The organism is Amycolatopsis sp. NPDC028719 (genome assembly GCF_055565395.1).
Map to the genome: position 1 here is coordinate 197,504 of NZ_JBVHUL010000007.1, position 56,008 is coordinate 253,511.

At 72.3% G+C, this 56,008-nt stretch carries 54 protein-coding genes (2 of these 54 cut by a window edge); 28 read left to right on the top strand and 26 right to left on the bottom strand.

The genetic code is table 11. From position 1 onward, the window contains the following. Both ACZ4TR_RS31575 and ACZ4TR_RS31580 read left to right on the top strand, forming a co-directional pair. Positions 1-259: the 3' portion of an ATP-binding cassette domain-containing protein gene (locus tag ACZ4TR_RS31575; RefSeq protein ID WP_465291065.1), read on the top strand. Its footprint begins 536 nt before the window's first position; only the last 259 of its 795 coding nucleotides appear in the window; its start codon lies beyond the left edge, outside the window; it ends in the stop codon at positions 257-259. Beyond that, positions 256-1,056: an ATP-binding cassette domain-containing protein gene (locus ACZ4TR_RS31580; RefSeq protein WP_465291066.1), complete on the top strand. Its 801-nt coding sequence runs from the start codon at positions 256-258 to the stop codon at positions 1,054-1,056. Before ACZ4TR_RS31575 ends, ACZ4TR_RS31580 begins: the two co-directional genes overlap by 4 nt. A 197-nt stretch (positions 1,057-1,253) precedes the next feature. On the opposite strand, the gene ACZ4TR_RS31585 is transcribed toward ACZ4TR_RS31580, so the two are convergent. Then, positions 1,254-2,183 (bottom strand): ROK family protein, encoded by a 930-nt coding sequence (locus ACZ4TR_RS31585; RefSeq protein ID WP_465291068.1) that lies wholly within the window; start codon positions 2,181-2,183, stop codon positions 1,254-1,256. Between the two features lie 42 nt (positions 2,184-2,225). On the opposite strand from ACZ4TR_RS31585, the gene ACZ4TR_RS31590 reads away from it, so the two are divergent. Together ACZ4TR_RS31590 and ACZ4TR_RS31595 are read left to right on the top strand one after the other, a co-directional pair. Next, complete coding sequence (locus ACZ4TR_RS31590; RefSeq protein ID WP_465291070.1) at positions 2,226-2,975, top strand: creatininase family protein; 750 nt, start codon at positions 2,226-2,228, stop codon at positions 2,973-2,975. Further along, positions 2,972-4,099: a mandelate racemase/muconate lactonizing enzyme family protein gene (locus ACZ4TR_RS31595; RefSeq protein ID WP_465291072.1), complete on the top strand. Its 1,128-nt coding sequence runs from the start codon at positions 2,972-2,974 to the stop codon at positions 4,097-4,099. Before ACZ4TR_RS31590 ends, ACZ4TR_RS31595 begins: the two co-directional genes overlap by 4 nt. A 61-nt stretch (positions 4,100-4,160) precedes the next feature. Here ACZ4TR_RS31595 and ACZ4TR_RS31600 read toward each other — a convergent pair whose 3' ends face one another. Next, positions 4,161-5,138 (bottom strand): FG-GAP repeat domain-containing protein, encoded by a 978-nt coding sequence (locus ACZ4TR_RS31600; protein WP_465291074.1) that lies wholly within the window; start codon positions 5,136-5,138, stop codon positions 4,161-4,163. Positions 5,139-5,310: 172 nt separating this feature from the next. On the opposite strand from ACZ4TR_RS31600, the gene ACZ4TR_RS31605 reads away from it, so the two are divergent. Genes ACZ4TR_RS31605 through ACZ4TR_RS31615 form a run of 3 tightly spaced genes read left to right on the top strand, consistent with a single transcriptional unit; the run spans position 5,311 to position 7,252 of the window. Beyond that, positions 5,311-5,682, top strand: coding sequence for a GntR family transcriptional regulator (locus ACZ4TR_RS31605; RefSeq protein ID WP_364518284.1), 372 nt, complete (start codon positions 5,311-5,313; stop codon positions 5,680-5,682). After that, positions 5,679-6,557: an ABC transporter ATP-binding protein gene (locus tag ACZ4TR_RS31610; protein ID WP_465291075.1), complete on the top strand. Its 879-nt coding sequence runs from the start codon at positions 5,679-5,681 to the stop codon at positions 6,555-6,557. Before ACZ4TR_RS31605 ends, ACZ4TR_RS31610 begins: the two co-directional genes overlap by 4 nt. After that, positions 6,557-7,252 carry a hypothetical protein gene (locus tag ACZ4TR_RS31615; protein WP_465291077.1) on the top strand — a complete coding sequence of 232 codons (696 nt, stop codon included), beginning with the start codon at positions 6,557-6,559 and terminating at the stop codon, positions 7,250-7,252. Before ACZ4TR_RS31610 ends, ACZ4TR_RS31615 begins: the two co-directional genes overlap by 1 nt. A gap of 3 nt (positions 7,253-7,255) precedes the next feature. Here ACZ4TR_RS31615 and ACZ4TR_RS31620 read toward each other — a convergent pair whose 3' ends face one another. The 6 genes from ACZ4TR_RS31620 to trpM all read right to left on the bottom strand — a co-directional run bounded on the left by ACZ4TR_RS31620 (position 7,256) and on the right by trpM (position 12,829). Beyond that, on the bottom strand, positions 7,256-7,657 hold the full coding sequence (locus ACZ4TR_RS31620) for a DUF302 domain-containing protein (RefSeq protein WP_465291078.1): 402 nt from the start codon (positions 7,655-7,657) through the stop codon (positions 7,256-7,258). A 241-nt stretch (positions 7,658-7,898) separates the two neighbouring features. Then, positions 7,899-8,699 (bottom strand): maleylpyruvate isomerase family mycothiol-dependent enzyme, encoded by an 801-nt coding sequence (locus tag ACZ4TR_RS31625; RefSeq protein ID WP_465291080.1) that lies wholly within the window; start codon positions 8,697-8,699, stop codon positions 7,899-7,901. 49 nt (positions 8,700-8,748) lie between these two features. Continuing rightward, positions 8,749-10,227, bottom strand: a complete 1,479-nt coding sequence (locus ACZ4TR_RS31630) for a helix-turn-helix domain-containing protein (RefSeq protein ID WP_465291081.1) — start codon at positions 10,225-10,227, stop codon at positions 8,749-8,751. 318 nt (positions 10,228-10,545) lie between these two features. Then, positions 10,546-11,346 carry a tryptophan synthase subunit alpha gene (gene trpA / locus ACZ4TR_RS31635; protein WP_465291468.1) on the bottom strand — a complete coding sequence of 267 codons (801 nt, stop codon included), beginning with the start codon at positions 11,344-11,346 and terminating at the stop codon, positions 10,546-10,548. 8 nt (positions 11,347-11,354) lie between these two features. Next, the gene (gene trpB / locus ACZ4TR_RS31640; protein ID WP_465291083.1) at positions 11,355-12,584 is read right to left on the bottom strand and encodes a tryptophan synthase subunit beta; all 1,230 of its coding nucleotides are present in this window, start codon (positions 12,582-12,584) and stop codon (positions 11,355-11,357) included. An 80-nt stretch (positions 12,585-12,664) separates the two neighbouring features. Further along, complete coding sequence (trpM, locus tag ACZ4TR_RS31645) at positions 12,665-12,829, bottom strand: tryptophan biosynthesis modulator TrpM (RefSeq protein WP_465291085.1); 165 nt, start codon at positions 12,827-12,829, stop codon at positions 12,665-12,667. A gap of 177 nt (positions 12,830-13,006) precedes the next feature. On the opposite strand from trpM, the gene ACZ4TR_RS31650 reads away from it, so the two are divergent. The 3 genes from ACZ4TR_RS31650 to ACZ4TR_RS31660 all read left to right on the top strand — a co-directional run bounded on the left by ACZ4TR_RS31650 (position 13,007) and on the right by ACZ4TR_RS31660 (position 17,400). Continuing rightward, positions 13,007-15,157 carry a hypothetical protein gene (locus ACZ4TR_RS31650; RefSeq protein ID WP_465291087.1) on the top strand — a complete coding sequence of 717 codons (2,151 nt, stop codon included), beginning with the start codon at positions 13,007-13,009 and terminating at the stop codon, positions 15,155-15,157. A 132-nt stretch (positions 15,158-15,289) separates the two neighbouring features. Beyond that, the gene (locus ACZ4TR_RS31655; RefSeq protein WP_465291089.1) at positions 15,290-16,633 is read left to right on the top strand and encodes an MFS transporter; all 1,344 of its coding nucleotides are present in this window, start codon (positions 15,290-15,292) and stop codon (positions 16,631-16,633) included. Next, complete coding sequence (locus ACZ4TR_RS31660) at positions 16,630-17,400, top strand: N-acyl homoserine lactonase family protein (RefSeq protein WP_465291091.1); 771 nt, start codon at positions 16,630-16,632, stop codon at positions 17,398-17,400. The genes ACZ4TR_RS31655 and ACZ4TR_RS31660 overlap by 4 nt, the downstream gene beginning before the upstream one ends. Here ACZ4TR_RS31660 and ACZ4TR_RS31665 read toward each other — a convergent pair. Beyond that, complete coding sequence (locus ACZ4TR_RS31665; protein WP_465291093.1) at positions 17,387-18,049, bottom strand: TetR/AcrR family transcriptional regulator; 663 nt, start codon at positions 18,047-18,049, stop codon at positions 17,387-17,389. The genes ACZ4TR_RS31660 and ACZ4TR_RS31665 overlap by 14 nt on opposite strands. Positions 18,050-18,236: 187 nt before the next feature. On the opposite strand from ACZ4TR_RS31665, the gene ACZ4TR_RS31670 reads away from it, so the two are divergent. Beyond that, the gene (locus tag ACZ4TR_RS31670; RefSeq protein WP_465291470.1) at positions 18,237-19,106 is read left to right on the top strand and encodes a shikimate dehydrogenase; all 870 of its coding nucleotides are present in this window, start codon (positions 18,237-18,239) and stop codon (positions 19,104-19,106) included. Beyond that, on the top strand, positions 19,093-20,922 hold the full coding sequence (locus ACZ4TR_RS31675) for a bifunctional sugar phosphate isomerase/epimerase/4-hydroxyphenylpyruvate dioxygenase family protein (RefSeq protein WP_465291095.1): 1,830 nt from the start codon (positions 19,093-19,095) through the stop codon (positions 20,920-20,922). The genes ACZ4TR_RS31670 and ACZ4TR_RS31675 overlap by 14 nt, the downstream gene beginning before the upstream one ends. Positions 20,923-21,018: 96 nt before the next feature. Here the strand turns inward: ACZ4TR_RS31675 and ACZ4TR_RS31680 are convergent, their stop codons facing one another. The 4 genes from ACZ4TR_RS31680 to ACZ4TR_RS31695 form a co-directional block, all read right to left on the bottom strand. Next, complete coding sequence (locus tag ACZ4TR_RS31680) at positions 21,019-21,651, bottom strand: hypothetical protein (protein WP_465291097.1); 633 nt, start codon at positions 21,649-21,651, stop codon at positions 21,019-21,021. Between the two features lie 171 nt (positions 21,652-21,822). Next, positions 21,823-22,473 carry a response regulator transcription factor gene (locus ACZ4TR_RS31685; protein WP_465291099.1) on the bottom strand — a complete coding sequence of 217 codons (651 nt, stop codon included), beginning with the start codon at positions 22,471-22,473 and terminating at the stop codon, positions 21,823-21,825. Further along, positions 22,458-23,930: a hypothetical protein gene (locus tag ACZ4TR_RS31690; RefSeq protein WP_465291101.1), complete on the bottom strand. Its 1,473-nt coding sequence runs from the start codon at positions 23,928-23,930 to the stop codon at positions 22,458-22,460. Before ACZ4TR_RS31690 ends, ACZ4TR_RS31685 begins: the two co-directional genes overlap by 16 nt. Further along, complete coding sequence (locus ACZ4TR_RS31695) at positions 23,923-25,011, bottom strand: sensor histidine kinase (RefSeq protein ID WP_465291103.1); 1,089 nt, start codon at positions 25,009-25,011, stop codon at positions 23,923-23,925. Before ACZ4TR_RS31695 ends, ACZ4TR_RS31690 begins: the two co-directional genes overlap by 8 nt. 259 nt (positions 25,012-25,270) lie before the next feature. On the opposite strand from ACZ4TR_RS31695, the gene ACZ4TR_RS31700 reads away from it, so the two are divergent. The 9 genes from ACZ4TR_RS31700 (at position 25,271) to ACZ4TR_RS31740 (ending at position 34,840) form a co-directional block, all read left to right on the top strand. Beyond that, positions 25,271-26,098 carry an endo alpha-1,4 polygalactosaminidase gene (locus ACZ4TR_RS31700; RefSeq protein ID WP_465291105.1) on the top strand — a complete coding sequence of 276 codons (828 nt, stop codon included), beginning with the start codon at positions 25,271-25,273 and terminating at the stop codon, positions 26,096-26,098. Then, positions 26,098-27,363 (top strand): ABC transporter substrate-binding protein, encoded by a 1,266-nt coding sequence (locus ACZ4TR_RS31705; RefSeq protein ID WP_465291107.1) that lies wholly within the window; start codon positions 26,098-26,100, stop codon positions 27,361-27,363. The genes ACZ4TR_RS31700 and ACZ4TR_RS31705 overlap by 1 nt, the downstream gene beginning before the upstream one ends. Before the next feature lie 9 nt (positions 27,364-27,372). Further along, complete coding sequence (locus tag ACZ4TR_RS31710) at positions 27,373-28,308, top strand: carbohydrate ABC transporter permease (RefSeq protein ID WP_465291108.1); 936 nt, start codon at positions 27,373-27,375, stop codon at positions 28,306-28,308. Then, the gene (locus ACZ4TR_RS31715) at positions 28,305-29,210 is read left to right on the top strand and encodes a carbohydrate ABC transporter permease (RefSeq protein WP_465291110.1); all 906 of its coding nucleotides are present in this window, start codon (positions 28,305-28,307) and stop codon (positions 29,208-29,210) included. Before ACZ4TR_RS31710 ends, ACZ4TR_RS31715 begins: the two co-directional genes overlap by 4 nt. Before the next feature lie 32 nt (positions 29,211-29,242). Further along, on the top strand, positions 29,243-30,550 hold the full coding sequence (gene melA / locus ACZ4TR_RS31720; protein ID WP_465291112.1) for an alpha-galactosidase: 1,308 nt from the start codon (positions 29,243-29,245) through the stop codon (positions 30,548-30,550). A gap of 201 nt (positions 30,551-30,751) precedes the next feature. Further along, entirely contained in the window at positions 30,752-31,513 is a 762-nt protein-coding gene (locus tag ACZ4TR_RS31725) for a hypothetical protein (RefSeq protein WP_465291114.1), read from the top strand. Between the two features lie 263 nt (positions 31,514-31,776). Beyond that, positions 31,777-32,529 carry an SDR family oxidoreductase gene (locus ACZ4TR_RS31730; protein WP_285483972.1) on the top strand — a complete coding sequence of 251 codons (753 nt, stop codon included), beginning with the start codon at positions 31,777-31,779 and terminating at the stop codon, positions 32,527-32,529. Then, a complete protein-coding gene (locus tag ACZ4TR_RS31735; RefSeq protein ID WP_465291116.1) occupies positions 32,526-33,296 on the top strand; it encodes an SDR family oxidoreductase in 771 nt (256 codons plus the stop codon). The genes ACZ4TR_RS31730 and ACZ4TR_RS31735 overlap by 4 nt, the downstream gene beginning before the upstream one ends. Then, a complete protein-coding gene (locus ACZ4TR_RS31740; RefSeq protein WP_465291118.1) occupies positions 33,293-34,840 on the top strand; it encodes an acyl-CoA carboxylase subunit beta in 1,548 nt (515 codons plus the stop codon). The genes ACZ4TR_RS31735 and ACZ4TR_RS31740 overlap by 4 nt, the downstream gene beginning before the upstream one ends. On the opposite strand, the gene ACZ4TR_RS31745 is transcribed toward ACZ4TR_RS31740, so the two are convergent. Then, positions 34,786-35,349 (bottom strand): dihydrofolate reductase family protein, encoded by a 564-nt coding sequence (locus tag ACZ4TR_RS31745; RefSeq protein ID WP_465291120.1) that lies wholly within the window; start codon positions 35,347-35,349, stop codon positions 34,786-34,788. The two genes, ACZ4TR_RS31740 and ACZ4TR_RS31745, sit on opposite strands and share 55 nt — an antisense overlap. Positions 35,350-35,454: 105 nt before the next feature. On the opposite strand from ACZ4TR_RS31745, the gene ACZ4TR_RS31750 reads away from it, so the two are divergent. Further along, complete coding sequence (locus tag ACZ4TR_RS31750) at positions 35,455-35,706, top strand: hypothetical protein (protein WP_465291122.1); 252 nt, start codon at positions 35,455-35,457, stop codon at positions 35,704-35,706. Between the two features lie 5 nt (positions 35,707-35,711). Here ACZ4TR_RS31750 and ACZ4TR_RS31755 read toward each other — a convergent pair whose 3' ends face one another. Beyond that, a complete protein-coding gene (locus tag ACZ4TR_RS31755) occupies positions 35,712-37,031 on the bottom strand; it encodes a DUF4474 domain-containing protein (RefSeq protein ID WP_465291124.1) in 1,320 nt (439 codons plus the stop codon). Further along, entirely contained in the window at positions 37,028-37,336 is a 309-nt protein-coding gene (locus ACZ4TR_RS31760; RefSeq protein ID WP_465291126.1) for a hypothetical protein, read from the bottom strand. Before ACZ4TR_RS31760 ends, ACZ4TR_RS31755 begins: the two co-directional genes overlap by 4 nt. A gap of 179 nt (positions 37,337-37,515) precedes the next feature. Here ACZ4TR_RS31760 and ACZ4TR_RS31765 point away from each other — a divergent pair, with 179 nt between their 5' ends. Next, complete coding sequence (locus tag ACZ4TR_RS31765) at positions 37,516-37,896, top strand: hypothetical protein (protein ID WP_465291128.1); 381 nt, start codon at positions 37,516-37,518, stop codon at positions 37,894-37,896. Here the strand turns inward: ACZ4TR_RS31765 and ACZ4TR_RS31770 are convergent. Then, positions 37,881-38,678 (bottom strand): enoyl-CoA hydratase-related protein, encoded by a 798-nt coding sequence (locus ACZ4TR_RS31770; RefSeq protein WP_465291129.1) that lies wholly within the window; start codon positions 38,676-38,678, stop codon positions 37,881-37,883. The genes ACZ4TR_RS31765 and ACZ4TR_RS31770 overlap by 16 nt on opposite strands. Positions 38,679-38,832: 154 nt before the next feature. Between ACZ4TR_RS31770 and ACZ4TR_RS31775 the strand changes: the two genes are divergently transcribed. Further along, on the top strand, positions 38,833-41,871 hold the full coding sequence (locus tag ACZ4TR_RS31775; RefSeq protein WP_465291131.1) for a glycoside hydrolase family 2 TIM barrel-domain containing protein: 3,039 nt from the start codon (positions 38,833-38,835) through the stop codon (positions 41,869-41,871). 3 nt (positions 41,872-41,874) lie between these two features. On the opposite strand, the gene ACZ4TR_RS31780 is transcribed toward ACZ4TR_RS31775, so the two are convergent. Next, on the bottom strand, positions 41,875-42,681 hold the full coding sequence (locus tag ACZ4TR_RS31780) for a hypothetical protein (protein ID WP_465291133.1): 807 nt from the start codon (positions 42,679-42,681) through the stop codon (positions 41,875-41,877). Between the two features lie 287 nt (positions 42,682-42,968). On the opposite strand from ACZ4TR_RS31780, the gene ACZ4TR_RS31785 reads away from it, so the two are divergent. Genes ACZ4TR_RS31785 through ACZ4TR_RS31800 form a run of 4 tightly spaced genes read left to right on the top strand, consistent with a single transcriptional unit; the run spans position 42,969 to position 48,199 of the window. After that, positions 42,969-44,621: an AMP-binding protein gene (locus ACZ4TR_RS31785; RefSeq protein ID WP_465291135.1), complete on the top strand. Its 1,653-nt coding sequence runs from the start codon at positions 42,969-42,971 to the stop codon at positions 44,619-44,621. Further along, on the top strand, positions 44,621-45,589 hold the full coding sequence (locus ACZ4TR_RS31790) for a phosphotriesterase family protein (RefSeq protein ID WP_465291137.1): 969 nt from the start codon (positions 44,621-44,623) through the stop codon (positions 45,587-45,589). The genes ACZ4TR_RS31785 and ACZ4TR_RS31790 overlap by 1 nt, the downstream gene beginning before the upstream one ends. A 43-nt stretch (positions 45,590-45,632) precedes the next feature. After that, the gene (locus ACZ4TR_RS31795; RefSeq protein WP_284740207.1) at positions 45,633-46,256 is read left to right on the top strand and encodes a TetR/AcrR family transcriptional regulator; all 624 of its coding nucleotides are present in this window, start codon (positions 45,633-45,635) and stop codon (positions 46,254-46,256) included. 8 nt (positions 46,257-46,264) lie between these two features. Beyond that, positions 46,265-48,199, top strand: a complete 1,935-nt coding sequence (locus tag ACZ4TR_RS31800) for a hypothetical protein (RefSeq protein WP_465291138.1) — start codon at positions 46,265-46,267, stop codon at positions 48,197-48,199. Here the strand turns inward: ACZ4TR_RS31800 and ACZ4TR_RS31805 are convergent. The 8 genes from ACZ4TR_RS31805 to ACZ4TR_RS31840 all read right to left on the bottom strand — a co-directional run. Next, positions 48,196-49,083 (bottom strand): alpha/beta fold hydrolase, encoded by an 888-nt coding sequence (locus ACZ4TR_RS31805; RefSeq protein ID WP_465291140.1) that lies wholly within the window; start codon positions 49,081-49,083, stop codon positions 48,196-48,198. The genes ACZ4TR_RS31800 and ACZ4TR_RS31805 overlap by 4 nt on opposite strands. 162 nt (positions 49,084-49,245) lie before the next feature. Then, positions 49,246-50,352: an acyl-CoA dehydrogenase family protein gene (locus ACZ4TR_RS31810; protein ID WP_465291142.1), complete on the bottom strand. Its 1,107-nt coding sequence runs from the start codon at positions 50,350-50,352 to the stop codon at positions 49,246-49,248. Beyond that, positions 50,349-51,533 carry an acyl-CoA dehydrogenase family protein gene (locus tag ACZ4TR_RS31815; protein WP_465291144.1) on the bottom strand — a complete coding sequence of 395 codons (1,185 nt, stop codon included), beginning with the start codon at positions 51,531-51,533 and terminating at the stop codon, positions 50,349-50,351. Before ACZ4TR_RS31815 ends, ACZ4TR_RS31810 begins: the two co-directional genes overlap by 4 nt. Then, complete coding sequence (locus ACZ4TR_RS31820) at positions 51,530-52,753, bottom strand: acyl-CoA dehydrogenase family protein (protein WP_465291145.1); 1,224 nt, start codon at positions 52,751-52,753, stop codon at positions 51,530-51,532. The genes ACZ4TR_RS31815 and ACZ4TR_RS31820 overlap by 4 nt, the downstream gene beginning before the upstream one ends. Then, the gene (locus tag ACZ4TR_RS31825; protein ID WP_465291147.1) at positions 52,753-53,769 is read right to left on the bottom strand and encodes a phosphotransferase family protein; all 1,017 of its coding nucleotides are present in this window, start codon (positions 53,767-53,769) and stop codon (positions 52,753-52,755) included. The genes ACZ4TR_RS31820 and ACZ4TR_RS31825 overlap by 1 nt, the downstream gene beginning before the upstream one ends. A gap of 106 nt (positions 53,770-53,875) precedes the next feature. Next, positions 53,876-54,328, bottom strand: a complete 453-nt coding sequence (locus tag ACZ4TR_RS31830) for a MaoC family dehydratase (RefSeq protein WP_364518206.1) — start codon at positions 54,326-54,328, stop codon at positions 53,876-53,878. A 5-nt stretch (positions 54,329-54,333) separates the two neighbouring features. Continuing rightward, positions 54,334-55,095, bottom strand: coding sequence for a 3-oxoacyl-ACP reductase FabG (gene fabG, locus ACZ4TR_RS31835; protein ID WP_465291149.1), 762 nt, complete (start codon positions 55,093-55,095; stop codon positions 54,334-54,336). A gap of 160 nt (positions 55,096-55,255) precedes the next feature. Then, on the bottom strand, positions 55,256-56,008 hold the 3' portion of the coding sequence (locus tag ACZ4TR_RS31840; RefSeq protein ID WP_465291150.1) for a hypothetical protein. It continues 108 nt past the right edge of the window; only the last 753 of its 861 coding nucleotides appear in the window; its start codon lies beyond the right edge, outside the window; it ends in the stop codon at positions 55,256-55,258.

Consider the following 56,008-nt stretch of genomic DNA (forward strand, 5'->3'; position numbering starts at 1 on the left):
CGAGCCGACGACGGCGCTCGACGTCACCGTGCAGGCGCAGATCCTCGACCTGCTGGTGGACCTGCAGCGGCGCCACGGCATGGCGATCCTGCTCATCACCCACGACCTGGGCGTCGTCGCCGAAGTCGCCGACCGGGTCGTGGTCATGAACGCCGGGCGGGTCGTGGAGACCGGCGACGTGGTGCCGCTGTTCGAGGCACCGCGGGAGGACTACACGCGCGAGCTGCTGCGTGCGACACCGAAGCTGGAGCGGGTATGACGAACCTGGTCGAGATCCGCGGGCTGCGCAAGGACTACGGCGCGCTGCCCGCGGTGGACGGGGTCGACCTCGACGTCGTCGCGGGCGAAACCCTGGCCGTGGTGGGGGAGTCCGGCAGCGGCAAGACGACCCTGACCCGGTTGCTGCTGCGGCTGGCCGAACCCACGGCGGGCACGGTCCGCTTCGACGGCGCCGACCTGGCGACGCTGCCGCCGCGCCGGCTGCGGAAGGTGCGGCGCGAGATGCAGGTGGTGCTGCAGGACCCGTATTCGAGCATGAACCCGCGCCTGCGCGTGACGGAGATAGTGGGCGAGCCGCTGGTGACGCACGACGCGGCGTTGCGTGGGCGGAGGGGCCGGGCCCGGGTGCGCGACCGCGTCGCGGAGCTGCTCGACGCGGTCGGCCTGCCACCCCAGGTGCAGGACCGCTATCCGCACGAGTTCTCCGGCGGGCAGCGCCAGCGCATCTCCATCGCGCGGGCCCTGGCGCTCGAGCCGCGGCTGGTGGTGCTCGACGAGCCGACCAGCGCGCTGGACGTGTCGGTGCAGGCCCAGGTCCTGGACCTGCTCGCGGGCCTGCAGAAGCGGCTGGACCTGACGTACGTGTTCGTGTCGCACAACCTCGCGGTGGTGCAGCAGATCGCCGACCGCGTCGCGGTGATGCGCGCCGGGAAGATCGTCGAGCTGGCGGAGTCGGCCGAGCTGTTCCGCGCACCGTCGCACGAGTACACGCGCAGCCTGCTGGACGCGGTGCCGAACCCGGATCCGCGGTCGGCGCGGCGGCGGGTGTCGGGGTGAGGGTGTCGGTGGCGGGGGAGTGCGTGGCCGGTCTGTGGGTACGCGGGCGGTTTGTCGGGCGCGGTGGTTCCGCGTCGGGCTCGTCGGCGGGCGGCCGGGTGAGCGGGTCGGTGGTGCGAGAGCACGAGCCCGGTCTGCGAGTACATGGGTGGCTTGTCGGACGTGGTGCCGAACCCGGATCCGACGGCGTGAGCGGGTCAGTGGTGCGAGAGCACGAGCCCGGCGCCGCCGAGAAGGGCGACGTCGTCGGCCGGGCCCGGGCTGACCACCACCCGGGGCGGCTCCGCTCCGCTCGCCCACGACGAGTCCTCCCGCAGCCGCTCCTCGATGCGCGACCGGAAGCGCTCGCCGCCGTCGGCGGCCTCGCCGTGCAGCACGAACAGGCCCGGCGCGAACAGCTGCTGGATGTTCACCAGCCCGAGCGCGATGTTGGCGGCGTACTCGTCGAGCAGGGGGTGCCCGGCCAGCTCGCGCACCGAGCGCGCCGGCAGGCCGCGCCGGTCGGCCTCCGCGCGCAGCCACGGCGTCGTCGCGACGGTCTTCCAGCAGCCCCGCGCGCCGCACGTGCAGGGGCGCCCGCTCGCGGCGACCGTCATGTGCGCGCCGCTGCGGCCGCCCGGCGGGGCCAGCACCTCGCCGCCGTACAGGATCCCCACGCCCAGCACCTCGCCGGTGGAGACGGACGCGAACGCGGTGCGGCCGCGGCCTTCGCCGAACCAGCGGTCGCCCAGGACCTGCAGCCGCGCCCGGTGTTCGACGTGGACCGGCACACCGGCCACAGTGGACAGCACATCCGCGACCGGGTAGCCGTGCAGCGCGGGCACTTCGTTGACTTCGATGATCACGCCCGCCCCGGCGTCGACCAGCCCGGCCGCCGCCACGCCGACGCCGACCGGCCGGGTGGGGAACCGCGCGACCGCGGCCAGGGCCGTGTCGATCTCGGCCCGGTCCGCCGTGCCGCGCGGGTACGTCGCCTCCGCGCGCCACACGACCGCGCCGGACAGCTCGACCAGTGCCGCCCGGACCCGGCCGGGCAGCAGCTCGACGGCACCCAGCAGCGGCCCGCCGGCCTCGGTCGCGGCCGGCGCCGGGACCAGCCGCAGGGCCGGGCGTTCGCCGGTGCTCATGGGAGTCACGATGCCACGACCGGGAGCGAGAGGGGAGACCAGATGCCCGAACTGACGCGGATGACCTGGCGGGAGGTGCGCTCGGCGGCGCGGACGGCGATCGCCGTGCTGCCGATCGGCTCGCAGGAACAGCACGCCGGCCACCTGCCGATGGGCACCGACACGATGCTCGCCGAGGCGGTCACCGACCGGGCGCTCGAGCGCCTCGGCGGCGAACCGGCCGTGGTGCGGCTGCCCGCGCTGCCGTTCGGCCACAGCCCGCACCACCTGTTCGCCGCGGCGGTGTCACTGCGCGCGGCGACGCTGCGGGCCGTGCTCGCCGACGTCCTGGACTCGCTGGCCACCAGCGGGTTCCGGCGCGTCCTCGTGGTCAACGGCCACGGCGGCAACGACGAGATCATGCGCCTGGCGGTCAAGGAGTACGCGCTGCGCGCCGACGTCGCGCTCGGGGCGTGCTCCTACTTCTCGCTCGGCGAGCACAGTGGCTCACCCGGGCACGCGGGGCACTACGAGACGTCGCTGATGCTCGCGGCGCACCCGGACCTGGTCCGCCCGCCCGAGCCGCGGCCCGAAGTGGTGCCGCCGCCGCTGTTCGCCGAACCGCCGTACCCGGGCCTGACCGCCGAACGCCACGGCGAATGGGCCCGCGTGGGCGGCAGCACCGACGACGCCACCGGCGCGACCGCCGAAGGTGGCGCCGGCCTGCTCGAAGACCGGGTGACCGCCCTCGCCGGCGCGATCCGCGCGTTCGACGCGGCCACCCGCGCAACCCACGCCGAAGGGGAGGCATGAAGATCACCGAAGTCGACGCCTGGGTCGTGAACCTGCCGTTGACCAACCCGTTCACCAGCTCGTTCGAGACCAAGACGGGCGAGACCCGCACGGTGGTGCGGCTGCGCACCGACACCGGCGTGACCGGCTGGGGCGAGACCATGTGGGGCCGCCCGGTCGCCGAGCTGGTCCGCAAGCTCGGCGCGGAGCTGGTGGGGCGGAGCCCGTTCGCGCTCGAGGCGTTCCACCGGCGTCACCACATGGTGCCGTTCTTCCACGGCTACCTCGGCTACGCGGCGCTGGCCGCCCTCGACGTCGCGTGCTGGGACCTGATGGGGCACGTCACCGGCCAGTCCGTGACCGACCTGCTCGGCGGCCGCGTCCGCGACGACGTGCCGATCACGGCGCTCGTCACGCGCGCCGACGCCCCCGGCGCGACGGGCCGCGAACTGGCCCAGGGGATCGCCGAACACGCGGCGAAGGTGGTCGCGCGGGGCGGGTTCACGGCGGTGAAGCTCAAGGGCACCACCGACGTCCGCGGCGACGTCGCGATCATGCGCGAGCTGCGGCGCGCCCTCCCGGACGTCGAGCTGCGCGTCGACCCGAACGCGGCGTGGTCGGTGCCCGACTCGATCCGCGCCGGGCTGGCGCTGGAGGAGCTGGACCTGGAGTACCTCGAAGACCCCTGCGTCGGCATCGAGGGGATGGCCCAGGTACGGGCGAAGGTCCGGATCCCGTTGTGCACCAACATGTGCGTGGTCCGCTTCGAGGAGTTCGCGCCGGCGGTCCGCCTCGGCGCGGTCGACGTGATCCACGGGGACGTCTACAAGTGGGGCGGGATCGCGGCGACGAAGGCACTGGCCGCGCACTGCGAGACGTTCGGCCTCGGGATGAACCTGCACAGCGGCGGCGAGCTCGGCATCGCGACGGCGGCGCACCTGGCGGTGGTGGCGAGCACGCCGGTGCTGTCACGGGCGATCGACAGCATGTACTACCTGCACGCGGACGACATCGTCGAGCCACTGGAGCTCACGGCCGGCCGGCTGCGGGTGCCGTCCGGGCCGGGGCTGGGCGTGACGGTGGACGAGGAGAAGCTGGCCCACTACGCCGGACGCAACGAGCGGGAAGGCGATTTGACGGGCTGAGCGACGAGACACCCGGCGGGCCGCCCGCGCTGCGCGGGCGGCCTGGGCCGGCGAAGCGGAGCTACTGCGAGCGCAGCACCCAGACGTCGTTGTCGTTCACCGCGACCAGGTCCGCGTCCCCGTCGCCGTCCACGTCCGCCGTGAGGGTCTCCTTCGTGCCGGCGAACGCGTCGGCGTACCACAGCTCGGGTGCGGCGTAGCCCGCGCCGGTGGAGCGCATCACCCGCACATCCGTGTCGCCGACGGCGATGAGGTCCGCGTCCCCGTCGGCGTCGATGTCCGCGGTGAGGGTCTTCCTGGTGCCGTAAAAGGGCATCGCCGACCACTGCGCCGGGGTGTCGAACCAGCGGTTGGCGTTTCCCGGCACCACTCTCGTGCCGCCCGCGTCGACGAGGATGAAGTCGGCCTTGCCGTCGCCGGTCGCGTCCGCCGCCAGCGTGGCCTTCTCGCCGCGGATCGGCGGGGCCCACGCCGTCAGCGGCAGCGTCGAGGTGCCGTTCGACCGGGCCGCGAGGGTGGCCACGTCGAACAGGCCGATCACGTCCGTGTCCCCGTCGCCGTCCAGGTCCGCCGCCAGGTTCCCGTAGTCGCCGGCGATGGTGTTGTCCAGCCACTGCGTGGGCGTCCCGAACCGTTCGACGCCGTAGTAGTCGATGATCGACCTCGCCACGAAGATGCCGCGCGGGGTCGAAGCCGTGGGCCGCCGGACCGCGATGGCGTCCGCGCGCCCGTCGTTGTCCACATCGCCGACGAAGTTCGCGTTGCCGTTGAAGCCGGTGCTCAGGAAGTTGCCCGCGCCCCAGTTCTGCTGCGCTTGGAAGGCCGAACCGGTCGACAGCTTCACGTAGCACCCGTACAGGTAGGTGTTGTAGCTGACGAGGTCGTCCTTGCCGTCGCCGTCGACGTCCCCGGCCATGACGGCGACCTGCGCGGTGAACGGGCCGGCCGACCACTGTTCCGGTACGCCGGCAGCCCGCGCCGGCGTGGTGAGGGTCAACGACAGCAGACCGGCCACCCCGGCCACCACCAGAACTCGCATCACGTCCCCTTCGTGTCGGCTTGCCGTATCCAGGTCGCCGCCGGGCGGGGATTGTTACGGCGACGCGCTGGGGACGTCGGGAAGACGGGGGTGCGGTCCCGGCCTTGACAGCGGCCGGCCGAGGCTCCATGGTTAGTTACATGAGTAATGAACCGACGAACCGCACCGCGCGGTGGTCGGCGTGAAGGACGACGGACGGCCGCTGTTCCTGCAGATCGCCGAGTGGATCGAGAACTCGATCGTCGACGGCAGCCTGGCCGCGGACACGCAGGTGCCCTCCACCAACGAGCTCGCGGCCTTCCATCGGATCAACCCGGCGACCGCGGCCAAGGGCATCAACCAGCTCGTCGCGGACGGGATCCTCTACAAGAGACGAGGCATCGGCATGTTCGTCGCGACGGACGCCCGCGCGCAGCTGCTGGAGCGGCGGCGGCGGGACTTCACGCGGCAGTTCCTCGCCCCGCTGATGGCGGAGGCGGGCAAGCTCGGCATGGACGCCGAGGAGATCAAGAAGCTGATCGACGTCTGGGAGCCGCAGCGATGAACGTGGTGCGCACGACCGGGATGACGAAGCGCTACGGCCCCCTCGCCGCGCTCGACGGGGTGAGCGTGGAGCTCGCCGGGAACACGATCCACGGCCTGCTCGGCCGCAACGGCGCCGGCAAGACCACGCTGATGCGGATCCTCACCGGGCAGGCCTTCGCGACCGGCGGCACGGTGGAGGTCTTCGGGCAGCACCCGTACGAGAACGCCGACGTGCTTTCGCGGGTCTGCTTCATCAAGGAAAGCCAGCACTACCCGGAGAAGTTCCGCGTGAAGCACGCGCTGCGGGCCGCCGAACTGCTCTACCCGGACTGGGACGACGCCTACGCCGCGGAGCTGCTGGCGGACTTCGGCGTTCCAGCCGGCAGCCGGATCGGCCGGCTCTCGCGCGGTCAGCTCTCGGCGGTCGGGGTGATCATCGGGCTCGCTTCGCGGGCCCCGCTGACCCTGTTCGACGAGCCTTACCTCGGCCTCGACGCCGTCGCGCGTCAGCTGTTCTACGACCGCCTGCTGGCCGACTTCGCCGACCATCCGCGCACGATCGTGCTCTCCACGCACCTGATCGACGAGGTCGACACCCTGATCGAACACGTCGTGCTGCTCGACCGGGGCCGGGTGCTCCTCGACACCGACGCGGAGTCACTGCGCGGCGAGGCCGTCGCGGTGACCGGGCCCGCCGAGGCGGTCGAGCGGTTCGCGGCAGGTCACCGGGAACTGCACCGCGAGCGGATCGGCGGCTCCCTGCGCGTCACCCTCACCGGCGCCCGGGACCGGTACGAGCCCGGGCTGGACTTCGAGCCGGTTTCGTTGCAGCAGCTGGTCGTCCGCACCACCCAAGGCCACGGCGGGCCGGTCGCCGCCGGGAAGGAATCCTGATGACACGCGTGCTCGACGTCGCGCGGATCCAGCTGTTCCACTGGCCGGTCCTGCTCGCCTACCCGCTGGGCATGCTCGCCCTGCTGCCGCTGCTGGGCTGGGGCATCGACGTCTCGAACGGCGGAGGCGCGCTCGGCGCGCACGAGATCTACCTGCTGCCGGCGGTGTGGGGGGTGGTCGCGCCGGCGCACCTGCAGTCGATGACGCAGGTGTTCCCCTTCGCGCTGGGGCTCGGCGTGACCCGCCGGACGTTCGCCGCGGCCACCGCGCTGGTCGTCCTGGGCCAGGCCCTGGTCCTCGGGCTTGCGATGGTGGTGCTGGACGTCGCCGAGCGGTCGACCGGCGGCTGGGGCCGGGACGCGCGGATCTTCGGGCTGGAAGTGCTGGGTTCGCCCGGCCCGGCCGCGCTGTGGTTCGTCTACAGTGGACCGCTGGTCGCGGTGTCCGCGATCGGGGTGCTGGCGGGCGTGGTGTTCCAGCGCTGGCGGCAGACCGGGATCTACCTCGCCCTCGCCGGTGCCGTCGCGCTGCTCGCCGGGACCAAGATCCTGGTGTCGCAGCGGAGCTGGTGGCCCGCGATCGGCGACTTCTTCGGCGGCCAGCCGTCGTTCGCGCTGTACACCGTCTATCCGCTGGCGTTCGCCTTGGCGCTCGGCGGCCCGGCGTGGCTGGTGCTCCGGCGCGCGACGGTGTGACCGTCAGTCCTGGGTCGCCTGGCGGGCCAGGCGCTCGACGGCGGAGGCGGTCGCCGTGACGACGCCGGCCGTCGCCGGGGAAAGGCCGTGGCGCCGCGCGATCCAGTCGACTTCGGTGTAGGTCACCCATGCCTGGCCGTCCTCGTCCTCCCACACGAGGAACTTCAGCGGCAGGTCGAGGCCGGCGACCTGGTTCTCCTGCATCAGCTGGGTGCCGCCGCGCGGGTTGCCGAAGATGAGCAGGAACGTGGGCCGCAGGGGCAGGTCGACCTCGTGGGCGTTGCGGGCGTGGTCGACCCGGGCGAACACGACGAGCCCGGCGGCGGTGACGGCCCGCTCGAGCCGTTCGACGGTCGCGTCCACCGGCCACTTGCTCGGGACGGTCGCCAGGCCCTGCTGATCCACGGTGTCTCCTCTGAGCGGGCCGGACGCGGCTCACTCGGTCAGCAGCCTACCGGCCGCGGAGACCCCGGTGGATGCCGGTGAACGCTCTCCGGCCGCACCCCCAGGCCGGCCGGCGAGCGTCGACTTTCCCCGGTTACCGAGTCCCGACGGTAGCCGCTCGCCGCGCGACGAGGCGAGTCACAGAGTGCACAGTGAGCGGCCCCGGCGGTTTCCCGGTGCCCGGTGAAGCGGGGTGACGCCGTCAGCCCGCGACGTGGGCGGTGTGCTCGACCCAGTGCCGGGCGAGCTCGGCGTCGCCGTCGATGGTGACGTGGCCGGTCTCTTCGCCGGTGAGGGGAAGCCGGCGGGTCAGGACGAGCAGCAGCGACTTCGCCGGGCCCTGAACGATCACGCCGGCGGTGCCGCCGCCGGGCTGCCGGCGCACACCGCCGGGGTGGCGTTCGACGCGCCATTCGAGGCCGGGTTCGCCGGTGGCACGCCAGAGCAGGGTCTGGCCGGTGCCCCGCAGCGCGGCCACGGAGTCCGGGCGCCGGGCCGTCCAGGTCGGCGAGGTGAGCATGGCCAGGTGGTGGGTGATGAGCGCCGCGGCGACGTCGGTGTCCAGGTCGTGGTCGTGGCCGGCCGCCGCGGCCGCGTCGAAGCCGTGCACGACCGCCTCGTTGAGCAGGCTGTCGAGCCAGAACCGCGCACCGGTCCGGTCGTCGCCGGCGGCGTTGAACACCGGGGCCGCCAGCGCCGCACCGGAGCAGGCCCCGGCCGCGCGGGCGGCGGCGCCGGACAGCCACGCCGGCCAGGTCACGGGGTCGGCGGGCAGCTCGGCGACCCCGGCCGGCAGCCCGGCGGGATCGGTGATGCGGCGTTCGACGATTTCGGACACCCAGTGCAGGGTCTGGCCGACGTGCTCGACCAGGCTGGTCACGGTCCAGCCGGGGCAGGTCGGCACCGCCGCGTCCGCACCCGCCGCGCGGGCGCATTCCGCCAGCTGCCGGACGTGGTCCTGGAGTGCTTGCCGGCGGCGATCCGCGTTCGGCTCGGGATTCATGGTGCGTCCTTCCCGTCAGCGAGGATCACGGCTCGCGAACCTACCCGGGTCACAGCCAACCGGTGGCCCGCATGGCGAGCCAGAGTTCGTGTTTGGCGCTGGGCGCGTGCAGCAGGGAACGGCCGAGCGCCTGCTCGATCCGGGCCAGCCGCTTGCGCACGGCCGGAGCGGAGATGCCGAGCGCGGCGGCGGTCGCGGGCAGCCGGGTGTCGGTGCGCAGCCAGGCTCGGAGCGTCTCGATGCCGGCCGGCGGGCCGGCATGCTCGAGGGGACGGAGGCGGGACCGCGCCCAGACTTTCGCCGCCGGGGTGGCCAGCAGCCGATCGAGGGTGACGGTCCCGTCCGGTGCGGTGGGGGTGGCGCGAGGGGCGGAGTGCAGCCGCAGCGCCAGCCAGGCGGCCGACTGGTCGGACACCCGGGTCAGGTCCACGCCGAGCAGGCCGTCGAGCACGTGCAGGCGGGCCGAGAGCGTGTTGCGGTGGATCTTGAGGTGGCGGTTCGCGCCGTTGTCGAAGGTGAGCCAGGAGTACAGGGTGGCCAGCAGCTCTTCGGCGCCGGGGTCGGCGCGCCGGGCCGGGGTGTGGGACAGGCAGGGCGCCAGGAACCCGGCGGCCCAGGCGTGTCCGACGCTGTCGACGAGCGGGGTGAGGTCGGTGTGCCGGTCGAACCGGGCGTACCGGCCGGGGACGCCGCGGGCCACCGCGAGGGCGTGGAAGGCCTGCTCGTAGCCGATCGCGGTGTCGCTCAGCGGGAGCTCGTCACTCGCGCCGACGCGCGCCTCGGGGACGGTTTCGGCGATCACCCGGTCCAGGGCGGCACCGCGCCCGGGCGGCACGAGCGCGATGAGGTGGTGGGGGTGCACGGGACAGGGCACGATCCACGCCCGTCGCCCGGCGAACCGCTCGATCCGGTCCGCGACGTGGTGGCGCCGGCCGGCCGGGCATTCCACGACGTACACCCGCGACCGGTCGGGCAGGCGGGGTCCCAGCGTCGCGGCGATCCGCCGGGCGGCGGCCAGGCTGCCGGCCATGAGCAGGTGGAGCACGGCTTCGCGGCCCTGCGCCATGGCCGAGACGAACCGCCGGCTGGTCCGTTCGGCCTCCTGGAGCCGCCAGCACAGGTCCAGGACGCGGGCGGCGTCGGCGAGCAGGACACCGTGCCGGCGGTCTTCCGATCCCGAGACCAGCAGGAACGTGCCGGTCTCCGTGCCGAGCCGGAGAAGGTCGACGGTGTCCGGCTCACGGCCGAGAACGGCCGAGGAAGTCCCCCGCCGGTGCATGCGGGCCACCTCGGTGGCGGCCGCGGCCAGGGCCGCGGGCCGGGGGAGTGGCCGCCCCGGAGCCCCGGCCACGACGCTGCCGTCGCTGCCGAGCAGAGCCACGGTCCCGCCGGTGCGCCCGGCGAGCCAGCCGAGAATCTCTTCGACCGCACCGGTTCCGGCGGACAGCCGGCTCAGCGCGACGAGGTTTCCGGCACGGTCGGCAGCGGCGGTGCGCGGAGATCCCGCGGTGGTTCCGGCACGGCCCAACGGTGACCCCGCCCCCTTCGGAAAGCCGGATTCCACCGTACCGCAGGACCTTTGATCAACTCCCGGGCTGCGCGCGATCCTCCGCGACGCGGGCAGGTTCGCTCCGGCCGGCATCCGGGTCGTGCAACTCCGTCCCGATGACTCGACTCCACGGGTACTCGGCGCACCCCGCCCGACGGGACCTGGTCCGCACCGCCCGCGCGACCCGCGAGGCCCGCTGGTCCCGCCGATGCCGGTCGAGCCGCCCCGCCGCACGATCGCCATGGCGGCCTCGACCGGCAGACCGGGCCGCACCGGCGTGGCGCGGCCCGGCACCCGTCAGGTCCGGCGCACTCCGGCCGTGAGCCGCTCCGTGAGCCGCTCGAGCGCGGCCCTTCCCGCCGCCGGGTCGCGTGCTTCGAGGAGCGTCTCCACGAGCGCCGACCCCACGATCACGCCGTCCGCGAACCCGGCGACCTCGGTGGCCTGGCCCGCGTCCGCGATTCCCATGCCGACGCAGACCGGCAGCTCCGTGACCGCGCGGAGGCGGCGTGTCAGGACCCCGGCCGCCTCGTCGACCGACGCCCGCGTCCCCGTGACGCCCATCAGCGCGGCCGCGTAGACGAACCCGGTCCCCGCCGCGGCGGTTTCCGCCAGCTGCGCGTCCGTGCTGCTCGGCGCGACGACGAACACCGTGGCCAGCCCGTGCGCCGCGGCCTGCCGGCGCCACGACGCGGACTCCGCCACCGGCAGGTCCGGCAGCACGCAGCCGGCGCCCCCGGCCGCGGCCAGCTCGCGGGCGAACCGCTCGGCGCCGTAGCGGGACACCGGGTTCCAGTACGACATCACCAGCACCGGTTTGCCCGTGGCGGCGTGGACTTCGCGCACCGTGCGCAGGACGCCGGCGATCCGGATCCCAGCGCGCAGCGCGACGTCGTCGGCCGTCTGGATGACCGGGCCGTCCAGCACCGGGTCGCTGTGGGGCAGGCCGACTTCGACGATGTCCGCCCCGGCGTCGAGGGTGGCCCGGAGCGCGGCGATCCCGCCGTCGACGGTCGGGAACCCGGCCGGCAGGTACGCGATGAGCGCGGCCCGGCCAGCGCGCTTCGCGTGGGCGAGCGTTTCGGTGAGCAGCGGCAGGTTCCCGGTCATCGCGCGCCCTCCGGTCCGAAGTGGACGGAGGCGGTGTCCAGGTCCTTGTCCCCGCGGCCGGAGAGGTTCACCAGGAGGAGGGCATCCGGGCCGAGTTCCGCGCCGACCTGCATGGCTCCGGCGAGCGCGTGCGCGCTTTCGATCGCGGGGACGATGCCCTCGGTGACGGCGAGCAGGCGGAACGCGTGCATGGCCTCGTCGTCGGTGACCGGGCGGTATCCGGCGCGGCCGGAGTCGTGCAGGTGCGCGTGCTCCGGGCCGACGCCGGGGTAGTCGAGCCCGGCCGAGATCGACCAGGCTTCGAGGATCTGGCCTTCGTCGTCCTGCAGGACGTAGGAGCGCGAGCCGTGCAGCACACCCGGTTCGCCCGCCGACAGCGACGCCGCGTGCTTCCCGCTGCGCACGCCGTGGCCGGCGGCTTCGCAGCCGACGAGGCGCACGCCGGGGTCGTCGAGGAAGGCGTGGAACAGGCCGATCGCGTTGGACCCGCCGCCGACGCAGGCGATGGCGGCGTCGGGCAGCCGACCGGTGCGCTCCAAGAGCTGCCGGCGCGCTTCGACGCCGATGACGCGCTGGAAGTCGCGGATCATGGCGGGGAACGGGTGCGGCCCGGCGACGGTGCCGAACAGGTAGTGCGTGTCCTCGACGCGGGCGACCCAGTCGCGGAACGTCTCGTTGATGGCGTCCTTGAGGGTCCGGGAGCCGGACGTCACCGGGACGACCTCGGCGCCGAGCAGTTCCATCCGCGCCACGTTGACCGCCTGGCGCCGCATGTCCGTCTCTCCCATGTAGACGGTGCAGGCGAGGCCGGTGAGCGCGCACGCGGTGGCGGTGGCCACGCCGTGCGAGCCCGCGCCGGTCTCGGCGATGACACGGGTCTTGCCCATCCGCTGGGCGAGCAGTGCCTGGCCGAGCGCGTTGTTGACCTTGTGCGAGCCGGTGTGGTTGAGGTCTTCGCGCTTGAGGAAAACGCGCGCGCCCCCCGCGTGTCCGGCGAAGCGCGGCACTTCGGTGAGCGCGCTGGGGCGCCCGACGTAGTGGGCGAGCAGGTCCTCGAACCGGGCGACGAAGGCCGAGTCCGCTTTGGCCCGTTCGTATTCGGCGGCGACCTCGTCGATCGCGGCGACGAGCGCCTGCGGGACGAACTGGCCGCCGAAGGCGCCGAAGTAGCCCTCGGCGGTGGGCGGGGTTCCCGGCGCGGCCGGGAAGAAGAAGCCGTGTTTCATGGCGATGTGCTCCTGGGGGCGTGGCTGGTCGGGGATCACCGGAGCGCACGAACACGCGGGCTCACCGGGGAGGAACTCCCTCAGCGATCCCTCGTGACGCGCGGCGCACGCTGCCATCGCATCCCGTCGACCTGGCCCGCCTCGGAGCCGATCGCATACCGCACCCGCCGTCCCCGCACCCGCCGCGCGGGCGCTTGACAGCCACGCGGCCGGCGGCCACGGGCGAAGCGGACGGTGAGAGGCACGACGGCAGCTTAACCCGCGGGTGCTCGCCGGGTGTAGCGCGTTTCCGGCCGCCCGAGGTGACGTGCATGACTCATCCGCGGCCTCGCCGGAGCCGGCCCGGACCGCCTTCGCTTGTCCACGGAGTGTCCGTTTTCTGTCCTGTGCCGGGAATCGCCGCGCGATTAGCATGGTCGATCGTGACCGCCGACGGCTTGCCCCGCGAGTTGGAAGAGCTGGAGCACGTGGTGCAGGCCGCGGTCCGCGCGCTCGCCACCGCGCCGTTCCTGCGGTCGGGCGAAGCCCGGGGAGTGCTGGAAGACATCGCGCGCGGACGAGACGGGCTGGCTCGCTTCGACTGGCCGCGGGAGGTGTCCGACGCCGAACGCCGGGACCGGGTGGCGGCGCACCTGCGCGCGACGGGCCTCGTCGTGGCCGACGGGGGCGGGTTCCGGTTCGGCCGTCCGGAGGTGGCGGACTACCTCGTCGCGGAGTACGTCTTCCGGCGGTACCCGCGTGCGCGGTCGCCGTGGGCGAGGAAGTACTTGGTGCCGCAGGAGACCTGGCCGTGGCCGGACGCCGGGATGCAGGAGATCCTGGCGGCGTTGTGGTGGGGCACGGCGCGGTCCGTGGTCGAGCGGCGGATCGGCCGCCTGCTGGACGACCGGCACCGGGACCCGAACATCCGCTTCGTGATCGACCTCGTGCGACGGCGTCTGCTCCCGGACGACGGAGTCCGCGAGCAGGTCTTCGCAGTGCTGCGCGGCGCGCTCACCGAGCCAGGCGGCTTGGCGGCGTTCGGCTGGATGGTCGAGCTCGACCCCGAACAGGCACTCACCGAACTGGAATCGCTCATCGCCGATTCCGGACCGGGAGTGACGGACCGGCACCGGCTGGACGCGGTCATCGAGATCAACCGCCACGATGAGGGCCGGGGCGCGAAGAACCTCGCCATCCTGGCGAGGAGCCTGAGGGGCGAACCAGCCGATCGGCTCGCCACCGCGGTGCGGGTCCGGGAGCGTGACCGGGTGCTGGGGGATCGCGCGCTGCGGTACTTCGCCGCGGACGACGCCATGGGGGACTTGCGCGCGGAGGCGGTCGTTCTCCTCGGTTCCGCCGACCTGATGCGCGAGTTCGTCGCGGCCGGGTACGGCCTGCCGGACCCGAGGCGGGAGGAGATCCTGGCCGCGTTGCTGGGAACGCCGGACGCCGAGTGGAGTGCCGCCGCCGAGCGGTTCGCGGCGACGGCGGTGGAGGCGGGCACGGCGGTGCGGATCGCCGAGCGGGTGCGTGGCCGGGACAGTGCGGTGGCGTTGCGGATCCTGGCCGCCCTGCTCGCGCGTGAAGACCTGACCGACGGCGAAGCAGGCTTCCGCGCGGCTGTCCTCGCCGGGGAGATCGACCCCCTGGCGGCCATTCCCGCGCTGGAGCGGTTCGCGGCGTTGACGAGGGTGCCGGGCGGCCTGCGTGTCATGGCGGGTAAGCGAATCCTCGAAACGCACGGTGGGTCCATGGACACGCTGGTCCGCCTGGCCGCGGACGCCGGGCTCGAGACGTCCTGCCGAGGTGACGCGGCGAAGGCGGTGCGTGCGGTGGACCGGCCGTTGGCGGCCCGGCTGTTCGTCGCGATCTGGAGAACCGGCTCGACCACTCACGTCGCCGGGCTGAACTGGCTTCGCGAGGCTTACGAGTGCGATCCTGGGCAGGCCGTGCCCGCGCTTGCGGAAGTCGTGCGGGACCGGCACGTCCCGGGCAAGGTCCGGCTCCAGGCGGTAGCCGTGGCGCGGCCGGAGTTGTCCCGTGACCAGGCCGTCGCCTGGTACGGCAAGGTGGTCGGCGACGCCGACGATCAGGCGGCTCTGGCCGCCGCTCGCGAAGCAGCCGAACTGTACGGGCCAGCCGGACTTTGGTTGCTGGCGAAGGTTGCCGAACGGCCGAAGGCGGACGTCACCCTGCGGATAGCCGCCGCCGTCGAGGCTGGGGCCGAGGGAGTGGGGGCGCTGCGGGAGCTCGCGACGACCGCCCGTCCGATCCAAGATCGTTTCGCCGCGGCGAAAGCGTTGCTGCCCCACGATCGTTCGGCCGCCAAGGCCGCGCTGCGGGCCATCGTCCGGGACGCCGAGGGGCAAATCCGGATACGAGCAGCGCTGGCACTTCCGGGACATTCGTCGATCGCCGAAGCGCTCGTTTACGTTGCGCTGCACGACCGCAATCACGCCGTCCGTATCGAGGCTGCGGATACCGCGATGGACTACGACGTCAAGATCGCGCGGCCGGCGATGCAGCGACTCGTCGATGATCCGCGGACACCTTCCCGGATCCGGGAGCAGGCGCGCCGGCGGCTGGGCTGACGCCCCCAGCGCCGGAAAATCGGTACTTGACAACCTCGCGGCCGCCGTTCAATCTCTCTAATTAACCGTACGGTACATACCTGACCGGTTAGTTACCTGGACTGCACCGGCGCACCCGCGGAGGAGATTGACGTGACCGATCGTCCGGATGGCGCAGCCGCGCCCGTGGGTAGGCCGGCCAAGGCCGCCTTGGCCGCGTGGATCGGCAGCGCCCTCGAGTACTACGACTTCTTCATCTACGGCACGGCGGCCGCGCTGGTCTTCAACAAGATCTTCTTCCCGGCCTCGTCCCCGGCGACCGGCACGCTGCTCGCGCTGTCGACCTTCGGGGTCGGCTACGTGTCGCGGCCGCTCGGTGCGCTGCTGCTGGGACACCTGGGGGACAAGTTCGGCCGCAAACGCGTGCTGCTGGCCACCTTGCTGCTGATGGGACTGTCCACAGTGCTCGTCGGCTGCCTGCCCGGCTACGGGACGATCGGCGTGGCCGCGCCCATCCTGCTGGTCGCGCTGCGGCTGCTGCAGGGCCTGTCCGCCGGCGGTGAGCAGGCCAGCGCGAACTCCATGAGCCTCGAGCACGCGCCCGAGCACCGGCGCGCCTACTACACGAGCTTCACCCTCAGCGGGACCCAGGCCGGGCAGATCCTGGCCACCGCCGTGTTCCTGCCGGTGGCCGCGCTGCCGCAGGAAGAGCTGCTGTCCTGGGGCTGGCGGGTCCCGTTCTGGCTCAGCGCCGTCGTGGTGCTGGTCGGGTACTACATCCGCCGCTCGCTGGACGAGACGCCGGTCTTCCAGGAGGAGGTCGCCAGTGGGGAAGTGGTGAAGCTGCCGCTGGCCGTGCTGCTGCGCGACCACTGGGCCGACGTCCTGCGCGTGGTCGTGGCCGCGTTGATCGCTTCCGTCAGCACGATCTTCACCGTCTACGCGCTCAGCTACGCCGTCAACACGGTGGGCCTGAGCAAGACGCCGATGCTGTGGGTCGGCGTGCTGGCCAACGTCGCCGCCGTGGTCACGATCCCGTTGTGGGCCAGGTTCTCCGACCGCGTCGGGCGCAAGCGGATCTTCATGGCCGGCTCGCTGGGCTGCGCGATCCTGATCTTCCCGTACCTCGGCGCCATCGCGGCCGGCAGCTACCTCTGGATCTTCGTCGTCGGCATCGGGATGTTCGGCATCGTCTACACCGCCACGAGCGCCGTGTGGCCGTCGTTCTACGGCGAGATGTTCCCCGCGCGGGTGCGGTTGTCGGGCACCGCGATCGGGACGCAGATCGGGTTCGCGATCAGCGGGTTCCTGCCCACCATCGCGGTCGGGGTCACGGGCACGGGCCGGGGCGCTTGGCTGGGCGTCGCCGTCTTCACCGCCGCCTTGTGCCTGGTCAACATCATCGCCGTGGCCACCGGGAAGGAGACCTACCGGGTGCCGACCGCGCAGCTGGGCCTCAAGGAACCGGCGCGCACCGAGGTCAGCGTTCCGCGGTGAGCGAGTTCGACGTCTACGCGCTCTGCTACGGCCGGCGGACGGGCTTCCGCGGTGAGCATTTCCTGGGCTACGGCGCGGATTCCGCGCACCCCCACCCGACCGCCTACTACGTCTGGCTCGCGGTGTCGCCGGAGCACACGGTGGTCGTCGACGCGGGCATCCGGGCGGAGCGGGCGAGGCAGGTGGACGGGCTCGAGTACGTCGAGCCCGTCCGGCTGCTCGCCGAGCTGGGGGTCGACCCGGGGACGGTCGGCCACGTCGTCCTCACGCACCTGCACTACGACCACTGCGGCACGGTGGCGGACTTCCCCGGCGCGCGCTTCGTGGTCCAGCGGTCCGAAGTGGACTATTGGACCGGTCCGTGGGCGAAGCGGATCGAGCGGGAACGGTGGCTGCTCGACGAAATCGCCCTCGACCACGTGCGGGCCGGGCCGGTCGACCTGGTCGAGGGGGACGCCGAGGTCGTGCCGGGGCTCAGCGTCCACCTCGTCGGCGGGCACACCGCCGGGATGCAGGTCGTCCGCGTCGAAACCGGCGCCGGTCCGGTCGTGCTGGCCTCGGACGCCAGTCACTTCCACGAGAACATCGAGACGGACCGCCCGGCGCCGCTGCTGCACTCGATGACCGGGGTGTACGGCGCCTTCGACCGGGTCAAGGAGCTGGCCGGCGGCGGCCTGGTCGTGCCGGGCCACGATCCGGAGGTGCTCACGCGGTACCCGCCGGCCGGCGGGGACATCGGCCGGATCGTGCGGCTCAGCGCGTCGTGAGGTAGCTGACGAGCATATCGGCGACCATGCGCCGGTGGTGGTCGCGGAAGGCGGGGTCGAGCATGTCGCGGTCGAAGATGGCGTTGAACGTGTAGCGGTTCGCGGTGCGGAACACGCAGAACGCGCTGATGGCCATGTGCACGTCGAGCGCGTCGACGTCTTCGCGGAACTGCCCGGCTTCGCGGCCGCGCGCGAGGATGCGAGTGAGCACGTCGAGCGCCGGGTTGGCCAGGTTGGACAGCGCGTTCGACCGCGCGATGTGCTCGGCGCGGTGGATGTTCTCGATGCTGACCAGCCGCACGAAGTCCGGGTGGGACTCGTGGTGGTCGAACGTGAGCCCGGCGAGCTGCCGGATCGCCTCGGCCGGATCGAGGTGGTCGACGTCGAGGTCCTGCTCGAGGGAGCGGATGACCGTGTAGGCCCGCTCGAGCACCTCGACGAACAGCTGGTCCTTGTTCGTGAAGTAGTAGTAGATCATCCGCTTGGTGGTGCGGGTCTTCGCGGCGATCTCGTCCACCCGGGCGCCGTCGAAGCCCTTCTCGGCGAACTCGCGGGCGGCGGTGTCGAGGATCTCCGCGCGCGTGCGGTCCGCGTCGCGGATGCGTGCGGGTCCGCTGCTGGCCACTGCGTCCGACGATGGTGCTGCCACGGACTTCCTTCCTCGCTTCAGCTGATGTGCCCACTGTAGGACGTCACCGCGGATCCGGGCCCTTCACGGCGGCGACACCATGAGGTACAAATAACGTACTGGTTCGTACATTACGGGAGTGCCTGTGAGCTTGTCTTCGGCGATCGACGCGATCCGCGCCCCCGCAGCGCGGGCGGACCCGGGCACGGTGCTCACCGGGCTGATCGGCGCGGGCATCGGGCCGTCGCTGAGCCCGCCGCTGCACGAGACCGAGGCCCGCCGGCTCGGGATCGACCTGGTCTACGCCCGCTTCGACCTCGACGAACTGGGCGTGCCGGCCACCGCCGTCGGGTCGCTGCTGGCCGCGGCTCGCGACGCGGGGTACCGCGGGCTGAACATCACGCACCCGTGCAAGCAGGTCGTGCCGGCACACCTGGACGAGCTGTCCCCGGACGCCGCCGCGCTGGCCGCGGTCAACACCGTCGTGTTCGAGGACGGCCGCGCGGCCGGGCACAACACCGACTGGTCCGGCTTCGCGCGCGGCCTCCGGACCGGGCTGCCCGACGTCGACCTGGGCTCCGTCGTGCTGCTCGGCGCGGGTGGAGCCGGTGCCGCGGTGGCGCACGGCCTGCTCACCGCCGGCGCCGGCCGGGTCCGGATCTTCGACCTCGATGCCGCCCGCGCCGCGGAACTCGCGGCCGCCCTCGCCGGCCGGTTCGGGATCGGCCGGGCGTCGGCGGGAACGGATCTCGAAGCGGCGGTGGGCGCCGCGGACGGGCTCGTGCACGCCACCCCGACCGGCATGGCGGCCCACCCGGGGCTGCCGCTGCCCGCCCGGCTGCTGCGCCCGGACCTGTGGGTCGCCGAGGTGGTCTACCGCCCGCTCGACACCGAGCTGGTCCGCGCCGCGCGCGCGGCCGGGGCCCGGGTGCTCGACGGCGGCCGGATGGCGGTGTTCCAGGCCGCCGAGGCGTTCGGCCTGTTCACCGGTACCGAACCCGACGCCGCGCGGATGTCGCGGCACTTCGCCGAGCTCACCGCGTCTCCGGAAAGGCAGCCCGCCGATGTCCTCGACTGAATCCCGCCGTTCGATCGCCACCGTCTGTCTCTCCGGGACACTGGAGGACAAGCTGACCGCGGCCGCCGCGGCCGGGTTCGACGGGGTGGAGATCTTCGAGAACGACCTCGTCGCGTCGTCGTGGTCGGCGAAGGAGATCAGCGAACACTGCGCCGAGCTGGGGTTGTCGATCGACCTGTACCAGCCGTTCCGGGACTTCGAAGCGGTCCCGCCGGACGTGCTCGCCCGCAACCTGCGGCGCGCGGAGCTGAAGTTCGACGTCATGGACCAGCTCGGCGCCGACACGATGCTGGTGTGCTCGTCGGTCTCCCCGGACGCGGTCGACGACGACGACCTCGCCGCCGAACAGCTGCACCTGCTCGCCGAGCGCGCCGCGGCGCGGGGCATCCGGATCGCCTACGAAGCGCTGGCGTGGGGCCGGTTCGTCAACACCTACGAGCACTCGTGGCGGATCGTGCGCCGCGCCGCCCACCCCGCGCTCGGGCTGTGCCTGGACAGCTTCCACATCCTGTCGCGGGGCAGCGACCCGGCCGCGATCCGCACGATCCCCGGCGAGAAGCTGTTCTTCCTGCAGCTGGCCGACGCGCCGCGGCTGCAGATGGACGTCCTGCAGTGGAGCCGGCACCACCGGCTCTTCCCCGGCCAGGGCGCGTTCGACCTGACCGCGTTCACCGGGCACGTGCTGGCGGCCGGCTACCGCGGGCCGCTGTCGCTCGAGGTGTTCAACGACGTCTTCCGCCAGGCCGACCCGGGGCCGGCGGCGGTCGACGCGATGCGGTCCCTGCTCGGCCTGCAGGAGACGCTCGGCGTCGCGGACCTGCCGCCCGCTCCGGCGCTCGCCGGGCACGCGTTCGTCGAGCTGGCGGTCGACGACGACGCGGAGCCCGCAGTGGCGGAAGCGTTGCGGGGCCTGGGTTTCGCGGAGACCGGCCGGCACCGGTCCAAGCCCGTCCGGTTGTGGCAGCAGGGAGACGCCCGGATCCTGCTCAACCGTTCCGGCCCCGGGGGCGCGTCGGTCGGCGCGGTCGCCGTCGAGAGCGCCGACCCGGTCGCCTCGGCGCGGCGCGCCCAGCGGCTGCTCGCCCCGATCCTGCCGCGCGGCCACCGCGCGGACGAGGCGGACCTGTCGGCGGTCGCCGCGCCCGACGGAACGTCGGTCTTCTTCTGCCGCACCGGCGCCGACGACGCGGACAGCTGGCTCGGCGACTTCACCCGGACCCCGGCGGCGGGCGGTGAAGCCGGGGTGACCGGGATCGACCACCTGGCCCTGACCCAGCCGTTCGACCACTTCGACGAGGCGGCGCTGTTCTACCGAGCGGTTCTCGGCCTGGAGCCGGAGCCGGTGACGGAGTTCGCGGCACCGTTCGGGCTGGTGCGCAGCCGGACGGTGGCCGACCCGTCCGGCCGCGTCCGCATCGCGCTCGAATCGGCCCTGCTGCGGCGCGGGGAGTGGGCCCCGGGCGTGCGCGAGCCGCAGCGGGTCGCGTTGACCACCGGCGACGCGCTGGCGAGCGCGCGCCGGATGCGCGAGCTCGGGGCGCCGCTGCTCGAGATCCCCGGCAACTACTACGACGACCTCGACGCCCGGCTGGCCCCGGACCCCTCGCTGCTGACGGCGTTGCGGCAGCAGTCGGTGCTCTACGACCGCGACGAGGGTGGCGAGCTGCTGCACTTCTTCACCGTGGTGCTCGGCGGCCGCGTGTTCTTCGAGGTGGTGCAGCGCATCGGCGGCTACGCGGGTGACGGGGCCGCGAACTCCCCGGTGCGGATGGCCGCCCACCGGAGGCAACGGGAAGCCCGGCGGCGCAGCACCTAGCGTCGCGCACCCAAGGTGGCCTTCGGTGCGTCAGACGCACCCAAGGCCGCCTTGGGGCGCACCTGCGCTGTCGACAAATCCGCCGGCCGCACGGCCCTAGTTCTTCCAGACCACCGGGGACTTGTCGTAGCCGTCGCCCTTGTCGAACGTCGCGGAGCCGACCTCGCTGCCTTCGCGGGCGCCCTGCAGCGTGCACGTCTCGAACTTCGCGCCCGCTTTGGTGAAGTCCTTGCCCGCCGTCCCGGACTTGCACTGGTCCGTGCTGCCGGTGATGATCACGCCGGTCGAGCGGCCGTCGGTGCCGAGGGCGCGCAGGCTCACCGAGGCGTAGGCCAGGTCGGCGCCGTCCACGTTCTCGACCGTCGCCCGCAGGTAGTACGGCGTGATTCCTCGGGCCTTGTCGCCGTACTTCGCGAGGTCGGCGTTGGCGCCCTTCTCGATCGCCGTCACCGTGATCGCGATCGTGCCGGACTTGGTGGTGCCGTACTTGAACGGGACGACCGCGCGCTCGCCGAGCTTCAGTTCGGTGCCGGGCTTCGTGACGTCGCCGGCCGGAACGGCCGCGCCCGTCGAAGACTCCGCCGACGCCGACGCCGAGTCGGACGCCGGGGCGGCGGGAGCGCTGCTGGGGGCGGCGGGCGCGGCCTGGCCGGACTCCCCGCCGCACGCGGACAGCAGGAGGCCGGCGGCGCAGGCGGCGAGCAGGGCGGTGGTGCGGACGTGCTTCATGGATCTCCTCGGAAAGCCCGCCGGACGGGTTCCGGGCGGGCGGAGCCGAGCGCCGTGGCCGCCCCCAGGACAGTCGCGGCGGCCGGGAACGGTGCGCCCTCGCGGCTCCGTCAGCGGGAAGCTAACCCGAATGCCGCACCGGTGGTGTGGGCCGTTCGCACCACACGGAGGTCACAGATCGTCGATGCCGATCAGGCCGTCCTGGATGGCCCGGGCGACGAGCGCGGCCTTCGTCGGCGCCTCGCGGCCGATGCGCGCGTACTTGACCCGGATCCGCTCGAGGTGGGAGTTGACCGTGCTGGCGGAGATCCCCAGCCGGTGCGCGACGAACTCCTTCGACTCCGACTGGAACCACTCGACGAGCACCTCGGCCTCACGCGCCGAGAGCGCGGGCCGCGTCTCCGAACGATCTCCGGCGAGCGCTCCGGCCAGCGACGGCGGGGTGTAGGGCCGGTCCTGCGCCGCCGCCCGGGTCGCTTCCACGAGGTGCCCCGCGCCTTCGGCCTTCGTCAGGTAACACAGCGCGCCCAGTTCGAGGCACTGCAGGGCGACCTCGTCGTCCGCGCGCATCGAGTAGACGACCACCCGGCGCCCGGCCTCGGCCAGCCGCCGCAGGTCGCCGAACGCCGGCGCGGGGCCGCCCAGGTGCAGGTCGAAGATCACCACGTCGGCGTCCGCGCCCGCGCCGAGCCAGGCGGCCTTGACGTCCTCGCCCTCGGCGACGACGTCGATCGGCGGGTCGCCGCCCGCCAGCCAGTACGCCACGCCGGCGCGCACCGCCGGGTGGTCGTCGACCACCACGGCCGTCACTCGGGTCGCCACCGCGCCTCCATCCAGGTCTGCCCGTCCCGGGAGTGGGACGTGACGGGGACCGCCGCGGATCCGGTCACTTCCGCGGAACCGTCCGCGACCACGGCGACGCGTACCAGCTCGGGCGTGCGCAGCACGCTGACGCGCGCCCGGGTGCGGGCGGCGGCCAGCGCGGTGAGCACGGGAGCGGTCAGGTCACGGCGGGCCGGGGCCGGGACGTCGACGACGTCCCCGCTCACGGCCAGCGTCACGACGATCCCGCGTCGCTCGGCCACGTCGAGGCACGCGGTGACCTCGTGCACGAGCGGGTCGGGCACGTCGTCGTTCTCCGCGAAGAGCCGCCGCAGCTGCGCGGCGGCCAGCGCGCAGCGGGCGCGGGCGTCCGGCGTGCGCGGGTCGACGGTGCCGTCGGCGAGGCCGGCCAGCAGCGGGAGGGTGGCGCCGAGCTGCTCGGCGAACCCGGTGCGCAGGTCCCGCCCGGCCTGCGCGGCGAGGGCGGCCCGGATGGCCAGGCGCTCCCGCTCGGCGGCGGCCGCGGCGGCCTCACCCGCGCGGCGGTCGAGCAGCCGGATCAGCCCGGCGATGGCGAGCTGGAAGACGGTCACGCCGAAGAGCACGATCGCGGCGTCGCCGAGTTCGGTGCGCGTCGGGGCCCCGCCGAGCAGGAACTGGGTGACGCTGGCGGCGGTGTGGGCGGCGAGCGCGGTCAGCAGGGCGGGCGGCCGGTCGGCGAGCAGCACGAGCAGGTGCCACCCGACGAGCCCGAACGACCAGTGCGGCTCCCGGAAGAAGGCATCCGGCGGCAGCGCGGCGGTCGCGGCGGAGGAGGCGGCGAGCACGACGAGCGTCCCGCCGGCGGCCATCGACCGGGGAAGCGGCTTGCGCCGCAGCACCCAGAGGGCGCAAAAGGCGGTGACGCCGGCGAGGGTCACGTAGGCGAGATCGGCCGCGACCGGCGGCCGGTAGGAGGAGTGGTGCCGGAGGAGCGGAGCGATCCCGAGGCCGAGCTGGATGATGCCGGTGACGCCGAGCAGCACGATCCGGATGGCCGCGGCGAGCCGGATTGCGGGGTCGGCGGGTGCGGCGGGGTCGTTGGGGGTGTGGTGTGCGGGGGTGGGGCGGGCTGCGGGTCCGGGAGTGACGGGTGTGTTCGCGGGGAAGCTGGGCCTGGCGGAGCGCGCCGGGGGTTCGGGGGTGGCGAGCCGAGTCGCGGCGTCGGTGGGCGCGGCGAGGTCGCTGGGAGTGTCGCTTGCGGTGGCGGGGCGGGCCGCAGGTCCGGGCGTGGGGGTGTTCGCTGGGGTGCTGGGCGCGGCGATGGCATCGGGGGCGGTTCCGGCAGCAGCGGCGGCGGCGAACCCGGGTGCGGTGGAGCCGGTCTCCGTGGGCCCGGAGGAGCCCGAGGAGCCCTGGGATCCCGGGCCGACCACCTCACCGCCCTCGGCCGCGCTGTCCTCCGCCGGCTCACGCACCGGACCACCTCAACGTCACGACCGTTCCCGCGCCGGGAGCCGACGTGACCTCCGCCGTCCCGCCGGCCGCGCGCATCCGCTCCACCACCGAGCCGCGCACCCCACGCCGCGCCGGGGAAACCGATGCCGGATCGAAGCCGGTGCCGTCGTCGGCGATCGTGACCGTCACTCCGCCCGGCGATGACGCCAGCCGCACCGAAACCGAGTCCGCGCCCGAATGGCGTTCGGCGTTGCGCAGCGCCTCCTCGGCCGCGCGCACCACCGCCAGCGCCGCCGACGCCGGGATCAGCGGCACCGGCTCCCAGACCGCCACGACCGGCAACGCGCGCCCCGCCAGCGTCGCGCGCAGGCCCGCTTCGAGGTCCGCCGGGGTGTCCTCCGCCCGGTGCGAGCCGGTCAGGATCGCCAGATCGCGGGCCGCGTACCCGGCCACCGCACCCGGGTCGGCCGCCGCGCCGGACGCGACCGCCAGGAACGTCGCCGACGCCGTGTCGTGCAGCAGCGCCAGGTACTCGCGTTCCCGGCGGCGGCGGTCGCCCTCGAGCGCCGCCGCCCGCTCGAGCGCGGCCTGCTCGGCGCGCGCGGCGTCCGTCCGGGCCGTCGACCGGACGAGCAGCACGAACGCCAGCCGCGCCAGCACGCTCTCCACGACGACCCGCAGCGCCACGAGCAGCCAGTCCCCGCCGCCCGCGGTGATCCCCACGGCCAGCAGCACCACCAGCGCCGGCCCGGTCAGCCGCGGCGGGTGCTCCCACTGCCAGGTGATCGCGGTGATCGTGAGGACGTTCACCGCCCACAGGCTCGCCGCGCCGGGCACCGACGTGATCCACGGCTGGCACGCGCCCACCGCCCCGGCCCGCAGCGCCGCCAGCGCGAACGACGTGCGCCGCCCGGCGAAGACGTCGGCGGCGCCCGCCACGAGGGTCAGCGCGAGCAGTCCGGCGGCCGGGAACGCACCGGGCGCCGCGACCACCCCGAAGACGCCGACGGCCCCGGTGGCGACGGCTCGTGCGGGTCCGGCGAACCGGGTGACGGACGCCCGGAACTGCGCCTCGACCGGCCCCGGCGCGCTGGCCGTCATCACACCCCCGAGAGCCCCGGTCGCACTGCGAAAATCGGACGTCCTGTTTCTACCAGGCCGCACGCGACGCGCAATTCTGTCCATTAAGGGCGGACTTCTTGCACTATCGAGCACTTGACATGCCCGGTGTTGCTCGCTTTACTGCTGAGCACGTCGGAACGGACGCCCCGACGTCAGAGGTACGCCCAGCCGGTATGTCGGCCTTCGCCGCGAGCCCGGACTGAGTCGCCAGGACGTGCTCGTGGTCCGAGGCGGGGTCGTGCCCACCATCATCCGGAGTTCGATGATGCCCTCTTCCCGCGTTCAGTTCCTCGCCGGCGCCGCCCTGGCGGCGCTCGTCATGGCCGGCACCGCGTGTTCCGCCTCCGCGGCACCGGCCGCCGCCGTCACGCCCCCGCCGGTCAAGGCCGGCTTCGACTACCAGATCGGCGGCGCCTACGCCCCGGCGAGCGACGTCAAGGTCGTCAGCCGCGACCACACCGCCCAGCCCGCCGCGGGCCTCTACAACATCTGTTACGTCAACGCCTTCCAGGCCCAGCCCGGCGCCGAAGGGGAGTGGGGCGACCTCCTCCTCCGCGACGCCAACGGCAACGTCGTCGTCGACGAGGACTGGGACGAAGCCCTGCTCGACCTCCACACGGCGGACAAGCGAACCCGGGTCGCGGCCAAGGTCAACGCCTGGGTCGACGACTGCGCGGCCAAGGGCTACCAGGCGATCGAGCCCGACAACTACGACAGCTTCACGCGCTCCAAAGGACTTCTGACCGACAGCGACGCCCAGGCCTACATCCGCCTGCTCTCCGCGCACGCCCACGGAAAGGGCCTGGCGATCGGGCAGAAGAACACCTCCGAGCTGTCCGACCAGCGCCAGGCGAACGGCCTCGACTTCGCCATCGCCGAAGAGTGCGGCCAGCAGACGAACTGCGGTGAGTTCACCCCCGCGTTCGGCGACCACGTGATCGTCATCGAGTACACCGACGCCGGCCTGAAGACCGCCTGCAGCCGGTGGAGCTCGCTCAGCATCGTGCGCCGCGACCACGACGTCGTCCCGAAGGGCGAAGCCGGCTACGTCCGCAAGACCTGCTGATGGACCGCCGCGGATTCCTGCGCGCCACCGGTGGGCTCGCCCTCGGCGCCGCCGTGGCCGGCTGCGGCCCGGCGCGCGCCACCGGCGGCCCGGTCACCGTCGAGATCTGGCACGGCCAGACCGACACCGGCAAGAAGGTCCTCGACGCGCTCGTCGCGGACTTCCACCGGACGCACCCCGGCATCCGGATCGACCTGGGCGGCGGCGTCCTCGCCGACGCGATGCTCCAGAAGATCACCGCGGCGCTCGCGTCGGGGTCGTTCCCGGACATCGCCTACGTCTTCGGCTCGGACCTGGCCAGCGTCGCGCGCAGCCCGAGCGTCGTCGACGTCACCGACCTCGTCGACGCGGGTCCCGGGTTCTGGGCGCCCGCCCGGGAAGCGGTCACCGTCAACGGCCGCGCCCGCGCGGTCCCGGCGCTGCTCGACTCCCTGGCCGTGGTGTGCAACAAGGACCTGTTCGCCAACGCCGGGATCCCGCTGCCCGCCGCCGGCTGGACGTGGGCCGACTTCGTCGCCACGGCCGGGAAACTCACCGACGCGGGCAGCGGCACCTTCGGCACCGCCTGGCCCGCCACCGGTGACGAGGACACCGTGTGGCGGTTCTGGCCGATGGTGTGGGACCTCGGTGGCGACGTCATCGGCGCGGGCGGGCGTGGCATCGGGTTCGCGGACCAGGGCGTGCGCGCCCTGGAGGTCGTCCGCGACCTCGCCGCGGCGAAGTCCGTCTACCTCGATCCGAAGACCGGCAGCGAGCAGATGTACCAGGCGTTCGGGGCGGGCCACATCGGCATGGTCCCGACCGGACCGTGGCAGCTGCCCGACATCGCCGACGCCGGGATCGACTACGCGGTCGTGCCGCTGCCGAGCTTCAGCGGCCGGCCGGGCACCATCTCCGGACCGGACACCTGGACGCTGTTCGACAACGGCGAGGAGCGCGTCCAGGCGGCGCGCACCTTCCTGTCCTGGCTGGCCGGTCCGGCCCAGGACGTCCGCTGGGACGACGGCGCCGGCAGCCTTCCGCTGAGCCGCGGGACGCAGCAACTGCCGGCGTGGCAGGAGAAGACGGCGGAGACTCCGGGCCTGCCCGTCTTCGTCGACGCGCTGGAGAACGCCCGCGTCCGGCCGGTGCACCCGGCCTACCCCCAGGTGTCGGCGGCCGTCGGCACCGCGATCGTCGCCGTGCTGCTCGGCCAGGCGACGCCGGCCGACGCGCTGCGCGACTGCGCCGCGGCCGCGAACGCCGCCCTGATCATTCCGCGATAGGGAGCCGCCATGCCCGGACTGCCGAGGCCCGTCACCCTGCCAAGCCGAGGCTCCGCCTCGGGCCCCGTCCAACGCAGGCGCCGTCGCGAAACCGCGGCGGCGTGGGCCTACGTTTCGCCCGCCGTCCTCATCATCCTCGGCCTCGGCGTGGTGCCCGTCGCCTGGTCGCTGGTGCTGTCGTTCCAGGTCGACGACCTGGTGACCCCGAGCCGCTGGACCGGCCTGGACAACTACGCCGCTCTCGCCCAGGACCCGCACTTCGCCCAGGCAGTCGGGAACACCGTGCTGTACACGGTGCTCTACGTCCCGCTCAGCATCCTGTTCGGGTTCCTGCTGGCGCAGGCGCTGAACCGGCGCATCCGCCTGGTCGGGTTGTACCGGACGCTGGTGCTGGTCCCGTTCGTGCTGTCGGCGACGGCCCAGGGCGTGCTGTTCTCCTTCATCCTCGACCCGCAGTTCGGCGCGGCCAACTCGCTGCTGCACCACCTCGGCGTGTCCCCGCAAGGGTTCCTGACCGACCCGGCGCAGGCACTGCTGGTGCTGGTCGGGATCACGCTGTGGAGCGGCACCGGCTTCTGCGTCGTGGTCTACCTGGCCGCGCTGCAGGACGTGCCGCCGTCGCTGGTCGAGGCCGCGCGGCTGGACGGTGCGGGCACCTGGCGCGTGCTGCGGCACGTGACGCTGCCCGCGGTCGCCCCGGTGACGGCGTTCCTGGTGCTGTGGCAGCTGATCACGTCGCTGCAGGTGTTCGACCTGGTCTACGTCACGACCAAGGGCGGCCCGCTCGGCTCCACCACGGTCATCGTCTACTTCGTCTGGGAGCAGGCGTTCAAGAACTTCACCGCCGGCTACGGCGCCGCGTCGGCCTACGTGCTCGCGCTCGCCCTGCTCGTCGTCGTGGTCGTCCTGCGCGTGCTGCGCCGGCCCGGGAAGGCCCTGCGATGACGACCCAGCCGGCACAGCCGACCCAGCCGGCACGGCCGGCTCGGCTCGAAGTACCCGCGACCCGCGTGCTGCCCGTGCCGCGGCGGCCCCGGCTGCCGTTCAGCCCGTGGCACCTGCTGCTCGTGCCGCTCGCGCTGGTGTTCGCGGCGCCGCTGGTGTGGCTGCTGCTCAGCTCCGTGATGAGCAACGCCGAGATCAACCGGTTCCCGCCCGCGCTGTGGCCGTCCCGAGTGGACTTCGCCGGGTACCGTTACGTCTTCGAGAACGCGCTCTTCCTGCGCTGGTTCGGGAACTCGCTGATCGTCTCGGCGGTCACCGTGGTGTCGAACCTGCTGTTCGGCGCGCTGGGCGGGTACGCGTTCGCGCGGATGCGGTTCGCCGGTTCGCGGGCGCTGCTCGCGCTGATGGTCGCGACGATGGCGATCCCGTTCCAGCTCACCATGATCCCGACGTTCCTGGTGATGAAGAAGCTCGGCCTGATCGACAGCCTCGGTGCGCTCATCGTGCCGTCGCTGGTGACGCCGTTCGCGGTGTTCCTGCTGCGCCAGTTCTTCCTGTCCCTGCCCCGGGAACTGGAAGAGGCGGCGTGGATCGACGGCTGCTCGCGGCTGCGCGTGCTGTTCACGATCGTGCTGCCGCTGTCGCGGCCCGCGTTGAGCACGGTGGCCGTGCTGACGTTCCTGACCACCTGGAACGACCTGACCTGGCCGCTGATCGCGGTCAACCACGACACGGTCTACACGCTGCAGCTGGGCCTCACCACGTTCCAGGGCCAGCACCACACGAACTGGGCCGCCGTGATGGCGGGCAACGTCATCACCGTGCTGCCCGTGCTGCTGGCCTTCCTCGGCGCGCAGAAGACGTTCGTCCAGTCCATCACCTCCAGCGGGCTCAAGGCCTGAACCCGCACCTCGAACCACCGGATCGGATTTCCATGACCCCCAAGATCACCTTCGTCGGCGCGGGCAGCGTCGTGTTCACCCAGGGCCTGCTCGCCGACCTGTTCGCCTACCCGGAGCTGGACGGCGTGCACGTCGCCCTGCACGACATCGACCCGGACCGCCTGGCGACGGCGCTGGCGGCCGCCCGGCGGATCGCCGCCGTCCGGGGCGTCAAGCCGGTGCTCACCGCGCACGCCGACCGGCGGGAAGCGTTGTCGGGCGCGGACTTCGTCGTGAACATGGTCCAGATCGGGATGGGGGAGGCGACGCGCACCGACTTCGACGTCCCGGCGCGCCACGGCCTGCGCCAGACCATCGGCGACACGCTCGGCATCGGCGGGATCTTCCGCGCGCTGCGGACGTTCCCCTTCCTGAAGGAGCTTGGCGCGGACATCGCCGACGTCTGCCCGGAGGCGTGGCTGCTCAACTACACCAACCCGATGGCGATGAACGTCCAGTACCTGGGCGAAGCCACCGGGCTGACCCGGGTCGTCGGGCTCTGCCACTCGGTGTACTGGACCGTGCACGGGCTCGCCGAGCTCGTCGGGGTGCCGTTCGACGAGGTCACCTACGTCGCGGCGGGGGTCAACCACCAGGCGTGGGTGCTGCGGTTCGAGCACGCGGGCACCGACCTCTACCCACGGCTGCGGGAGCTGGCCGCCGGCGACGAGCAGCTGCGGCGGCGCGTCCGGTTCGACATGCTGCGGCGGCTCGGCTACTACCCGACGGAAACCAGTGAGCACTCCGCCGAGTACGTGCCCTGGTACCTCAAGCACGACTCCGAGGTCGAGCGCCTGCGGCTGCCGATCGGGGCCTACCTCGCCATCGTCGCCGAGAACGAGGCCGAGTACGAACGCACCCGGCACGCGATCGCGGCCGACGAGCCGCTGCCCGTCGAAGGCACCGGCGAGTACGCCCCGCAGATCGTCCACAGTGTCCTCACGGGCACCCCGCGGACCGTCTACGGCAACGTCGTCAACCGGGGCCTGATCGAGAACCTGCCGTCCGGCGGGGTGGTCGAGGTGCCGTGCCTGGTCGACGGCACCGGCGTCCGGCCGACCCGGATCGGAGCGCTGCCGCCCCAGCTCGCCGCGCTCAACCGGACGTACCTGAGCGTGAACGACCTCGTCGTGCGCGCGGCCGTCGAGGACGACCCGCGCCACATCCGCCACGCCGCGATGACCGACCCGGCCACGGCGGCGGCGTTGCCGGTGGAACGGATCTTCGAGCTGTGCGACGACCTGGTCCGCGCCCACGGCGACCGCCTCCAGCCCGGCCTGCGCGCCGTCCTCGGCCGCTGACCTCTCGACTCCTACGGCGACCGTCCTCAGCTGCTTCCGGAAGCACAGCGCGCCGCCTCCAGCGCGGCAAGAGCCTGCCCGACGTGGGGGCCTGACCCACACCGACGGGTGGTCGGAGGTTCCGGAAGGCCGATTGGTGGGTAGCCCAGTGGAGTGAGACTGAGCAGGCCCCTGCCTGCGGAACTAGTGAGAGGTGGTCACATGGGCCAGGGCGATGCTCCGGTCGGGCGATCGGTGAAGACGGCGGCGGCCGGGGTTCGGGATCTTGCCGCGGAGGCGGCGCGAGTCGGGGCGGCCGCGGCCGCACGCGCGGTGGAGATCACCGATCGGAAGCTGACGGAAGGGGCCGACGAGCTGGCGAAGGTCGGCCGTTCGGCGACCAAGGACTTCGACAAGAGCACCCGGTCTTCCCGCCGGGACGTGCGGAAGCACTCGGTCGCCGCCCGCGACGAGGTGCTCTCGCGCGCGGTGAAGCTGCGCGACCCCGGCCGCAAGGCGGCGCAGGCGATCGCGACGGTGGCGGGTTCGGCGAACGAGTCGAACCGCAAGCGGCGCAAGGCCGTGGCGACGGCGAAGCGGGACCTGGCCGTCGCGCTGAACGAAGCGAAGAGCGTGGCACGCGGGGAGCGTTCCCGGCGGGCCCGCTGGCCGTGGGTGGTCGCCCTCGCCGCGGTGGCCGCGATCGCGGCCGTCGTGCAGGTCCGGCGGTCCAACCCGCTGGCCGAGCCGGAGAACGAGGTGAAGGCTCCGGTGCCGGCCGACAAGGTGGTGACCCCGGCCGACCAGGCGGTGCCGCCGACGCCCGCCAAGCCGGCGGCCGCGGCCCCCAAGCCGGCCGACGCGCCGACGCCGCCCAAGCCGGCCGAAGCCCCGAAGCCGCCGGCCCCCAAGCCGGTCAACGGCACCAACGGCAACGGTCACGCCGCCGCCGGCAAGGGCAAGACCGAGAACAAGAGCCGCTAAGCCCGGCACGCAGCCGGTCCAAGGGGACTCGTCCCCTGCACTGAAGGGCCCCTTCCTTGCGTCAGACGCAAGGAAGGGGCCCTTCAGCCATGGGGGCCGCCCGCCCGCCCGCCCGGCCGGCCGGACCGGCGACGGCCGCCACCCACGCCGGTGGCGGGTGTGACGTGGGTCGGCTTGAGAGGATGGCGGTATCGCGCATAATGAGCACCTGACCGACCGCTTAGCATGTGCCGGGTACCACACCGCGAAGGAGACACACTGCCGTGAACTCGTTCAAGGATCGCGTCGCGATCGTCACCGGGGCCAGCCGGGGCATCGGCCTCGGGATCGCGAAGACGCTCGTCGAGCGCGGGGCCAAGGTGTGCATCACCGCGCGCAAGCCCGAGGCGCTCGAAGAGGCCGTCAACTCCCTCGGCGGGCCCGACGTCGCCATGTTCGTGCCGGGCAAGTCCGACGACACCGACCACCAGGACGAGGCGATCGCGAAGACGATCGAGACCTTCGGCCGGCTCGACTACCTGGTCAACAACACCGGCATCAATCCCGTCTACGGGCCCACCCTGGACATCGACCCGGCCGCCGCGGCGAAGATCCTCGGCGTCAACGTCCTCGCGCCGCTCGGCTGGACCAAGCGCGCCCGCGACGCGTGGATGGGGGAGCACGGCGGGGCCGTCGTCAACGTCGCCTCCGTCGCCGGCCTCGGCGCGTCGCCCGGCATCGGCATGTACGGCGTCAGCAAGGCCGCGCTGATCCGGCTGACCGTCGAACTCGGCGCCGAGCTGGGGCCGAAGATCCGCGTCAACGCCGTCGCGCCCGCCGTCGTCAAGACGAAGTTCGCCACCGCGCTCTACGAAGGCCGCGAAGAAGAGGTCTCGGCGGCCTACCCGATGAAGCGCCTCGGCGTGCCGGCCGACATCGCCGGCGCCGTCGCGTTCCTGCTCTCCGACGACGCGGGCTGGATCACCGGCCAGACGATGGTGCTCGACGGCGGCGTGACCCTGGGCGGTGGCCTGTGACCGGCGTCGTCGTCACCGGGGGCGGCGGGGGCATCGGGGCCGCGTTGGCCCGCCGCTTCGCCGCGGGTGGTGCGCAGGTGGTCGTCGCCGATCTCGACGGCGACAAGGCCGCGGAAATCGCGAAAGAGGTCGGCGGGACGGCGTTCGTCGGCGACGTCGCGAGCGTCGACGGCGTCGCGAAGCTGGTCGAGAGCGCCCGCGAGACCCTCGGCGAGATCGACATCTTCTGCGCCAACGCGGGCATCGCGCCCTTCGGCGGCCCGGAGAGCCCCGAGGAGGTCTGGGCGCGCACCTGGGACGTCAACGTCATGGCGCACGTCCGGGCGGCCAACCTGCTGCTGCCCGCGTGGCTCGAGCGCGGCCAGGGGCACTTCATCGCGACGGTGTCGGCGGCCGGGCTGCTGACCAGCCTCGGCTCGGCGCCGTACTCGGTGACCAAGCACGGCGCGCTGGCGTTCGCCGAGTACCTGTCCGCGACCTACCGGCACCGCGGGATCACCGTGCAGGCGATCTGCCCGCAGGGCGTGCGCACCGCGATGCTGGAGAGCACCGGCACCGCCGGCCAGCTGCTGATGGGCGCGTCGGCGATCGAGCCCGAGCAGGTGGCGGACGCGCTGTTCGCGGCCATCGAGGCGAAGCAGTTCCTCGTCCTGCCGCACCCGGAGGTCGCGGACTACTACGCGGCCCGCGCGACCCAGACCGACCGGTGGCTCGGCGGGATGAACAAGCTGCAGCGCAAGGTCGAAGCGGCCCTCGAAGCCGAATGAACTGGCAGCCGGAGGTCGACGAGATCGCGCGGCGGCGCGAGCTGGCCGAGCGCATGGGCGGGCCGGAGAAGGTGGCCCGCCAGCACGCCGCCGGGCGCTCGACGGTCCGCGAGCGGATCGCCGCGCTCGCCGACCCCGGCAGCTTCGACGAAATCGGGGCGCTGGCCGGCACGGCGTCCTATGCGGACGGTTCGCTCGAGGCGTTCACCCCGGCCAACTTCGTGCTCGGCACGGCGAAGCTCGACGGCCGCCGGGTGGCCATCGGCGGCGACGACTTCACCGTCCGCGGCGGCGCGGCCGACGCGGCGATCATGGAAAAGCAGGTCTACGCCGAGCGGCTCGCGAACGAACTGGGCCTGCCGATGGTGCGGCTGATCGAGGGCACCGGGGGCGGCGGCAGCGTCAAGATGCTGGAGCAGCACGGGTTCACCTACGTTCCGGTCAACCCGGGCTGGGACCTCGTGGTGGACAACCTCTCGACGGTGCCGGTAGTCGCGCTCTGCCTCGGCCCGGTCGCCGGGCTCGGCGCCGCGCGGGCGGTCATGGCGCACCTGAACGTCCTGGTCGAGGGTGCCGGGCAGCTGTTCGTCGCCGGGCCGCCGGTGGTGAAGCACGCGACGGGGGAGGACCTCACCAAGGAGGAACTGGGCGGCGCGGACGTCCACCGGCGCAGCGGCGCGATCGACCGGATCGTCGCGTCCGAGGCCGAGGCTTTCGCGGTGGTGAAGCAGTTCCTGTCGTACTTGCCGTCCTCTGTGGACTCCCTACCGCCGGTCGGATCCACTTCGGACCCGGCGGACCGGCGAGAGGAAGCGCTGCTGTCGCTGGTTCCGCGCAACCGGCGGCACCCGTACCGGTTGCGGCCCTTGCTCGACGGCGTCTTCGACGAAGGGTCGGTGTTCGACTACGCCGTGTCGGGCGGCTCGGCTTACGCGGGACTCGCGCGGCTGAACGGCCACCCGGTCGGCGTCCTCGCCACCGACCCGTACCGCGGCGCGACGCTGACGCCGGAGGGCGCCGACGTCACGACGCGGTTCGTCGACCTCTGCGAGACGTTCCACCTGCCGCTGGTGTCGCTGACCGACCAGGCGGGCATGGTGATCGGCGCGGCCGCCGAACGCGCGGGCGCGATCCGCCACGGCGCCCGCGCGGTGACCGCGGTCTACCAGGCGCGGGTCCCGATGGCCGAGGTGATCGTCCGCCGCGTGTTCGGCGTCGGCGGCGCGGGCCAGGTCAACCGGCACCGCCTGGTCCGCCGCTGGGCGTGGCCGTCGGGCGACTGGGGTTCACTCCCGGTCGAGGGCGGCATCGAAGCGGCCTACCGCGCCGAACTCGACGCCGCCGACGACCGGGCGGCCCGGATCGAGGGGATCCGCGCCCGCCTGGACGCCGTGCGCTCGCCGTTCCGCACCGCGGAGCGGTTCTCGGTGGAGGACGTCATCGACCCCCGCGAGACCCGCGCCCGGCTGTGCGACTGGGTGCCGGACGCCTACGCGGCGCTGCCGAAATTGCTGGGCCGGCCGTCGTTCGGGATGCGTCCTTGAAGGACCCGGTACCAGTTCGGCCGCACCAGCTCGAGTTCGACGGTCTTGCCGCCGGGGTGGTCGAACATCCGGACGCCGTCCCCGAGGAGCACCGGCACCGGCATCGCGAGGATCTCGTCGAGCAGGCCGGCTTCGAGGCACTGTCGGGCGATGTCCGCGCCGAGGACGTTGACGTACTTGTCACCCGCCGCCTCCTTCGCGGCGGCGACCGCGTCGACGAGGTTGCCGATGAACGTGACGCCGGGGACCGGCGCCGGCGCGTGGTGGGTGAGCACGACCTGCGGGCCTTCCCAGCCGCCGCCGAAGGCCTTGCCCTCGCCTTCGGTGCCGCGGTGCGGGTCGTCGCCGCCGAACGTCCGGCGCCCGACGAGCAGCGCGCCGATCTCCGGGATCAGCTCGTCGACCACCGGGTCCGGGCCGAGGTACGGGGTCAGCCAGGACATGTCGCCGCCGGGGCCGGCGATGAAGCCGTCGACCGAGCAGCTGAAGCCGTAGAGCAGTTTCGCCACGATGTCTCCTTCGGGCCGGGTTCGCGGACTCCGGTACTGACGTCGGCGACCGGGGAAAGTCATCGGTCCCGCTCTCACGACCGGCCGGACCCCTAGGGTGGCACCATGAGCGACTCGACCTCGGAAGAGCTGGCCCGCGCCCTGCGGGACCAGGCCAGGAGCGCCGCGACCACGGCCCTGCGCGAAGGGCTGGAAAACATCGAAGCCCGGCACGGCCAGCACGTCGCCGACGAGGTCGCCGCCCTGGTCGACGTCGCCGGGGTGTTCGACGGCCTCACCGAGCGCGCGGCCCCGGCACGCCGGGACGACCGGGACGAGGACGGCGCCTGGGAGTTCAAGCCGCTGACCGGGTACTGAGGTCGTCACTTCCGCCAGTCGTAGCTCAGGGTGGGCGGGTCGTCCGTGCCCAGGTGGACGGTGAGGTTCTGGTCGGGGTGGGCGGCGGCGTACCGGGTCATCTCGGCGTAGATCCGGTCGCGCATGTCCGTGTCCCGCACCTCGATCGTGGCGCGCTGGCCCAGTGCCTCGGGGTTCACGTCCGAATCGGTGCGGATCGCCAGGTTCCAGAAGTGCTTCTTGTCGGTGCCGTCGGCGCCCTGGCCGTCGTTGGTGAAGTAGACCTCGCCGGTCGTCTTGTCGTAGATCTGCTGGGTCACCTTGATCTGGTCGTCGCCCTGGGCGGCGGAGTAGTAGCCCTCGGGGTGGTCGTCCCCGGGTTCGCGGGTGTAGAACCCGACCTCGCCGCCGTACGCGCCGCCGAAGCCGTAGCTGCCCTTCCACAGCTCCAGCCGGTACTGCTTCCCGGTCTTCGGGTCGGTGAACTCCATGTTGTCGCCGCCGTCGCTGGTGTGGTCGAGCTTCGCGCCGATGACGGGTTCCAGCTTGTCGTAGAGGTCGTGCCAGCCGAGGTAGCTCTGCACGGAGTGTTCGCCGGTGGTGTAGAAGTCGCCGTTTTCGTCGTACTTGAAGCCGAAGTAGTCGTAGATCACCTGGGCGACGTCCGGGTCCTGCATGATCTTGTCCCAGTCGCCCGCGAGCAGGGCGAGCCGCAGTTCCGGGTTCTTCGCCACCAGCGCGGCGAGGGCCGGCAGCTCGCGGAGCAGGATCGCGGCGATCTCGGCGGGGTTGCGCTTCTCCGAGCCCGCCAGCTCCCACACCTGGCCGGTCTTGGTGCGGAGCTTCAGGCCTTCGGCGAGCAGGACGGCGTCGTAGGTGGTGACGGCCAGCTGCAGGTCGGCGAGCAGGACGAGGGCCTCGGCCTTGAAGATCTTGTCCTGCCCCCAGGCGAAGACGATGTTCCCCTTGCCGTGGCTCAGGTCCTGCCAGACCCGGTCGAGCTTCGTCCGGAGGGCATCGGCGCGCTCGCGCTTGTCCCGCGCTTCCGACTGGGCCTTCGCCAGCGCGTCGCGGATCACCTCGAACGACTTCGCCGACTCCTCGAGGTCTTCGGCCTGCGCGTCGCGGTTCTTCTTGAAGTCGTCCAACGAGGAGAGCGCGGCCTCGCCGGCCCCGCCCTGCCAGCCTTCGCCCAGTTCGACGCGCACGCTTTCGATCAGCGCCTTGGCGTCCTTGACGGCTTCCTCGGCGGTCCGGCAGGCGCGAGCCCGGTCGTCCAGCTCGGTCGTGCTGCCCTTTTCGACCTGGCCGGCGAGGTCGTAGATCCGGTCGAAGATCCCGGTCACCGGTCGATCCGTCCCAAGCCGCTGTCGAGGGCCTTCAAGAACGCGTCCCGGGCACCGTCGTCGCCGGCGCGGTAGGCCTTGGCGGCGGCGTTGATGCTCTCGACCAGGCTCTCGACCTGCTGCTGCGCGGCCTGCAGGTCTTCCTGCCGGGTGGTCAGCCAGACGTCGTAGTCGCCGGCGAACCCACCGGCCCGCGCGGTGGCCCCGACGTTCGGCGCCCCACCCGCGGCGAGGGTGGGTGGCGGCCCCGCGCCGAGCTTGGCCGCGGCTTTGCGGATGTCCTCGACGTCGACCTCGAACCCCACCGGCTTCCTCCCCGTGTGACACGATCTGTCGGCAATGTAACAGTCGTGCTCCGGTGGCGTGGGCTGTTTCAGTCTGCCGGGCTGCCTCGATCGAGATCTACGGTGCGTAACTTCCGGGACCCGCGCACCGACATCACGACGGCACCCGCTGGAGGTGTGGACACAGTCGGAGGTCGTCGGTGGCGCTGCTCAAGAAGAAGACACCCGAAGAGGTGGCGCGGAAGGAGGGTGAAGCCTTCGAGCAATCTCCGGTGGGCCGCGCTCGGGCGGGTTTCGACCGGGGCGACCACGTGTTCCAGTGCTCCATCGAGGTGATGAGCCAGAAATCACTCGTCGCCGCGATGATCGACATCGCGACGAGGCGGCGGGAGAGCGACCCCGTGGCGGTGCTCAACTCTGTGTGCCGGGAGGGCTGGGAGCTCGTGAGCGGCTCGTTCGTCTTCGTCGAGCAGGGGCAGGAAAGCCGGGACGGTCAGGACGTCGCCACCAGGGGCGAAGTCGTCGGCTACTACTTGTTCAAGCGTTGCGAGGCGAACCGCCGCACTCAGCCCGCCGAGTAAGGCGGAAACTTCGGCTCGCGGCGTTCGTTCCAGCTGGCCAGCCCCTCGGCCAGCTCGGGACGGCCGAACGACTCGATCATCAACGCCGTCGCCTCGCGGGCCGCCTCCTCCAGCGGCAGCAGGGCCTCCCGCAAGAACTGCGCCTTCATCACCGCCATCGACCGAGGAGCGCTGTACGTCGCCAGTTCCGTCGCGTACGCGTGGGCCCGCAGCGGCAGCTCCTCCGCCGGGACCACCTCCTGGACCAGCCCGTAGTCCAGTGCCTGCTCCGCGGTGAACGTCCGCCCGGACAACAGCAGGTCGCGGGCCCGGCCCTCGCCCACCAGCGACGGCAGCAGCTTCGCGATCCCGTACTCCGCGATCAGCCCGCGCCGGGAGAACGCCGTGGTGAACTTCGCGCCCGCCGCGGCGAAGCGGACGTCCGCCGAGCACGCGATCACGAATCCCAGGCCCGCGCAGCCGCCGTTGATCGCCGCCACCACCGGTACGCCCACCGAGGATGCCGCCAGGACGTCCCGGAAGTTCTCGTGCCCGCCTCCGGATGCCGGGGGAGCCGCCGCGATGCCGTCCAGCAAGCCCAGGTCGGCGCCCGGGCAGAACGCCCGGCCCGCGCCTGTCACGACCACCGCCCGGATCGACGGGTCCGCGTCCGCCTCCCGCAGCAGCCAGCCGTAGCGGGCCTGCATCGGCACGTCCATCGCGTTGCTGCGGTCCGGTTTGGCGAACGTCAGCGTGGCGACCGGGCCGTCCGCCGCGTACCGGACTCCGTCCACAGTGGACATGGGACCTCCTCGGGGTCGAAGTCCATACTAAGCGGTCGCTTGGGGCCGTGGCCAGCGGAACCCGAGGTTCGAAATTATCGAACCCTTTGGATCCGGCGAAACCCTTGTGCGATAGTCCTTTCCGCCCGCGCCGCCGCTGGAAGGGACTCCGCCGATGCCGCACACCCCGAGCAGACGTCAGGTCCTGGGCGGAGTCGGCGCCGCCGTCGTCGCTTCCGCGCTCTCCCCGGCCGCGAAGGCCGCCGGAACCGGTCTCGGCCGGGCCGCCGACCTGACCGACGGCTGGCGGTTCGTCCTCGCCAACCCCGACGGCGTCACCGACCCGGACGGCCGCTTCGCCGATGCCGCGAACCCCGGGTACGACGACTCGGGGTGGCAGATCGTCGACGTCCCCCACGACTGGAGCATCGAACTTCCGCCGACCGCGACCGGCACGGTCAGCTCGTCCGGCTTCTTCCGCGGCGGCCTCGGCTGGTACCGCAAGTCGTTCGTCCTGCCGCCCTCGGTCGCGGGCAAGCGGGTCTCGGTCGAGTTCGACGGTGTCTATTCGGACGCGCATGTTCACGTGAACGGCGAGCTGCTCGGCAACCACCCCTACGCCTACACCGGCTTCGCCTTCGACCTCACCGGCCGCCTGCACACCGACGGCCGGACCCCGAACGTCCTCGCCGTGCGGGCGGTGAACCCGCTGCCCAGCAGCCGCTGGTACTCCGGCAGCGGCATCTACCGCAAGGTCCGCCTGGTCGTCACCGAGCCGGTGCACGTCGCCCGGCACGGCACCTTCGTCACCACTCCCGGCATCGCCGCCGGCCGCGGCACCGTCGAGGTGGCCACGGACGTCGTGAACGACTCCGCCGGGGCGCTGGCCGCCGAGGTGCGCACCACGGTCACCGATTCCTCGGGCCGGGTGGTGGCCCAGGGCTCGGCGACCGTGCCGGTGGCGGCGGGGAAGACGACCACGGCGGTCACCACGCAGACCGTCGCCGGCCCCCGGCTGTGGTCGGTCGGCCAGCCCCGGCTGTACCGCGTCCGCACCGATGTCGTCGTGGCCGGGCGGGTCCTCGACACGACCACGACGGACTTCGGCTTCCGGTACACCGAGTTCCACCCGGACCACGGGTTCTCGCTCAACGGCGTGCCGATGAAGCTGCGCGGGGTCAACCTGCATTCGAGCCAGGGCGCGCTCGGCGCCGTGATCGACGCCGCCGCGCTGGAGCGCCAGCTGCGGCTGATGCTCGCGATGGGCGTCAACGCGCTGCGGACCGCGCACAACCCGCCCGCGCCGGAGCTGGTGGCGCTCTGCGAACGGCTCGGGATCCTGATGATGGTCGAGGCGTTCGACTGCTGGCGGACCGGGAAGGTCGAGTTCGACTACCACCGCGACTTCGACGCGTGGAGCACGCGCGACATCGCCGAAATGGTGCACGCGGCCAAGAACTCGCCGGCGGTCGTGCTGTGGTCGATCGGCAACGAGGTGCCGGACGCGTCGATGGCCGGCGGCCCGGAGATCGCGGCGGGGCTCATCAAGACGGTCCGCGGCATCGACCCGACCCGGCCCGTCATCGTGGGCTCGGACCGCTACCGGAGCGTGCCCGCGCCCGGGTCGCCCCAGGACCTGATCCTGCGGCAACTGGACGGCCTCGGCGTCAACTACAACACCGCGCAGTCGATCGACGGGCTGCACGCGGCCTACCCGGACAAGTTCTTCTTCGAGTCCGAGTCGTCGTCGGAGACTTCGACGCGCGGGGCGTACCAGGACCCGGACCTGCTCAACACGGGCGAGAACCACACGCCGGGCAAGCGGGCGACGTCGTCGTACGACAACAACCTGGCCTCGTGGACGTTCAGCGGCGAGTACTCGCTGAAGAAGGACCGCGACCGGAAGTTCTGCCAGGGTCAGTTCCTCTGGGCCGGCCAGGACTACGTGGGCGAGCCGACGCCCTACGACGTCTTCCCGGTCAAGACGTCGTTCTTCGGCGCGGTCGACAGCGCGGGCCTGCCGAAGGACGCCTTCCACCTCTTCCGCAGCCAGTGGACCACCGCGCCGATGGTGCACCTGACCCCGACGGACTGGACGACCCACCGCCCCGGCGAACCCGTCGCGGTGTGGGTCTACTCCACTGTGGACACCGTCGAGCTGGTCCTCAACGGGAAGTCCCTCGGTGTGAAGGAGTTCGACCGGAAGACCACTGTGGACGGCCGGCCGTACCTGGAGACGACCGAACCCGTCGGCGACGACAAGAACGATCCCTCCGGCAGCTACACCAGCCCGAACGGCAGCACCGGCAAGCTGCACCTGACGTGGACCGTGCCGTTCGAACCCGGCACGCTCACCGCGATCGCCCGGTCCGGCGGGCGCGAGGTCGCCCGCGACCGGCTCGTCACGGCCGGGCCGCCGCGCGCGGTCACGCTGACCGCCGAGCCGCGCGGCGACGGCGCGATGGCGTTCGTGACGGCGTCGGTCGTGGACTCCCGCGGCGTCGTCGTCCCCGGGGCCGAACCGGTGCTGCGGTTCGCCGTCCGCGGGCCGGGACGGGTCGCCGGGGTGGACAACGGCCGGCAGGAGCTCGCGCAGAGCTACCAGCAGCCGGCGATCCCGGCGTTCCACGGCCAGGCCGTCGCCGTCATCGCCGCGACCGGCGGCCGGGGCCCGATCACCGTCACGGCGAGCGCGCCGGGCCTCACGCCGGGGAAGACGACGGTGCCGGGGACGAACTTCGGGCAGCGCAACGGCCCCGGCGCGCGAGCGGTGGAGCGGCCGGAGCCCCCGGTCGTCCTGGCCGCGGACGCGAGCTATTCGGGCGCCCCGGACACGCTGCCCGCGGCGATGCTGGACGGCGACCCGGCCACCGGCTGGTCGAACTTCTACGTCAAGCAGGCGACCGCGACCCTGCCCGCGGTGAGCCGGCCGCGGCCGGCGGACTGGGTGTCGCTCGTCTGGCCGCGGCCGCAGCGGATCGGCGCGCTCACGGCGAACTTCGTCGTCGACGGCCGGCATGGACTGCCGGACGCCGTCGAAGTCGCCTACCGCACGGAGCGCGGGTTCGTGCCGGTGCGCGAGCCGAAGATCACGTGGGGAACCGGCTCGACCGAGCCCACGACGGTCTCGTTCGAGCCGGTCGCCACCACGGAAGTGCGGATCACGATGACGACCCGGACGTTCCTCCGGATCAGCGCCCTCGTCGCCCGCTGACCCTCACCGGCTGCAGGGGGCGAGGGCGTCGAGGCCCTGCGGCTTGTCGGCGTTGCGGCCGATCGCCGTGGCGATGCGGTTGATCGTCGCGACGCGCTTGTCCTCGAGCGGGCCGAGGATCGCGTTCTGCACGAAGTTCGCGCCACCTTCGCCGGCACTGGTGACGAGCCGGTTGTTCGCTTCGGCGATCTGCGTGTTCAGCAGCTCGAGGTTGCGCTGGACCTCGGCCTGGGCCTGCGCGGGGATGGCCGGGAGCTGCGAAGCGACGTCCGGGCAGCTGATCTGCCCGGCGTTGCCGCCCGTGTTCCCGGTGTTCCCGGTCCCTTGCGCCGGTGCCGTCGCCGGAGCGGTCGACACCGTGCCGGCGCCGGTGTTCGCCTGCCCGCCCAGCGAGCACGCGGCGAGCCCGCCGAGGTTCTGCGGCTTCTCGCCCTGGCGGCCGATGGCGATGGCGATCCGGTCGATCGTCGACGCCCGCTTGTCCTGGAGCGGCCCCAGGATGGCGTTCTGCACGAAGTTGGGGCCGCCTTGCCCGGCGGTGGTGACGAGGCGGTTGTTCGCCTCGGCGATCTGCGTGTTCAGCAGGCCGAGGTTGCGTTGCACCTCGGCCTGGGCCTGAGCGGGAATCGCGGGGAGCCGCGAGGCGACGTCGGGGCAGCTGATCTGGCCTCCCGTGGCGGCGTTGGCGGCGCCGGGGTCGCCGACGGTCGTCGCGATCACCAGCGCCCCGGCCGCGATCCCGAGGCCGAGGGCCGCCGTCGCGATCTTCGTCCGCCGCGAGATGCGGTGTCGTCCACCGGTAGCAGGCATGAATCACTCCAAGTTAGCGTGAACATAGAGGGTCCACACGGGCAGCGCGCGGTTGTTCCGAATGGTGCGGCCGAGTCGGTCGCGGAGCAATGGTGGCGGCTTCACCAGGGATTTGTCCAGGGTGAAGTGAGAAACAGGGAAAAGGTGAACCATTCCGAACCGGCGGCCGTATTCACCGGTGAAAGGAGAGTTCTGCATTTCCGTGGCGGAGCCGGGTCTTGACGCGGGCCGCCGTGGCCTCCTAGCGTCGGCATACCGACCGGTCGGTGTCCAAGGGAGGTCACTGGATGAGCTGGTACGACGCGAAGCCCTGGCTCGCGAGCTACGACGAACGAGTGCGGACGGCGGAACCGGCGAAGCCGACCACGCTGCCCGAGTCGTTCCGCCGCGCGGTGGACCACGTCCCCGACCGGGCCGCGATCGCCTACTTCGACGCGCGGCTGAGCTACCGCGAGGTCGACGAGCTCTCCGACGGCGTCGCCCGCTACCTCACGAAGAGCGGCTTCGCCCGCGGCGACCGGCTCGCCCTGGTGCTGCAGAACATCCCGCAGTTCGTCATCGCGCTGCTCGGCGCGTGGAAGGCCGGCGGGATCGTGGTGCCGGTCAACCCGATGTACCGCGAGCGCGAGCTGACCCACGTCTTCACCGACGCCGGCGTCAAGGCGGTCGTCTGCTCGCAGCGCGGCTGGAACGCCTACATCGGCGAGACGGCCGCGGCCAACGGCGTCGGCATCGCGCTCACCACCAGCGAGCTGGAGTTCCAGACGCGCGACGACGAACGCGTACTGGGCAAGGTCACCCGCGAAGAGACCCCGGGCGCCACCGAACTCCTCGAAGCCGCCGCCACGCCGGGCCCGAAGCCGCCCGAACCCGCGTTCGCGCTCGACGACACCGCGCTGATCAGCTACACCTCCGGCACGAGCGGCACGCCGAAGGGCGCCACCAACACCCACGGCAACATCGGCACCAACGCCGCCGGCCTCGGCTCCTTCAGCGGTCTCCCCGAGGGCTCGACCCTCTTCGGGCTCGCGCCGCTGTTCCACATCACCGGCATGGTCTGCGAAGTCGGCTCCGCGATCGACATCGGCGGCACGCTCGCCCTCGCCTACCGCTTCGACGCCGGGGTCGTGCTCGACGCCTTCCTCGAGCACCGGCCGTCGTACACGGTCGGGCCGTCCACGGCCTACATGGCGCTGATGGCGCACCCGTCGTTCAGCCGCGACCACTTCTCGTCGTTCGCGCTGCTGTACTCGGGCGGTGCGGCGCTGCCGCCCGCCGTCGTGGAGGCGTTCCGCGCGAAGACCGGGCACTACATCCACAACGGCTACGGCCTCACCGAGACGACGGCCGGCTGCGTCGTCGTCCCCGGCACCCTCGAGGCACCGATCGACCCGGAGTCCGGCACGATCTCGATCGGCCTGCCGGTGCCGGACACGATCGTCCGGATCCTCGGCGAGAACGGCGAAGAGCTGCCGTTCGGTCAGCCGGGCGAGATCGCCGTCGAGGGCCCGATGGTCGTCTCCGGCTACTGGAACCGCCCGGACGCGACGGCGGAGTCGCTGCCCGGCGGGCGGCTGCTCACCGGCGACATCGGGTTCATGGACGAGCGCGGCTGGGTCTACGTCGTCGACCGCAAGAAGGACATGATCAACGCGTCCGGCTTCAAGGTCTGGCCCCGCGAGGTCGAAGACGTCCTGTACACGCACCCGGCGGTCCGTGAGGCCGCCGTCGTCGGGATCGCCGACGAGTACCGCGGCGAGACGGTCAAGGCGTACGTCAGCCCGGCGCCGGGCGCGACCGCCGACCCCGCGGAACTGGTCGCCTGGTGCAAGGAACGGCTGGCCGCCTACAAGTACCCGCGCACCATCGAAGTCCTCGACGAGCTGCCGAAGACCACGAGCGGCAAGATCCTGCGCCGCGAGCTGAGGGCGAGGGGCTGATGGTCGAGACCATCCGCGGCGCGATCGCGCCGGAAGCGCTGGGCCGGGTGCTGATGCACGAGCACCTCTTCGTGCTCAGCCCCGAGTTCGTCGCCAACTACCCGGACGACGACGGGTTCAAGGAAGAGGAGCACGTCCCCGAGGCGATCCGGCGGCTCAAGGAGCTGAAGGACGCCGGGATCGACACGATCGTCGACCCGACGGTGATCGGCCTGGGCCGCTACATCCCGCGCGTGCAGCGGGTCGCCGCCGAGGTCGACGTCAACATCGTCGTCGCCACCGGGCTCTACACCTACAACGACGTGCCGCACTACCTGCACTTCCGCGGGCCCGGCACGATGCTGCAGGGCGAGGATCCCCTGGTCGGGATGTTCGTCGGGGACATCCGGGACGGAATCTCGGGCACCGGTGCCAAGGCGGCGCTGCTCAAGTGCGCCACCGACGAGCCGGGCGTGACCCCGGGTGTCGAGCGCGTGCTGCGAGCGGTCGCGAAGGCCCACGTCGAAACCGGCGCGCCGATCATGACCCACACGCACGCGGGCACCCGGCGGGGCCTGGAGCAGCAGGCGATCTTCGAAGAGGAGGGCGTCGACCTGGGCAAGGTGCTGGTCGGGCACTCCGGCGACTCGACCGACCTCGGTTACCTGACCGAGCTGGCCGACCGCGGGTCGCTGCTCGGCATGGACCGGTTCGGGCTCGACCTGCTGCTGCCGTTCGAGGAGCGGGTGGCCACGGTCGCGGCGATGTGCGAGCGCGGCTACGCGGGCAGCATGGTGCTCTCGCACGACGCGTCGTGCTACATCGATTGGCTGCCCGCCGAGCAGCTGCCGGTGCTCACGCCCAATTGGCACTACCTGCACATCACGCGGGACGTGCTGCCCGCGCTGCGGGAGCGCGGGGTGTCCGAAACGGACATCACGACCATGCTCGTCGACAACCCGCGGCGGTTCCTGTCCTGGGCCGGCTGAGCCGTTATCCTGTGCGTTCGACTTTCGAGGAGGGGGTCTTGCCGTGACGCGAGCAAGCACCCGCAAGCCGGGCGAGGCGGCCGGCGACGACCAGGCCGCCGTGCCGCGCCGGCTGCTGGAGCACGCCACGAAGCTGTTCGCCAAGAAGGGCTTCGACCGCACGTCGGTCCAGGAGATCGTCGAGGCCGCGGGCGTCACCAAGGGCGCGATGTACCACTACTTCGGCTCGAAGGACGACCTGCTCTACGAGATCTACGCCCGGGTGCTGCGCGAGCAGACCCGCCAGCTGGAGAGCGTCGCCTCGTCGAGCGCCCCGCTGCGCGAACGCCTCGCCGCGGCGGCGTCCGACGTCGTGGTGTCCAGCATCGACAACCTCGACGACAACACGATCTTCCTGCAGTCGATGCACCAGCTGTCGCCGGACAAGCAGAAGGCGGTGCGGGCGGAGCGCCGCAAGTACCACGAGCGTTTCCGCGGCCTGGTCGAGGAAGGGCAGGCGTCGGGCGAGTTCCGCACGGACAAGCCGGCCGACGTGGTGGTCGACTTCTTCTTCGGGTCGGTCCACCACCTGGGCTCGTGGTACCGCCGCGGCGGCACGCTGTCGGCGCGCCAGGTCGGCGACCACTACGCGGACCTGCTCCTGGACGCGCTCCGGCCGCCTGGTTAGTCGGCGGGGTGACGCTGCCTGTTCTCGACAAGCTGACCGGAGCGGAGCGGGAGCTGGTCGACGCCGCCCGTCGCGGCCTCGCCCACGTGACCGACGCTCCGGTGCGGGCCGCGGTCCTGCGTGAGCTGCTGCTCGGCCTCCGTGGTCCGGTGGACCCCCGCGGGGTCCGCGTCACAGGCGCCCGGATCGCCGGGACGCTCGACCTCGACCACGTCGAGGCCGGAGTCGGCCTGGCGCTGGTCGATTGCGTGGTCGTGAACACGATCTCGGCGCGGGCCGCGACGCTGCCGTGGCTCGACCTCTCCGGCAGCCGGATCGCCGGGTTCGACGGTACGGGCGTCCGGATCGGCCACGACCTCGACCTGAGCGGGGTCCGGGCGACCGGCTCCGGGGACTTCGGCGTGATCTGCCTGCGCGACGCCCGCGTCGACGGCCTGACCGTCTTCGCCCGCGCGGAGATCCGCAGCAGCGACGGCCCCGCGCTGTTCCTCGACGACCTCGAGTGCCGGGCGGTCAAAGGCATCGGCCTCCAGGCGGCCGGCACCGGCGGCAGCGGTGCGATCCGTCTGCTCGGGGCGCGCGTATCCGGTGAGATCCACCTGGGCGAAGCGGTATTGACCAACGAATCCGGGCCCGCGCTGCACGCGGACAGCGCGCTTGTCGACGGCGACCTGAACCTGGCGGGCGCCACGGTGACCGGCGCGGGCGAGGGCGGCGCGTTCCGCCTGCTCGGCGCCCGGGTCGGCGGTCAGGTCGACCTCGGGGACGCGGTGCTGGCCAACGACAGCGGCCCGGCCGTGGGAGCCGACCGTCTCCGGGCCGGCGGCCTGTACGCCACCGGCGTCACCGCGACCGGAGTCATCTCCCTGCTCGGCGCCCGGATCGACGGCCAGGTCAACCTCGGCGGCGCGAAGCTCGCCAACCCGCGTGGTCGCGCGCTGAGCGCCGACAGTATCCGGGTCGAAGGCAGCGTCCACGCCACCGGCTTGCGGGCGATCGGCGCGGGGGAGCACGGGCCGGTCAGCCTGATGAATGCGCACGTCAAGGGCCACCTCTACCTGGTGGACGCCGTACTCGCCAACGAGAGCGGGCCGGCCCTGACCGGTGACCGCCTCCAGGTGGACGGCGGCCTGCGCCTGACCGGCCTGACGGCGACCGGCGCAGGCCCGGACGCGACGGTCGGCCTGTCCGGCGCGCACTTCGGCGGTCAGCTGACCTTCACCGGCGCCGAGATCGGAGCCACCGGCGGGACCTTCGTGAGCCTCCAGGACGCCGTGGCCGACGGGCCGGTCTTCTTCCCCGCCGGGCTGGTTCCTCCCGGCGGCCTGGTGGACCTCGACGGCTTCCGGTTCGGCTCGCTCGGCGACGTCACCTGGCGCGAGTGGCTCGACCTGATCCGCTCGCACACCGCCGAGTACCGGCCCGGGCCGTACCAGCAGCTGGCCGCGGCGGAGCGGGCCGCCGGGCACGATGGCAACGCCCGGCAGATCCTCATCGCCCAGCAGCGGGACCTCCGGCGGCGAGCCCCCGGAGCGATCGGCGGCTGGCCGGCCCGGCGGTTCCACTGGCTGTGGGGCGCCCTCGCCGGGTACGGCTACCGGGCCCGGCGGACGGCGGCCGTGCTGCTGCTGGCGGTGGTCGCCGCCGGGGGACTGGGGTTCTGGGCCGGGCACGTCGGCGACGCGGGCCATCGCGCCGCCGAGCGCACCGCGGACCTCACGGCCGCTCGCGGTACTCCCTGCACGACCGTCGAACTCATCGGCGTCGGCCTCGATCGCGGGCTGCCGCTCTCGCCCGGGGTGCGCGGACGGTGCGACCTCAACACCGGGATCGCCGCCGGTCAGTGGTTCACGGTGGCGATCTGGCTGGTGCAGGCCGCGATCTGGGCGCTGGCCACGCTCGCGCTGGTCGGCTACACCGGGCTGGTCCGCAAGACCGGCTAGTGCTGCCGGAGGTGGTCCAGCAGGTGCGCGCTCACCTCGTCGGGAGCTTCCATCGCCATCCACTGGCTCGCGCCCTCGACGATCTGGAAGCGGTACTCCGCGTCGATGTGGTGGACGGTCAGCTCCGCGGCGCTCTGGCCGAGGTACGGGTCCTCGCTGCCCCACAGGTAGAGCGTCGGCACGGTGATGCGGCCGGCCGGGACGTGGAATACGTCGTTCGTGGCGCCGCGGTACCAATTCAGCGTCGCGGTCAGCGCGCCCGGTTCGGAAAGGCGGGTGACGGCGCTTTCCACGAATTCGGCCGGAATCCGGCGGTTGTAGACAGCGCGTAATTGCGCGGCTTCGTCGCGTAAGAGGAATTTCTCGGCTTTGCCGACGCCGCGGCGGAAGAAGCGGATGTAGCCGAGGTCGTGGAACTGCCCGTCGTCGGTGGCGGCCGCGCGCTGCAGGGCCGACGGGTGCGGGGTGGACAGCACCGTCAGCGACCGCAGCCGGTGCGGGTACGCGGTGGCCAGCGCCCACGCGACCATGCCGCCCCAGTCGCGGGCGACCAGGTGGAACCGCTCGGCGCCCTGGCTTTCGGCGAACGCGAGAGCGTCGCCGACCAGGTGCTCGATCGTGTAGTGCTCGACGCCGTCGGGACGCGCTTGGCGGGCGTAGCCGCGCTGGTCGACGGCGATGGCGCGGTAGCCGGCTTCGCCGAGGGCGTGCAGCTGCTCGGTCCAGGCGTCGGCGAATTCCGGCCAGCCGTGCAGCAGCAGGACGAGTTCGCCCGTTTCGGGCCCGGCCGCGAGCGCGCTGTGCCGGTGACCGCCGACGACGACGGTCATTTCCTCCAGCGCGGCGGGCGTAGCGGCATCCGTCGGCGCGACGGCGAATTCCATGGCGTCAGGTTAGATCCCGACGGGTGGGGAGAACCATGGGAAGCCGGGCACTTTTGCCTCCCTTTTGCCTCGCGAGTGGCCCGCCGCCCCCTGAAATGCCGTGAAGGCCTCCTTACCGGCTTCTTCGGCCGGTAAGGAGGCCTTCACGGGCAACGGCCGGGACTACGCGGGGAGGTTGACCAGCTCCGCGAGGTGGGCCCGGTGCTTGCCCGGCGTTCCCAGCGCCAGCTCGTCCGCCTTGGCGCGCTTCAGGTACAGGTGCGCCGGGTGCTCCCACGTCATCCCGATGCCGCCGTGCAGCTGGATCGCCTCCTCCGTCGCGCGGACCGCGATCGGGGCGTTCCGGGCCTGGGCGACCGCCACCGCGATCGGCACGTCGGTGCCCGTCGCCAGGCAATCCGCCGCATAGCGCGCCGCCGCGCGGGCCAGCACCAGGTCCGTGTAGAGGTTCGCCAGCCGGTGCTTGAGCGACTGGAACCCGCCCACCGGACGACCGAACTGGTACCGGCCCTTCAGGTACGACACCGTCTCCGTCAACGCCCATTCGGCCACGCCGGTCTGCTCCGACGCCAGGATCCCCGCCCCGAACAGCAGCGCCTCCTCCAGCGCCGACGCCGCGTCCGGGCCCGACGCCACCAGCACCGCCGGCGCGTCCGCGAGCTCCACGTCGGCCACCCGGCGAGTCAGGTCGAACGACACCAGCTCCGACACCGTCGCCGCCGAGGCCTCGACCACGTACAGCCCCGGCCCGTCCGGACCCGCGGCCGGGACGACCAGCAGGTCCGCCACCGACGCGTCGGCGACCGTGCCCACCCGGCCGGACAGCGTGCCGTCCGGCGAAGCCGTCACCGAAGACGGGAAACCCGCCCCCGGCGCCGTCGACAGCGGCACGGCCAGCGCGCCGATCGCCGAGCCCGTCGCGAGCCGGCGGACGAAGTCGCCCGCGCCCGCCCGGACCAGCGCCGTCGTCGCCAGCACCACGCTGCCGAGGAACGGCACCGGCGCGACGCTGCGGCCCAGTTCCTCGGCCACCACGGCCACCTCGCGGGCCGACGCGCCGTGCCCGCCCAGCTCTTCGGGCACCGCCAGCCCGGCCACGCCCACCTCGTCGGCCAGCGTGCGCCACAGCTTCAGGTCGTAGCCCTCGGCCGTCTCGACGCGGGCCAGCAGGGCCGCAGCGTCGGCCTTGGCCTTGAGCAGGTCCCGGACCGACGATCGCAGGTCTTCCTCAATGTCCGAATACAGCAGGTCAGGCGGTGTTTGACTCATCGGGGGAGGTCCTTCCAGGCGACGTCCTTGTCGACGCGCGGCTCCGAGGGCAGCCCCAGCACGCGCTCGGCGATGATGTTGCGCAGGACCTCCGAGGTGCCGCCCTCGATGGAGTTCCCCTTCGCGCGCAGGTAGCGGTAGCCGGCTTCGCGGCCGGTGAAGTCGACGATCGCCGGGCGCCGGAACGTCCAGTCGTCGTAGGCCAGGCCCTCGTCGCCGAGCAGCTCGACCTCCAGCCCGGTCAGGGCCTGGTTCAGCTCCGAGAACGCGACCTTCATGGCCGAACCCTCCGGTCCGGGCGCCCCTGCCGTGAGCTGCTGGCGCAACCGCGTGCCGGCCAGCCGCAGCGTCTCCGCCTCGACCCAGCGCTGCACGAGCCGGTCACGCAGCTCGGGTGTGCGCAGCTCCGGCCGTTCGCGCCAGGTTTTCGCGACGATCCCGATCAGCCCGCCCTCGCGCGGCTGGACGTGCCCGCCGATCGCGACGCGCTCGTTCATCAGCGTGGTCTGCGCGACCTTCCAGCCTTCGCCGACCGCGCCGAGGCGCTGGGTGTCCGGGATCCGGACCTCGGTCAGGAAGACCTCGTTGAACTCGGCCTCGCCGGTGATCTGGCGCAACGGCCGGACCTCGACGCCCGGCGCGGCCATGTCGCACAGGAAGTACGTCATGCCCTGGTGCTTCGGCAGGTCCGGGTCGGTGCGGGTGACCAGGATCGCCCACTGCGACTCGTGCGCGCCCGACGTCCACACCTTCTGGCCGGTGACGATCCAGTCGTCGCCGTCGCGCACGGCCCGCGTGCCCAGTGCCGCGAGGTCGGAGCCGGCGCCCGGCTCGGAGAACAGCTGGCACCACACCTCCTCACCGGTCCACAGTGGACGCAGGAAGCGCTCGCGCTGCTCCGGCGTGCCGAAGGCGAGGATGGTCGGGGCGGCCATGCCGAGGCCGATGCCGATCCGGCGCGGGTTGTTGTCCGGTGCGCCCGCTTCGGTGAACACACTGTCCACAGCGGACTGCAGCGCGCGCGGCGCGTTCTGCCCGCCGAGGCCGGCGGGGAAGTGGACCCAGGCGAGACCGGCGTCGAACCGGGCCCGCAGGAACTCCAGCCGGTCGGTGGTCTTCGGGTCGTGCGCGGCCAGGAACTCGGTCGCCTGGCGGGTCAGGTCTTCGGCGGTGACAGTCACTTCGCGCCCTCCGAGAGGTACTTCTTCAGCTCACGCCGGGCGAGTGAGCGCTTGTGGACCTCGTCCGGGCCGTCGGCCAGGCGCAGCGTGCGGTTGCCCGCCCACATCGCGGCCAGCGGGAAGTCCTGGCTGACGCCGCCCGCGCCGTGCACCTGCACGGCCTTGTCGAGGATCCACTCGACGGTGATCGGGGTGGAGATCTTGATCGCCTGGATCTCGGTGTGCGCGCCCTGGTTGCCGACGGTGTCCATCAGCCACGCGGTCTTGAGCACGAGCAGGCGCTGCTGCTCGATCTTCACGCGCGACTCGGCGATCCAGTCCTGCACGACGCCCTGCTGCGCGATCGGCTTGCCGAACGCCTCGCGCGAGATCGCGCGGCGGCACATGAGCTCCAGTGCGCGCTCGGCCATGCCGATGGCGCGCATGCAGTGGTGGATCCGGCCCGGGCCGAGGCGGGCCTGGGCGATCGCGAAGCCGTCGCCCTCGCCGGCGATGAGGTTCTCCACCGGCACGCGGACGTCCTCGAACAGGACTTCGGCGTGGCCGCCGTGGTCGCTGTCGTCGTAGCCGAAGACGTGCATGCCGCGCTTGACCGTGACACCGGGCGTGTCGCGCGGGACCAGGATCATGCTCTGCTGCTTGTGCGGCGCGGCTTCGGGATCGGTCTTGCCCATGACGATGAAGATCTTGCACGCGGGGTTCATCGCGCCGGAGATGTACCACTTGCGGCCGTTGACGACGTACTCGTCGCCGTCGCGGCGGATCGCGGTCTCGATGTTGCGGGCGTCGGAGGAGGCGACGTCCGGCTCGGTCATCGCGAACGCGGAGCGGATTTCGCCGTTCAGCAACGGTTCCAGCCACTGCTTCTGCTGCTGCTCGTTGCCGAACATGGCCAGCACTTCCATGTTCCCGGTGTCCGGGGCGGCGCAGTTGAGCGCGGTCGGCGCCAGCCGGATGCTGCGGCCGGTGATCTCCGCGAGCGGCGCGTACTGCAGGTTCGTCAGCCCCGCGCCGTGCTCCCCGGGGAGGAAGAAGTTCCACAGGCCGCGCTTGCGGGCCTCGGACTTGAGCTCGTCCATGACCGGCGGGATGGCCCACGGGTCTTCGCGTCCGGCCAGCTGCTGCTCGAACACGGGCTCGGCGGGGTAGATGTGCGAGTCCATGAACTCGAGGAGCTTCCCGCGCAGCTCCTCGGTCTTCTCGTCGAACGCGAAGTCCATTACTTCTCCTCTTTGAGAATCTCGTTGCCGTGCGTGATGAGCAGCGGGACGCCGGCTCCGACGCCTTCGAAGCCCGCCCCGACCGTCTGGCCCTTTTGGTAGCGGTAGTAGATGCCTTCCAGGATCACGGCCAGCTTGAAGAACGCGAAGCTGACGTACCAGTTGAGCTGCGAGACGTCCCGGCCCGATCGCTCGGCGTAGCGGGCGACGACCTGGTCGGTGGTCGGGTAGCCGGGGGCCGAGCTGGCGTTCGACACGAACTGCAGCGACACCTTGTCGCGCTCGGCGTAGGCCACCAGCAGCGCGAGGTCGGTCAGCGGGTCGCCCAGCGTCGACATCTCCCAGTCGAGTACCGCCGAGATCTCGTCGTTCCCGTCGATCAGCACGTTGTCCAGGCGGTAGTCGCCGTGGATGATCGACGGCTTCCCCGACACCGGGACCGCCGCGGCGAGCCGGTCGTGCAGGTCGTCGATGCCCGGCAGGTCACGGCTGCGGGAGGCGTCGAGCTGCTTCTTCCAGCGCCGCAGCTGCCGCTCCAGGAAGCCTTCGGGCCGGCCGAAGTCGCCGAGCCCGACGGTGGCCGGATCGACCGCGTGCAGGTCGACGAGCGTGTCGACCAGCGCGTCGGCGATGGCCCGGGTGCGTGCTTCACCGAGTTCCGCGAGTTCGTCCGCGGTCCGGTAGGGCGTGCCTTCGACGAAGCTCATGACGTAGAACTGCGCGCCGACGACGTCCGCGTCCTCGCAGAGCAGGATCGCTTCGGGCACGGGCACGGCGGTGTCGCGCAGGCCGGAGATCACCCGGAACTCGCGGGTCATGTCGTGCGCGGTGGGCAGCACGTGCCCGAGCGGCGGGCGGCGCACCACCCAGCGCGACCGGCCGTCGCCCACCACGTAGGTGAGGTTCGACCGGCCGCCTTCCACGACGTCCGCGCGCAGCTCCCCGGCGACCAGGCCGGGGCGCTGCGCGTCCAGGTGGGCGCGCAGGCGGCCCAGGTCGAGTCCTGGCGGGTTCATCCAGCCTCCTCAAGCTCGATCCCGAGCAGCATACCGACTAGTCGGTATGAGGTACAGAGTGGTGAGCAGCGGCACTTTCCCGTGAAAGTGCCGCTGCTCCTCGGCATCACGCGAGGAAACGCGTCACCCATTCGGCGACGCAAGCGGGCTTCGCTTCGCCGTCGATCTCGACCGTCCACTTCGACACCGCCTGCTTGCCGCCCGGGATGTCGGTGATCTCCACCAGCTCGGCGCCGGCGCGCAGCTTCGAACCGACCTTCACCGGCTGCGGGAAGCGGACCTTGTTGAGGCCGTAGTTGATCCCCATCTTGATCCCGTTGACCTTGTAGATCTTCGGGCCGAACGCCGAGAGCAGCGACAGCGTCAGGAAGCCGTGGGCGATCGTGCCGCCGAACGGGCCCGCGGCCGCCATCGGCTCGTCGACGTGGATCCACTGGTGGTCGTCGGTGGCGTCGGCGAACAGGTTCACCCGCTCCTGGGTGATCGTGTGCCACTCGCTGTACCCGAGGTGCTCGCCGACCGCGGCGGCGAACTCGTCCAAAGAAGCGAACTCGCGCATCTGCCTCAGTCCTTCGGTCCGCCGGCGGCGTAGATGACCTGGCCGGAGATGAATCCGGCGCCCTCGCTGACCAGGAAGGAGGCCAGGTGGGCGATGTCGTCGGGCGTGCCGACGCGCTGCACCGGGATCTGCGTCGCGGCCGCGGCCTTGAAGTCCTCGAAGCCCATGCCGAGGCGCTCGGCCGTCGCGGCGGTCATGTCGGTGGCGATGAAGCCCGGCGCGATCGCGTTGGCGGTGACGTTGAACTTGCCCAGCTCGATGGCGAGGGTCTTGGTGAAGCCCTGCATGCCGGCCTTCGCGGCGGAGTAGTTGACCTGGCCGCGGTTGCCCAGCGCGGACGTGCTCGACAGGTTGACGATCCGGCCGTACTTCTCCTGCGTCATGTACTTCTGCACCGCGCGGGTCATCAGGAACGAGCCCTTGAGGTGCACGCCGAGCACGGAGTCCCAGTCCTGCTCGGTCATCTTGAAGATCAGGTTGTCGCGGGTGATGCCGGCGTTGTTGATCAGCACGACGGGCGGGCCGAGTTCGTCGGCGACCCGGGTGACGGCCGCCTCGACCTGCTCGGCTTCGGTGACGTCCAGCGCGACACCGACGGCCTTGCCACCCTTGGCGACGATCGCTTCGGCGCCCTGCTTGACACCGGCCTCGTCCAGGTCCAGCAGCGCGACGGCGAAGCCGTCATCGGCCAGCCGCGCGGCGACGGCGGCACCGATGCCACGGCCGGCACCGGTGACCACGGCGACACGGGAAGGGGAATCGGTCACGGGGGACCTCCTCGTCGTTGAGAAACGGGCTCGTGCCCGCGAGCGTACTAAGCGGTTGCTTTGTGGAGGATACGCGTGACTGATCCCCAATGTGGTGACAGCATGCGCAGGATCATAGACGTCGCCGAAGGTTGTAACTTGACTGCTCCGCCTGGGGGAATCACTTCAGGTAGTCCGGTCCACTGTCGCCTTGACAAGTCGGCGAACGCCTGCTCGGCGGATTGACAGCACCGCCCGACCTGCGAACGCGGTTGGTGTCGGCCGACGACCGCAGTGCATCGTCCAGGTCAACGGCTGTCAGGGCTTCGTACGCCGCGGAGTCGCCAGGCGGGCATGGGGGATCGGTCGCCAGGTTGAGCATCAAGTCTCGGTTCCGGGCCGGATGGCGAGAGCGCAAGATGGCACATGCCTGCCGAACCTGGATGTTCGGATGCCCCGCGAGCAGGACAAGGTCGATTGGTGAGCTGATCGCTTCGGGGAAGCCAACGAGGACGGTCGCGGCGGCGATGACGTCGTCTTCGTCGGTGCTTCTGAGTAGCGCGATCGCTTGATCACGTACCCAGCTTTCATCGGATTCGTCTGTGGCCGCGGCCTCGGCCAGCTTCAAGCCATGGCCTCGAAGCGATGAGCTGCCGAAGCTGATTCGGACGGCGCTCAGGGGGTGCGGCTCGCCGGTAACTTCATCATCGAGGTGACTGCCGTCCTGCATGCCGGACACGAATCCCTCGGCGACCGCGAAGGTCGTCCGCTTGGTTTGACGATCTCGGCGCAGGACCAAGGCAGTAGCGCCGACGAGTGCTTCGTGCCTGCTGGAAGCGGGCTCGCGGGCGTCCGTTGCGATTGAAAGCAGCTTCTCCAAGCACTCGTGCGCTTCCCGAGCCGGCAGTGAGCTGGCGAGATAAGCATCGCTGGT

Coding starts and splice junctions, on each gene's coding strand:
- ACZ4TR_RS31750 (WP_465291122.1), top strand. CDS start 35,455: ATGAGCGACTCGACCTCGGAAGAGCTGGCCCGCGCCCTGCGGGACCAG.
- ACZ4TR_RS31705 (WP_465291107.1), top strand. CDS start 26,098: ATGGACCGCCGCGGATTCCTGCGCGCCACCGGTGGGCTCGCCCTCGGC.
- ACZ4TR_RS31805 (WP_465291140.1), bottom strand. CDS start 49,083: ATGGAATTCGCCGTCGCGCCGACGGATGCCGCTACGCCCGCCGCGCTG.
- ACZ4TR_RS31740 (WP_465291118.1), top strand. CDS start 33,293: ATGAACTGGCAGCCGGAGGTCGACGAGATCGCGCGGCGGCGCGAGCTG.
- ACZ4TR_RS31790 (WP_465291137.1), top strand. CDS start 44,621: ATGGTCGAGACCATCCGCGGCGCGATCGCGCCGGAAGCGCTGGGCCGG.
- ACZ4TR_RS31625 (WP_465291080.1), bottom strand. CDS start 8,699: ATGAATCCCGAGCCGAACGCGGATCGCCGCCGGCAAGCACTCCAGGAC.
- ACZ4TR_RS31680 (WP_465291097.1), bottom strand. CDS start 21,651: ATGAAGCACGTCCGCACCACCGCCCTGCTCGCCGCCTGCGCCGCCGGC.
- ACZ4TR_RS31580 (WP_465291066.1), top strand. CDS start 256: ATGACGAACCTGGTCGAGATCCGCGGGCTGCGCAAGGACTACGGCGCG.
- ACZ4TR_RS31710 (WP_465291108.1), top strand. CDS start 27,373: ATGCCCGGACTGCCGAGGCCCGTCACCCTGCCAAGCCGAGGCTCCGCC.
- ACZ4TR_RS31595 (WP_465291072.1), top strand. CDS start 2,972: ATGAAGATCACCGAAGTCGACGCCTGGGTCGTGAACCTGCCGTTGACC.
- ACZ4TR_RS31600 (WP_465291074.1), bottom strand. CDS start 5,138: ATGCGAGTTCTGGTGGTGGCCGGGGTGGCCGGTCTGCTGTCGTTGACC.
- ACZ4TR_RS31610 (WP_465291075.1), top strand. CDS start 5,679: ATGAACGTGGTGCGCACGACCGGGATGACGAAGCGCTACGGCCCCCTC.
- melA (WP_465291112.1), top strand. CDS start 29,243: ATGACCCCCAAGATCACCTTCGTCGGCGCGGGCAGCGTCGTGTTCACC.
- ACZ4TR_RS31820 (WP_465291145.1), bottom strand. CDS start 52,753: ATGGACTTCGCGTTCGACGAGAAGACCGAGGAGCTGCGCGGGAAGCTC.
- ACZ4TR_RS31775 (WP_465291131.1), top strand. CDS start 38,833: ATGCCGCACACCCCGAGCAGACGTCAGGTCCTGGGCGGAGTCGGCGCC.
- ACZ4TR_RS31585 (WP_465291068.1), bottom strand. CDS start 2,183: ATGAGCACCGGCGAACGCCCGGCCCTGCGGCTGGTCCCGGCGCCGGCC.
- ACZ4TR_RS31770 (WP_465291129.1), bottom strand. CDS start 38,678: ATGTCCACTGTGGACGGAGTCCGGTACGCGGCGGACGGCCCGGTCGCC.
- ACZ4TR_RS31825 (WP_465291147.1), bottom strand. CDS start 53,769: ATGAACCCGCCAGGACTCGACCTGGGCCGCCTGCGCGCCCACCTGGAC.
- ACZ4TR_RS31715 (WP_465291110.1), top strand. CDS start 28,305: ATGACGACCCAGCCGGCACAGCCGACCCAGCCGGCACGGCCGGCTCGG.
- ACZ4TR_RS31810 (WP_465291142.1), bottom strand. CDS start 50,352: ATGAGTCAAACACCGCCTGACCTGCTGTATTCGGACATTGAGGAAGAC.
- ACZ4TR_RS31725 (WP_465291114.1), top strand. CDS start 30,752: ATGGGCCAGGGCGATGCTCCGGTCGGGCGATCGGTGAAGACGGCGGCG.
- ACZ4TR_RS31780 (WP_465291133.1), bottom strand. CDS start 42,681: ATGCCTGCTACCGGTGGACGACACCGCATCTCGCGGCGGACGAAGATC.
- ACZ4TR_RS31675 (WP_465291095.1), top strand. CDS start 19,093: ATGTCCTCGACTGAATCCCGCCGTTCGATCGCCACCGTCTGTCTCTCC.
- ACZ4TR_RS31830 (WP_364518206.1), bottom strand. CDS start 54,328: ATGCGCGAGTTCGCTTCTTTGGACGAGTTCGCCGCCGCGGTCGGCGAG.
- ACZ4TR_RS31615 (WP_465291077.1), top strand. CDS start 6,557: ATGACACGCGTGCTCGACGTCGCGCGGATCCAGCTGTTCCACTGGCCG.
- ACZ4TR_RS31785 (WP_465291135.1), top strand. CDS start 42,969: ATGAGCTGGTACGACGCGAAGCCCTGGCTCGCGAGCTACGACGAACGA.
- ACZ4TR_RS31590 (WP_465291070.1), top strand. CDS start 2,226: ATGCCCGAACTGACGCGGATGACCTGGCGGGAGGTGCGCTCGGCGGCG.
- trpB (WP_465291083.1), bottom strand. CDS start 12,584: ATGAAACACGGCTTCTTCTTCCCGGCCGCGCCGGGAACCCCGCCCACC.
- ACZ4TR_RS31695 (WP_465291103.1), bottom strand. CDS start 25,011: ATGACGGCCAGCGCGCCGGGGCCGGTCGAGGCGCAGTTCCGGGCGTCC.